53 protein-coding genes (2 of these 53 only partly in view) are annotated in these 56,119 nt (G+C 66.2%); 27 read left to right on the forward strand and 26 right to left on the reverse strand.

The window, feature by feature from the left end:
• Positions 1–517, reverse strand: partial view of an amidase gene (locus WMC41_RS12275; protein WP_432343496.1) — the beginning only. The gene continues 902 nt to the left of window position 1, outside the view; the window shows 517 of its 1,419 coding nt (coding positions 1–517); its start codon is at positions 515–517; its stop codon lies off the left edge, out of view.
• A gap of 64 nt (positions 518–581) precedes the next feature.
• Entirely contained in the window at positions 582–1,073 is a 492-nt protein-coding gene (locus tag WMC41_RS12280) for a DUF1772 domain-containing protein (protein ID WP_272807480.1), read from the reverse strand.
• Between the two features lie 181 nt (positions 1,074–1,254).
• Here WMC41_RS12280 and WMC41_RS12285 point away from each other — a divergent pair, with 181 nt between their 5' ends.
• The gene (locus WMC41_RS12285; protein ID WP_432343499.1) at positions 1,255–1,863 is read left to right on the forward strand and encodes a TetR family transcriptional regulator; all 609 of its coding nucleotides are present in this window, start codon (positions 1,255–1,257) and stop codon (positions 1,861–1,863) included.
• Position 1,864: 1 nt separating this feature from the next.
• On the opposite strand, the gene WMC41_RS12290 is transcribed toward WMC41_RS12285, so the two are convergent.
• Entirely contained in the window at positions 1,865–2,980 is a 1,116-nt protein-coding gene (locus WMC41_RS12290; RefSeq protein WP_432343501.1) for a hypothetical protein, read from the reverse strand.
• A 157-nt stretch (positions 2,981–3,137) separates the two neighbouring features.
• Between WMC41_RS12290 and WMC41_RS12295 the strand changes: the two genes are divergently transcribed.
• The 3 genes from WMC41_RS12295 to WMC41_RS12305 all read left to right on the forward strand — a co-directional run bounded on the left by WMC41_RS12295 (position 3,138) and on the right by WMC41_RS12305 (position 5,616).
• Positions 3,138–3,926, forward strand: a complete 789-nt coding sequence (locus WMC41_RS12295; RefSeq protein ID WP_432343504.1) for a DUF1194 domain-containing protein — start codon at positions 3,138–3,140, stop codon at positions 3,924–3,926.
• A gap of 98 nt (positions 3,927–4,024) precedes the next feature.
• Positions 4,025–4,255: a hypothetical protein gene (locus tag WMC41_RS12300; RefSeq protein WP_432343506.1), complete on the forward strand. Its 231-nt coding sequence runs from the start codon at positions 4,025–4,027 to the stop codon at positions 4,253–4,255.
• Between the two features lie 164 nt (positions 4,256–4,419).
• Positions 4,420–5,616, forward strand: a complete 1,197-nt coding sequence (locus WMC41_RS12305; protein ID WP_432343508.1) for an aromatic ring-hydroxylating oxygenase subunit alpha — start codon at positions 4,420–4,422, stop codon at positions 5,614–5,616.
• 203 nt (positions 5,617–5,819) lie between these two features.
• Here the strand turns inward: WMC41_RS12305 and WMC41_RS12310 are convergent, their stop codons facing one another.
• Positions 5,820–7,244 (reverse strand): aminotransferase, encoded by a 1,425-nt coding sequence (locus tag WMC41_RS12310; RefSeq protein WP_432343511.1) that lies wholly within the window; start codon positions 7,242–7,244, stop codon positions 5,820–5,822.
• Positions 7,245–7,505: 261 nt separating this feature from the next.
• Here WMC41_RS12310 and WMC41_RS12315 point away from each other — a divergent pair, with 261 nt between their 5' ends.
• Genes WMC41_RS12315 through WMC41_RS12325 form a run of 3 tightly spaced genes read left to right on the forward strand, consistent with a single transcriptional unit; the run spans position 7,506 to position 10,369 of the window.
• Entirely contained in the window at positions 7,506–8,423 is a 918-nt protein-coding gene (locus WMC41_RS12315; RefSeq protein WP_432343514.1) for an ABC transporter permease, read from the forward strand.
• Positions 8,420–9,244 (forward strand): ABC transporter permease, encoded by an 825-nt coding sequence (locus WMC41_RS12320; RefSeq protein ID WP_432343517.1) that lies wholly within the window; start codon positions 8,420–8,422, stop codon positions 9,242–9,244. Before WMC41_RS12315 ends, WMC41_RS12320 begins: the two co-directional genes overlap by 4 nt.
• A gap of 30 nt (positions 9,245–9,274) precedes the next feature.
• Positions 9,275–10,369: an ABC transporter ATP-binding protein gene (locus tag WMC41_RS12325; RefSeq protein WP_432348328.1), complete on the forward strand. Its 1,095-nt coding sequence runs from the start codon at positions 9,275–9,277 to the stop codon at positions 10,367–10,369.
• A gap of 164 nt (positions 10,370–10,533) precedes the next feature.
• Here WMC41_RS12325 and WMC41_RS12330 read toward each other — a convergent pair whose 3' ends face one another.
• Genes WMC41_RS12330 through WMC41_RS12340 form a run of 3 tightly spaced genes read right to left on the reverse strand, consistent with a single transcriptional unit; the run spans position 10,534 to position 13,170 of the window.
• Complete coding sequence (locus tag WMC41_RS12330; protein ID WP_432343519.1) at positions 10,534–11,616, reverse strand: extracellular solute-binding protein; 1,083 nt, start codon at positions 11,614–11,616, stop codon at positions 10,534–10,536.
• Between the two features lie 28 nt (positions 11,617–11,644).
• A complete protein-coding gene (locus WMC41_RS12335; protein ID WP_432348329.1) occupies positions 11,645–12,310 on the reverse strand; it encodes a TetR family transcriptional regulator C-terminal domain-containing protein in 666 nt (221 codons plus the stop codon).
• A 41-nt stretch (positions 12,311–12,351) separates the two neighbouring features.
• On the reverse strand, positions 12,352–13,170 hold the full coding sequence (locus tag WMC41_RS12340) for a methyltransferase domain-containing protein (protein ID WP_432343522.1): 819 nt from the start codon (positions 13,168–13,170) through the stop codon (positions 12,352–12,354).
• 163 nt (positions 13,171–13,333) lie between these two features.
• Here WMC41_RS12340 and WMC41_RS12345 point away from each other — a divergent pair, with 163 nt between their 5' ends.
• Genes WMC41_RS12345 through WMC41_RS12360 form a run of 4 tightly spaced genes read left to right on the forward strand, consistent with a single transcriptional unit; the run spans position 13,334 to position 17,984 of the window.
• Positions 13,334–14,953 (forward strand): phytoene desaturase family protein, encoded by a 1,620-nt coding sequence (locus tag WMC41_RS12345; RefSeq protein WP_432343525.1) that lies wholly within the window; start codon positions 13,334–13,336, stop codon positions 14,951–14,953.
• Positions 14,940–16,496: a phytoene desaturase family protein gene (locus WMC41_RS12350; RefSeq protein WP_432343527.1), complete on the forward strand. Its 1,557-nt coding sequence runs from the start codon at positions 14,940–14,942 to the stop codon at positions 16,494–16,496. Before WMC41_RS12345 ends, WMC41_RS12350 begins: the two co-directional genes overlap by 14 nt.
• 5 nt (positions 16,497–16,501) lie before the next feature.
• Complete coding sequence (locus tag WMC41_RS12355; protein WP_432348330.1) at positions 16,502–17,725, forward strand: aminomethyltransferase family protein; 1,224 nt, start codon at positions 16,502–16,504, stop codon at positions 17,723–17,725.
• A gap of 1 nt (position 17,726) precedes the next feature.
• Positions 17,727–17,984, forward strand: a complete 258-nt coding sequence (locus WMC41_RS12360) for an aminopeptidase (RefSeq protein WP_244766745.1) — start codon at positions 17,727–17,729, stop codon at positions 17,982–17,984.
• Here WMC41_RS12360 and WMC41_RS12365 read toward each other — a convergent pair.
• From WMC41_RS12365 to WMC41_RS12405, 9 genes are all read right to left on the reverse strand, one after another.
• Positions 17,954–18,580: a TetR family transcriptional regulator gene (locus tag WMC41_RS12365; RefSeq protein WP_244766746.1), complete on the reverse strand. Its 627-nt coding sequence runs from the start codon at positions 18,578–18,580 to the stop codon at positions 17,954–17,956. The two genes, WMC41_RS12360 and WMC41_RS12365, sit on opposite strands and share 31 nt — an antisense overlap.
• A gap of 6 nt (positions 18,581–18,586) precedes the next feature.
• Complete coding sequence (locus tag WMC41_RS12370) at positions 18,587–21,724, reverse strand: efflux RND transporter permease subunit (RefSeq protein ID WP_244766747.1); 3,138 nt, start codon at positions 21,722–21,724, stop codon at positions 18,587–18,589.
• An 11-nt stretch (positions 21,725–21,735) separates the two neighbouring features.
• Positions 21,736–23,019 (reverse strand): efflux RND transporter periplasmic adaptor subunit, encoded by a 1,284-nt coding sequence (locus WMC41_RS12375; RefSeq protein WP_398431832.1) that lies wholly within the window; start codon positions 23,017–23,019, stop codon positions 21,736–21,738.
• 169 nt (positions 23,020–23,188) lie between these two features.
• Positions 23,189–24,190, reverse strand: a complete 1,002-nt coding sequence (locus WMC41_RS12380; RefSeq protein ID WP_432343533.1) for an ABC transporter ATP-binding protein — start codon at positions 24,188–24,190, stop codon at positions 23,189–23,191.
• Between the two features lie 10 nt (positions 24,191–24,200).
• Complete coding sequence (locus tag WMC41_RS12385) at positions 24,201–25,214, reverse strand: Gfo/Idh/MocA family protein (RefSeq protein WP_432348331.1); 1,014 nt, start codon at positions 25,212–25,214, stop codon at positions 24,201–24,203.
• A gap of 47 nt (positions 25,215–25,261) precedes the next feature.
• The gene (locus tag WMC41_RS12390; RefSeq protein WP_064330485.1) at positions 25,262–26,101 is read right to left on the reverse strand and encodes a carbohydrate ABC transporter permease; all 840 of its coding nucleotides are present in this window, start codon (positions 26,099–26,101) and stop codon (positions 25,262–25,264) included.
• Between the two features lie 15 nt (positions 26,102–26,116).
• Positions 26,117–27,067 (reverse strand): carbohydrate ABC transporter permease, encoded by a 951-nt coding sequence (locus WMC41_RS12395; RefSeq protein WP_432343537.1) that lies wholly within the window; start codon positions 27,065–27,067, stop codon positions 26,117–26,119.
• Positions 27,068–27,389: 322 nt separating this feature from the next.
• Complete coding sequence (locus WMC41_RS12400) at positions 27,390–28,649, reverse strand: ABC transporter substrate-binding protein (RefSeq protein WP_432343540.1); 1,260 nt, start codon at positions 28,647–28,649, stop codon at positions 27,390–27,392.
• Between the two features lie 44 nt (positions 28,650–28,693).
• Positions 28,694–29,587 (reverse strand): N-acetylmuramic acid 6-phosphate etherase, encoded by an 894-nt coding sequence (locus WMC41_RS12405; protein WP_288078003.1) that lies wholly within the window; start codon positions 29,585–29,587, stop codon positions 28,694–28,696.
• Positions 29,588–29,784: 197 nt separating this feature from the next.
• Between WMC41_RS12405 and WMC41_RS12410 the strand changes: the two genes are divergently transcribed.
• The 7 genes from WMC41_RS12410 (at position 29,785) to WMC41_RS12440 (ending at position 36,141) form a co-directional block, all read left to right on the forward strand.
• Positions 29,785–30,672: a BadF/BadG/BcrA/BcrD ATPase family protein gene (locus tag WMC41_RS12410; protein WP_432343543.1), complete on the forward strand. Its 888-nt coding sequence runs from the start codon at positions 29,785–29,787 to the stop codon at positions 30,670–30,672.
• Positions 30,669–31,433: a GntR family transcriptional regulator gene (locus WMC41_RS12415; RefSeq protein ID WP_133032888.1), complete on the forward strand. Its 765-nt coding sequence runs from the start codon at positions 30,669–30,671 to the stop codon at positions 31,431–31,433. Before WMC41_RS12410 ends, WMC41_RS12415 begins: the two co-directional genes overlap by 4 nt.
• A gap of 20 nt (positions 31,434–31,453) precedes the next feature.
• Positions 31,454–32,476 carry an SIS domain-containing protein gene (locus WMC41_RS12420; protein WP_432343547.1) on the forward strand — a complete coding sequence of 341 codons (1,023 nt, stop codon included), beginning with the start codon at positions 31,454–31,456 and terminating at the stop codon, positions 32,474–32,476.
• The gene (gene nagA / locus WMC41_RS12425; RefSeq protein WP_432343550.1) at positions 32,473–33,633 is read left to right on the forward strand and encodes an N-acetylglucosamine-6-phosphate deacetylase; all 1,161 of its coding nucleotides are present in this window, start codon (positions 32,473–32,475) and stop codon (positions 33,631–33,633) included. Before WMC41_RS12420 ends, nagA begins: the two co-directional genes overlap by 4 nt.
• Before the next feature lie 84 nt (positions 33,634–33,717).
• The gene (locus tag WMC41_RS12430; protein ID WP_432343553.1) at positions 33,718–34,773 is read left to right on the forward strand and encodes a dipeptidase; all 1,056 of its coding nucleotides are present in this window, start codon (positions 33,718–33,720) and stop codon (positions 34,771–34,773) included.
• A 22-nt stretch (positions 34,774–34,795) separates the two neighbouring features.
• Positions 34,796–35,542: a copper homeostasis protein CutC gene (locus WMC41_RS12435; protein ID WP_432343556.1), complete on the forward strand. Its 747-nt coding sequence runs from the start codon at positions 34,796–34,798 to the stop codon at positions 35,540–35,542.
• A 92-nt stretch (positions 35,543–35,634) separates the two neighbouring features.
• A complete protein-coding gene (locus WMC41_RS12440; RefSeq protein ID WP_432343559.1) occupies positions 35,635–36,141 on the forward strand; it encodes a CreA family protein in 507 nt (168 codons plus the stop codon).
• 56 nt (positions 36,142–36,197) lie between these two features.
• On the opposite strand, the gene WMC41_RS12445 is transcribed toward WMC41_RS12440, so the two are convergent.
• Both WMC41_RS12445 and WMC41_RS12450 read right to left on the reverse strand, forming a co-directional pair.
• Positions 36,198–36,560: a hypothetical protein gene (locus WMC41_RS12445; protein ID WP_244766759.1), complete on the reverse strand. Its 363-nt coding sequence runs from the start codon at positions 36,558–36,560 to the stop codon at positions 36,198–36,200.
• Between the two features lie 199 nt (positions 36,561–36,759).
• Positions 36,760–37,224, reverse strand: coding sequence for a chemotaxis protein CheW (locus WMC41_RS12450; protein WP_023514279.1), 465 nt, complete (start codon positions 37,222–37,224; stop codon positions 36,760–36,762).
• Between the two features lie 266 nt (positions 37,225–37,490).
• Here WMC41_RS12450 and WMC41_RS12455 point away from each other — a divergent pair, with 266 nt between their 5' ends.
• From WMC41_RS12455 to WMC41_RS12475, 5 genes are all read left to right on the forward strand, one after another.
• Positions 37,491–37,649 (forward strand): hypothetical protein, encoded by a 159-nt coding sequence (locus WMC41_RS12455; protein WP_272805836.1) that lies wholly within the window; start codon positions 37,491–37,493, stop codon positions 37,647–37,649.
• Positions 37,650–37,768: 119 nt separating this feature from the next.
• Positions 37,769–38,368, forward strand: a complete 600-nt coding sequence (locus tag WMC41_RS12460) for an SCO family protein (RefSeq protein WP_244766761.1) — start codon at positions 37,769–37,771, stop codon at positions 38,366–38,368.
• A gap of 79 nt (positions 38,369–38,447) precedes the next feature.
• Entirely contained in the window at positions 38,448–39,329 is an 882-nt protein-coding gene (locus WMC41_RS12465; protein WP_432343563.1) for a 50S ribosomal protein L11 methyltransferase, read from the forward strand.
• 428 nt (positions 39,330–39,757) lie between these two features.
• Positions 39,758–40,282, forward strand: a complete 525-nt coding sequence (locus WMC41_RS12470) for a hypothetical protein (protein ID WP_432343565.1) — start codon at positions 39,758–39,760, stop codon at positions 40,280–40,282.
• A 163-nt stretch (positions 40,283–40,445) separates the two neighbouring features.
• Positions 40,446–42,281, forward strand: coding sequence for an aminopeptidase P family protein (locus tag WMC41_RS12475; protein ID WP_244766764.1), 1,836 nt, complete (start codon positions 40,446–40,448; stop codon positions 42,279–42,281).
• On the opposite strand, the gene WMC41_RS12480 is transcribed toward WMC41_RS12475, so the two are convergent.
• The 4 genes from WMC41_RS12480 to panC all read right to left on the reverse strand — a co-directional run bounded on the left by WMC41_RS12480 (position 42,271) and on the right by panC (position 45,311).
• Positions 42,271–42,582, reverse strand: coding sequence for an AzlD family protein (locus WMC41_RS12480; protein WP_432343567.1), 312 nt, complete (start codon positions 42,580–42,582; stop codon positions 42,271–42,273). The two genes, WMC41_RS12475 and WMC41_RS12480, sit on opposite strands and share 11 nt — an antisense overlap.
• A 2-nt stretch (positions 42,583–42,584) precedes the next feature.
• Entirely contained in the window at positions 42,585–43,313 is a 729-nt protein-coding gene (locus WMC41_RS12485; RefSeq protein ID WP_244766766.1) for an AzlC family ABC transporter permease, read from the reverse strand.
• 302 nt (positions 43,314–43,615) lie between these two features.
• A complete protein-coding gene (panB, locus tag WMC41_RS12490; RefSeq protein ID WP_064330502.1) occupies positions 43,616–44,440 on the reverse strand; it encodes a 3-methyl-2-oxobutanoate hydroxymethyltransferase in 825 nt (274 codons plus the stop codon).
• 1 nt (position 44,441) lies between these two features.
• Positions 44,442–45,311 (reverse strand): pantoate--beta-alanine ligase, encoded by an 870-nt coding sequence (gene panC / locus WMC41_RS12495; RefSeq protein ID WP_432343572.1) that lies wholly within the window; start codon positions 45,309–45,311, stop codon positions 44,442–44,444.
• Between the two features lie 279 nt (positions 45,312–45,590).
• Here panC and WMC41_RS12500 point away from each other — a divergent pair, with 279 nt between their 5' ends.
• The 4 genes from WMC41_RS12500 (at position 45,591) to WMC41_RS12515 (ending at position 50,047) form a co-directional block, all read left to right on the forward strand.
• Positions 45,591–47,534 (forward strand): DEAD/DEAH box helicase, encoded by a 1,944-nt coding sequence (locus WMC41_RS12500; RefSeq protein WP_432343575.1) that lies wholly within the window; start codon positions 45,591–45,593, stop codon positions 47,532–47,534.
• A gap of 237 nt (positions 47,535–47,771) precedes the next feature.
• Positions 47,772–48,602, forward strand: a complete 831-nt coding sequence (locus WMC41_RS12505) for a TIGR02587 family membrane protein (protein ID WP_432343577.1) — start codon at positions 47,772–47,774, stop codon at positions 48,600–48,602.
• Between the two features lie 7 nt (positions 48,603–48,609).
• Positions 48,610–49,020, forward strand: a complete 411-nt coding sequence (locus WMC41_RS12510; protein ID WP_432343580.1) for a TIGR02588 family protein — start codon at positions 48,610–48,612, stop codon at positions 49,018–49,020.
• 85 nt (positions 49,021–49,105) lie between these two features.
• The gene (locus tag WMC41_RS12515; RefSeq protein ID WP_288079942.1) at positions 49,106–50,047 is read left to right on the forward strand and encodes a M23 family metallopeptidase; all 942 of its coding nucleotides are present in this window, start codon (positions 49,106–49,108) and stop codon (positions 50,045–50,047) included.
• Here WMC41_RS12515 and ligA read toward each other — a convergent pair.
• The 4 genes from ligA to lpxC all read right to left on the reverse strand — a co-directional run.
• A complete protein-coding gene (gene ligA, locus WMC41_RS12520; protein ID WP_432343584.1) occupies positions 50,034–52,193 on the reverse strand; it encodes an NAD-dependent DNA ligase LigA in 2,160 nt (719 codons plus the stop codon). The two genes, WMC41_RS12515 and ligA, sit on opposite strands and share 14 nt — an antisense overlap.
• A 286-nt stretch (positions 52,194–52,479) precedes the next feature.
• Entirely contained in the window at positions 52,480–54,150 is a 1,671-nt protein-coding gene (recN, locus tag WMC41_RS12525; protein WP_432343587.1) for a DNA repair protein RecN, read from the reverse strand.
• 18 nt (positions 54,151–54,168) lie between these two features.
• Positions 54,169–55,035 (reverse strand): outer membrane protein assembly factor BamD, encoded by an 867-nt coding sequence (locus WMC41_RS12530; protein WP_244766774.1) that lies wholly within the window; start codon positions 55,033–55,035, stop codon positions 54,169–54,171.
• Positions 55,036–55,175: 140 nt separating this feature from the next.
• Positions 55,176–56,119, reverse strand: the 3' portion of a protein-coding gene (gene lpxC / locus WMC41_RS12535) for a UDP-3-O-acyl-N-acetylglucosamine deacetylase (RefSeq protein WP_288079939.1). 13 nt of this gene lie beyond the right edge of the window; only the last 944 of its 957 coding nucleotides appear in the window; its start codon lies beyond the right edge, outside the window; its stop codon occupies positions 55,176–55,178.

A 56,119-nucleotide genomic window follows, 5' to 3' on the forward strand; every position in this document is an offset into this window, starting at 1 on the left:
CGGCGACCGGCAGCAGCCGGGCCGCCAGCCCCGCCGCCGCGCCGCCCGAGGAGCCGCCGGCACTCCTGCCGGTATCGTAGGGATTGCGCGTGACGCCGAAGACCGGATTGTAGGTGTGCGAGCCGAGGCCCATTTCCGGCGCATTGGTCTTGCCGATGACGATGGCGCCGGCCGCCCGGATGCGCTCGACATGGATGTCGTCGTAGTCGGGCACGAAATCCGCATAGTTGGCCGAACCGAAGGAGCAGAGGATGCCCTTCGCCTCGGAAAGGTCCTTCACCGCGAAAGGCATGCCGTGCAGCCAGCCGTGACGGTCCCCCGCCGCGAGCGCCCGGTCCGCCGCCTCGGCCTCGGCCAGCAGCACATCGGCCGGGCGCAGGCTGATAAGGGCGTTGAGGCGCGGGTTGATCGCCTCGATGCGGGAAAGATAGGCCGCCATGACGCTGCGGCAGTCGAGCTGGCGCTCGGCGATGGCGACGGAAAGGGCAAGGGCGGAAAGGTCGGTGATGTCCTGCAAGGTCGGCTCCGGCATTCGTCTGGAACAGAGCTAGCAGGCGGAAGGAAGGAGCGCCAGCCCGGTCCTAGCCGGGCGGGACGCCCTGACGGAAGGCGAGCGCGAAGAAACCGACGGCGGCGAGCGAGCCGACCGTGCGCACGTGGTTCCACATCGTCCAGACGCCGAGATAGCGCTGCCAGAGGGCCGCCTGTTCAGGGCTGCCGGCGGGTGCGGCGGCGAGCGCCTCGTTGAGCGGCACGTTGAAGACGATCGTCACGCCGATGACGGCGAGGAGGAAGACGACGCCACCCGCCGCAGCCAGCAGGCCGCCGGCTCCGCCCTGCAGGAAGCCGAGGACCGCCAGCACCAGCGACAGCAACGCCCCGCCGAAGAAGGCCGAGAAGAACCAGGGGTTCTGGATGACGGCATTGATGGCGTTCATCGCCGCTGCCCCTTCGGCCGGCGAAAGGCGGGCGAAGGCCGCCATGATGCAGACCGAGAAGATGAAGAACAGCCCGGCATTCAGCGCCGCGGCGAGAATGGAAAGGAAGGTCAGGATGGGAAAGGCGCTTGCCATGGTCGGGTCCTCCAGAAGCCGTTTCGTCCGCATCACGGGCGCGCTCGAAAAAATCGCGTGGCGATCGGCCGGGCCTGCGCACGGCATCGTCATCCGAAAATATGAGTAATCCTCATATTTGCAAAATGTGAGGAATCCTCGTATTTGTCAAGGCCAGTCGAACCTCCTCTCGGAAAGACCGATGGCCGAACCGCAGACGCGCCGTGCACCGACCCAGAAACGCAGCCGCGAACGGGTGGACGCCATCCTCGCCAATGCGACGGACATGATCGCGCAGGCGGGCAGCGACGCCCTGCGCATGAGCGAGCTCGCCCAGCGCACGGGCATCTCAATCGGCTCGCTCTACCAGTATTTTCCCGACAAGAGCGCGGTGGTGCGCGCGCTTGCCGAACGCTGCAACGCGGAAAGCCGCGCCTGCATCGCAGACGGCGTTGCCGCCGTCGGCAGCATGGAGGCGCTTGCCAACGCCTTCGGCAGCCTGATCGACACCTATTACGCGATCTTCCTCGCCGAGCCGGTCATCCGCGACATCTGGTCCGCCGTGCAGGCGGACGGGGCGCTGCGGGCCATGGAGGTGGAGGAGAGCCGCCGCAACGGTGCCCTGCTCGCCGCCCGGCTGCGGATGCTGCGCCCCAAGGCCGATGCCGCCCGGATCGAGGCGACCGCCCTCCTCGTCATGCATCTCGGCGAGGCGACGATGCGCCTTGCCGTCTCGGTCGACCGGGCGGAAGGCGACAGGCTGGTCGAGGCCTACAAGCGCATGGCGATCCGGGAGCTGACGGCGCTGTAGCCTATCGGGCGCGCCGCGCCTCCAGCACCTCGGCCGCCTCCAGCAGCGTGGCGAAGAGATAGGCGATCTTGTCGCTGCGCGTATCGCCGTACCAGATCTGCGGCACCATCACGCGGAAGCGGGTTTGGAGCAGATCGGCCAGCGCCTCGGTGTCGCCCATCCATTCCAGCATGTCGGCATAGAGGTTCATCACGCTCGGCGCGGGAAAGCGCGACAGGAGGTCCTCGAAGCCCTGTTTCGCCATGTCAGGATCGCAGAGCGTATCGGCAAGCGCGTGGTCGCCGACATCGGTGTTGGCCTGCTGGATCAGCGCGTAGAAGCCGAGGCCGAAACGATCCTGCGTCAGCGCCGCCGCCCGGCGGGCAAAATCCTCGAGGTCCTGCGCATCGCGCCCCAGCCAGCGCGGCATGATCATGCGGGCATGCGATCGACAGAGATCGATATTGTAGCGATCGAGCTGCCAAGCCTGTTCGAAGCGCACCGTGAATGTCTCGAAATCGCCGTCATTGGCCGAGCGGCGGTAGTCGCTCATCCGCCAGCTGAAATTGTCCGGGTCGGCCTGGCTATCGAGCACGGCGTCCGCTGTCTCCAGCAGCGCCTCGCAGCTCTGCCGCTGCTCCGCCTGGACGAGGTGCCCATAGGCGGTGCCGCGCTGCACGAAGGCCGCCACGCGCAGCGCATCGGCATAGGTCGCGGCGGAAAAGGCCGACGGGCTGCGTTGGAAGAAGGCCCGGAAAGGCTCCAGCATGGCGACATGCGCCGGCGCCTCGTCGTCCGGCAGCTCCAGGAACGGTTCGACGAACCATTCCTTGACCAGCGAATAGAGCGGCCGGCCGCTTTCCGTGATGACACCGCTCGCCCGCGCCGCCTCGAAGGCCCGCTGGTAGGCCTCGAAATCGCCGTTGCGCCAGGCGGCGCGCATGGCGTCGCGCTGCGGCACGAAGGCCGGTATCTCGTCGTGGAGATCGACGAGATAGAGGTCGTAGTCGCGCACCAGCCGCTCTTCCGGGGACAGCAGTTCCTGCGGCGCGGCGCTCGCCCGACCGAGCATCCTGGTGCGCAGAGCGGCAAGAATATCCTTGAAAACCATGTCGATCCGCTTTCTCAGCCCCGGCATGCCTGCATTCCGCCCGCATGCGGCGGGAACCAGCGGAAGACGGTTGCAGCCCGGCGGCTATTCGTTTGTCATCACCGATTTTTGAAGAGCGCATGCCCTTTCCCTCCGCCGGTCGTGATACATTTCCAAACCCCGGATGCACGGATAGGTGACGGCCATGCTGACAACGCTTGCCTTGCTGATGAGCCTGATGCCCGGCGCGGAACTCGCCGCCGCGGACCAGGAGGTGGATGTGGAGTTGGTGCTGGCGGTCGACGTCTCCGGCTCCATGGACCTCGAGGAGGCGCAGGTGCAGCGCGCCGGCTACGTCGATGCCCTGCGCCACCCCGACTTCATCAATGCCGTGCGCGACGGGCTGACCGGCCGCATCGCCATCAGCTATTTCGAATGGGCCGGCACGATCCGCGACAATTCCCTGGTGCCCTGGCAGATCATCTCCGGCCCGGAGGACGCCGACGCCTTCGCCGCCCAGCTCGAAGCCCGCCCGATCGCCACGCGCCGCGGCACGTCGATCTCCGGCGCCATCGCCTATGGCGCGCAACTCTTCGATGCCAACGGCTATACCGGCCTGCGCCGCGTCATCGATGTTTCCGGCGACGGCCCGAACAATTTCGGACCGCCGGTGACGCCGGCGCGCGACGCGGCGACCGCGCTCGGCATCATCATCAACGGTCTTGCCATCATGATCCGCCCCTCCGCCGCCTACGGCTCGCTCGACAACTACTATGCCAACTGCGTCATCGGCGGCCCCGGCGCCTTCGTGCTGCCGGTGCAGGAGCCGGAGGATTTCGCCATCGCCATCCGCCGCAAGCTGATCCTCGAAGTCAGCGGCGTCGAGCCGCCCGCCCGCATCATTCCGGCTGCCGGAGAACCGGCAGATTGCCTGATCGGCGAAAAGCTGAGGCCCAGCTACATGGAGCGCTTCTACCCGGAACTCGACCGCTGAGCCCTGTTCCACCCGAAACAGCGCCGCCCGGTCCCCCATGCGACAGTCACCCTACTGGATGAATGGTTCGTCCATTGACTGGTAGAGAGGAGACTGAAATGCGCAAGTTCATCATGTCCGCCGTTGTTGCGACCGTCGCAGCGGTGTCCTTCGCCGCCCCCTCGCAGGCCGGCGGCTTCTACATCGGCTTCGGCCATGGCTGGGGCGGCCATCACCACGGCTATGTCAGCCACTACCATGGCCATCACCGCCATTGCTTCTGGAAGAAGGTCAAGCGCTACAACAAGTGGGGACACGTCGTCTACAAGCGCGTGAAGGTCTGCCGTTAAACACCGGCACCGGCGCGGTTTTCCGCGCAGAATCCGCCCTGCCCCGGCCGCCTCGCGGCCGGGATTTTGCCGTTACGAAAACACACAGCGTTCGCAACCTATTCCTTTTGAACGGAAATCGTGCTTATATTGAATGAACGTTCAGCAAAATACAGGGGAGCGACATGAACGAGATGATCCGCGATATCAGCGTTCCGAACGACTGGGACAGGAGCGGACTTCCCGGCTGGTGTTATCACAGCCCCGCCCTCCTCGAACTGGAGAAGCAGCATGTCTTCCGCGAGCACTGGCAGATCGCCTGCCACGTCTCCGACATTCCCGAACCCGGCAACTACCTCGCCATGGACGTCGTCGGCGAGCGCGCGCTGATCCTGCGCGGGCAGGACGGCGCGGTGCGCGCCTTCCACAACATCTGCCGCCATCGCGGCTCGCGCCTCGTCGCCGACGAGAAGGGCAGCTGCCGCAACGCGCTGGTCTGTCCCTTCCACGGCTGGGTCTACAATCTCGACGGCACGCTGCGCGGCGCCGCGCGCCCCCGCAGCTTCCCGCCGCTCGACAAGAACGAATTCGCGCTGAAGGGGCTGGAATGCGAGGTCTGGCAGGGCTTCGTCTTCATTCGCTTCGCGCCCGGCCCGCAGCCTTCCGTCGCCGAGCTGATGAAGCCCTTCGAGGCGGAGCTGGCGCACTACCGCACCGAGGAGATGATCCCGGCGGGCGACATCTGGACCCAGGAGACGCCCGTCAACTGGAAGTCCGTGCGCGACGTCGACAACGAGGGCTACCACGTCGCCATGGCCCATCCCGCCCTGCAGGACCTCTACGGCTCGACCTACTACGACGAGCCCTTCGTCGACGGCCTCTGCCGCTCCTTCGCCACCTACAACCCGCACGCCGGCCGGCGCTGGAGCGTGCGCAACTATGTGAAGATCTCGCCGGAGAACCGGGCGCTGCCCGAGCGGCTGCGCAAGGCCTGGATCTATTTCGGCCTCTTCCCCAATGCCGTCATCGCCGTCACACCGGAGACCGTGCAGTTCTACCAGGAATTCCCGCTCGGCGTCGGCCGGACGCTGCTGCGCGGCGGCATCTACCGTTACCGAGAGGAGGAGCGCGCCCATCGCCTCGCCCGTTACCTCGCCTTGCGCATCGACCGCGACACCCAGGCCGAGGACGTGCAGCTCACCGTCTGGTCGAACGAGGCGATGACCTCCAACGCCTTCGCCGGCTTCTACCTCTCCGACCTCGAATACGGCGTGCGCACCCATCACGACCATCTGCGCAAGGTGCTGCCGGTGGTGACGCTGAAGGAGGCGCCGGAGGAGAAGGCGATGGCGGAGGCCAATGCCGGGCTACGGCAAGGCTAGGCTAGGCTTCTCCGATAGGCCGTGGGTGCCGCGTGGGTCCTCGGGTCAAGCCCGAGGATGACGATAGGAGAGAAGCACGGCGGGCAAGAGCGACATGGCCGCATGCCGCACCGCTTGACAGGTGGGAGCCTCCTCCTCCCCACCGTCATCCTCGGGCTTGACCCGAGGATCCACATCACACCGCAGGCCCAACGCGAAGAGCCTCAGCCCTTCCAGAGCCCTTCGCGCGCCAGGTCGTCCATCGTCAGTTCGATCCCCTTGCGCAGGATCGCCGCCATGTCGTCGATCTGGGCGGAAGTGATGGTGAGCGGCGGCGACATCACGCACATGTTGATGAGCGGACGCACCAGGAGGCCCAGTTCCTGGCAATGCCGGTCGATGCGCTTGCCGACCTCCAGGTCGAGCGTCAGCGGGTTCTTGCTGACCCGGTCGGCGACGCATTCCACGCAGGCCATCAGCCCGAGGCCGCGCACCTCGCCGACCAGCGGCAGGTCCTCCAGCGCCTTCAGGCTCGCCTGGAAATGATCGGTAACGGCGCGCGCATGGTCGAGCAGGCCGTCCTCCAGGATGTCGAGGTTCTTCAGCGCCACCGCGCAGCCGACCGGATGGCTGGAATAGGTCAGCCCATGCGCGAACATCGCCTCCGAATGGTTCGAGCGGCGCAGTTCCTCGAAGAGGCGCCCGGCGATCATCACCCCGCCGAGCGGGAAATAGCCCGACGTCACGCCCTTGGCGAAGGTGATCATGTCGGGGTCGATGCCGAAGACGTCCTGCGAGGCGAAGACATGGCCGAGACGGCCGAAGGCGGTCACCACCTCGTCGGCGATGAAGAGGATGTCGTTGGCGCGGCAGAGCGCGTGCATGCGCTTCAGGTAACCGGCGGGCGGCACGATGACACCGCCGGAGGCCATGACCGGCTCGGCGATGAAGGCGCCGATATGTTCCGCCCCCCTCTCCTCGATCACCGCGCGGAACTCCTCGACGAGGAAATCGCAGAAGGCCTCGACGCTCATGCCCTCCGGCCGGCGGAACGGATCGGGGCAGGAGAGCTTGACGACGAGATCGCCGGCGCTGTCCATCCAGTCATGGTCGCGCGGCCGGCCGTTGAGCGAGGCGGAGAGGTACGTCGAGCCGTGATAGCCGCCCTGGCGCGAGACGATCAGCTTCTTCTCCGGCCGGCCCTTCACATTGTTGGCGAACTGCATGAAGCGCAGCGCCGTCTCGACCGCCGACGAGCCGCCGGTCGTGTAGAAGACATGGTCGATCCCGTCGGGCGCATGGCCGGCAAGGCGGGCGGAGAGCACGGCGGACGGCGCGTTGGTCGTGTACCAGGGCGAATTGTAGGAGAGCTCCATCGCCTGCGCGGCCATGACGTCGGCCAGTTGCTTGTTGCGATGGCCGGCATTGACGCACCACATGCCGGCAGGCCCGTCGATCAGGCGCCGGCCGGCGGCATCGGTCACATAGATGCCCTCGCCCGCCTCGATGCGCCCGCGCGCCTCCGCGCCGATGGAGCCGGAAACCGGCCAGGGCTGCACCAGATGGCGCTCGGCCAGCCGGGTGAGTTCGTCGCCGGCCGCCTCGTCGGCACGCCGGTCCTCGTTCGCCGTCTTCGGAATTGCCGCCATGTCCCTCTCCATCGATTATTTGCCAGAAAGAATCTCGGAACAACGATATGAAAGATTTTGGTTTTCCCAATCATATTGAATGTTCGTTCAATCAATATTGCAGAAACAGGGCTTGATTTCAACGGGGATTTCGGCGCATGCTGTCCACCAGGGAACAGCAGCGTGCCCGAGAAGGAGCACGCAGAGGCCGAAAAGGCGCAGGCGCATGGGAACAGGAAATCTCACGCTCTACGAGAGTTGTCGCGGCGGGAGTTGCGGCCGATGACGGCGGCGGCGTTCGGCGCGCTTGCCGATACGCCCTCCTCCGGGAGGCGCAAGGCCTGGATGCGCAGCGAGGAGGCCCGCGGCCTCGCCCTGATCTCGCCGACCTTCCTCTATGCACTGGCGCTGCTCTTCCTCCCGGTCCTCATCGTCGTCGCCTACAGCTTCTGGACCCAAAACTATCTCGACATCGACCGCACCTTCACGCTGGAGAACTACCGGCAGGCCCTCACCGAGCCGATCTACCGCGACCTCTTCGTCCGCTCATTGTGGATCTCGCTGACGGTCAGCATCGTCACCGTCGTCTTCTCCTATCCGGTCGCCTGGTTCATCTCCTTCCACGGCGGGGTGCACAAGAACCTCTGGCTCTTCCTCGTCACCGTGCCCTGCTGGACGAGCTACCTCCTGCGCGTCATGTCGTGGAAGGTCATCCTCGGCTATGGCGGCGTCATGAACACCGGCCTCATCTCGATGGGCCTCATCGACAAGCCGATGACCTCGCTGCTCTACAATTCCAACGCCGTCGTCATCACGCTGGTGCACAGCTGGGCGGCCTTCGCCATCCTGCCGATCTACGTCTCGCTGCAGAAGATCGACCGCACGCTGATCGAGGCGGCGCGCGATCTCGGCGACAGCCGCCTGAAGGCCTTCCTGCGCATCACCCTGCCGCTCTCGCTGCCCGGCATCATCTCCGCCTTCCTGATCGTGATGATCCCGACCGTCGGCGACTATGTCACGCCGCGCCTCGTCGGCGGCAAGGACGGCGTGATGATCGCGACCGCCATCCAGGCGCAGTTCGGCAAGGCCGCCAACTGGCCGCTCGGCGCCGCGCTCTCCGTCACGACCATGGTGCTCGTTTCGCTGACGGCGGCGGCCGTCGTGCTGGCACTGAAGTTCACCGTCAGGAGGATCAGATGAGCCTCCTCACGCAGCGCCTGCGCGTCCTTCCGTTCCTGCCGGCCTATGTCGCGCTCTATTTCCTCTTCCTCTACCTGCCGATCCTGCTTCTGCCGGTCTTCTCCTTCAACGATGCGGCGACGACCACCTTCCCCCTCGCCGGCTTCACCACCAAGTGGTACGCCTCGCTCGCCGGCAATTCGGTCATGCTGCAAGCGGCCTGGAACAGCCTCGTCGTCGGCGTCGCCGTCTCGCTGCTCTCCACCGTGCTCGGCATCTGCGCCGCCCGCGCCATCACGCGCTACCGCTTCCGCGGCCAGAGGGCGGCGGCCGGCCTCATCATGGCGCCGCTCTTCCTGCCGGAGATCATCGTCGCCGTGTCGCTCTTGATGATCGTGCTCGCGATGGGCGTCGAACTGTCGCTGATCACGGTCATCCTCGGCCAGACGGTGTTCTGCGTGCCCTATGCCATGTCGGTGCTGGTTTCCGGCTTCGAGGGCTTCGACCGCAGCCTGGAGGAAGCCTCCTACGATCTCGGCGAGACAGCGGTCGGCACGTTCCGGCGCGTCACGCTGCCGGTCGTCGCGCCGGCCATCGTCTCCAGCCTGCTCGTCACCTTCACCATCTCACTCGACGAGTTCATCCTCGCCTTCTTCCTTTCCGGCACCGAGCCGACGCTGCCGGTCTATATCTGGGGGCAGTTGCGATTCGCGGCGAAGCTGCCGGGCGTGCTGGCGCTCGGCACCGTCATGCTCGTCGCCTCCATCCTCATGCTCACCCTTGCCGAGATCCTGCGCCGCCGGGCCGAGCGCCGCACGCAGATGGCATTCACGCTGCCTTAGAAACAGGAGCCGGACATGGCCAACCGCCCGATGATCGAGATCGCCAACGTGTCGAAGTTCTACGGCATCTACAAGGCGCTCGACGATGTCTCGCTCACCATCGGCGAAGGCGAGTTCTTCTCGCTGCTCGGCCCGTCCGGCTGCGGCAAGACCACGCTCTTGCGCTCCATCGCCGGCTTCGAGACGCCGACGGCGGGCGAGATCTTCATCGACGGCGTGCCCTCCCTCGCGCTGCCGCCGAACCGGCGCCCGACCAACATGGTCTTCCAGAACTACGCCATATTCCCCCATCTCGACGTCGCCGAAAACGTCGCCTACGGCCTGAAACGGCTGAGGCTTTCCGCGCAGGACGAGAGGAAGCGGGTGGGCGACGCGCTCGACCAGGTGCGCCTTTCGGGCCTCGGCCAGCGCAAGGCGCACGAGCTCTCCGGCGGCCAGCGCCAGCGCGTGGCGCTCGCCCGCGCCCTCGTCATGCGGCCGAAGGTGCTGCTGCTCGACGAACCGCTCTCCGCCCTCGACAAGAAGCTGCGCGAGGAGATGCAGGTGGAGTTGCGCACGCTGCAGAAGGCCGTCGGCATCACCTTCATCCTCGTCACGCACGACCAGTACGAGGCGCTCGCGCTCTCCGACCGCATCGCCGTGATGTTCGGCGGCCGCATCGCGCAGATCGCCAGCCCGAAGGAAATCTACCAGCGCCCGCGCACCCGCAAGGTCGCCGATTTCCTCGGCGGCATGAATTTCCTGAAGGCGAAGGTGCTGGGAGAACAGGGCAACGCCGTCTCCGTCGACGCCGCGCGCTTCGGCGCGGTCAACCTCGACAAGCCGCAGGGCTTTGCCGCCACAAACGGCCACGTCACCGTCGGCATCCGCCCGGAACGGCTGCGGCTCCTGTGGGACGACGACCGCGCCCCGCACGAGCTTGCCGGCCGCATCGAGAACCGCGCCTATTTCGGCGAGGTCACGCATCTGACGGTCGGCGTCGACGGTCTGGAACAGCCGCTCTCGCTGGTCGAGACGAACAATTTCGGCGCGGACGACCTGCCGGTCGGCGCGGAGATCCGGCTGGCCTATGATCCGGAGGCGTTCGTGCTCTTGGCGGAAGACCCGCCGGTTACGCGCGTGTGAGTGGCCCCTCATCCCGCTGCCGCGACCTTCTCCCCGCAAGCGGGGAGAAGGAAGCTGGTGGTGACGCTTTTGCAATGATCGAAGGAAAACCCTGCGGCAATGTCCCTTCTCCCCGCTTGCGGGGAGAAGGTGGCCGGCAGGCCGGATGAGGGGCCGCCCCCCTCTCAATACCCCGATTTGATCTTCTCGAACTCCGCGATCATCTTCTGCCGCAGCTCCGTCGGGATCGGCGCCTGGAACAGCGTGTTGGCGACGAAGGCGTCGACGTCCGCATAGCCCTTGTCGGCGAGGATCTTCGGATCGACGGCGGCCATGCCCTTGGCGTTGGAATGGCCGTAGCCCCAGCTCTCGACCATGTAGGCCGCAATGCCCGGATCGGTGACGGCGTTGAGGTAGTCATAGGCAAGGTCTGGGCTGCCTTCGCCGCCCTTCAGCCGCGAATAGCCGCAGACCCAGGTGGACAGCCCCTCCTTGGTGTCCTTCTTGATGGCGACCGGCTGGCTTTCGGCCTGCAGCGTCGTCGCCGTCTCGTTCCAGGCCCAGGCGAGATCGACCTCGCCGCTCGCCAGCGCCTGGCTGAGGTCGGTATTGTCCGTCCAGTAGAGCCGCACGTTCTTGTGCACCTCGCGCAGGAAGGCGGAAGCCTCCTCGAACTGCGCGTCCGTCAGGCTCGCCCAGTCCTTGACGCCGATGGCAAGGCTCGCCAGCGCATAGGCATCGTCCACATTGTCGCCGATCGAGACACGATCCTTGAACTTCGGATCGGCGAAGGCCCTGAGCGAGGCGATCTCCTCCGGCTTCACCGTGTCGGTACGGTAGGTCAGCACCGTGTTGCCCCATTCGAACGGCAGGAACCAGGCCGTGCCGTCGTCCGAGGTCATCAGGTTCTTCATGCCCTTGAAGGCCGGCAGGATATCGTTCCACGCGGCCAGCCTGGACGTGTCGAGCGGCTCGAGCAGCCCGGCCTCGCGCCATTTCACGATGCTCTGCGCGCAGGGATGCGCAAGATCGGCCTTGAAGCCGGAGCGCAGTTTCTGGAAGGCCTCCTCCTCGTCGCCGAAGAACGAGAAATCCGGCGAGCCGCCGTGCTTTTCCGTGTAGGCGGGGTGGAAGGCGGGGTCCTCGTAGCCGGACCAGTCGAAGACGGTGAGCGTATCGGCGGCAAGGGCTGGAAGGGCGGTTCCGAGGGCGAGGAAGGCGGCCAATGCCGCTATCGTGGTGCGTTTGGCCTTGTCTTTGGTCTTCATGCCGTACTCCTTCCCCGTTTCGGGTTCCCTATTGTGATTGTGGTCCTTGCAAGGTGAGATGCTTCGGGAAGATCGCGACGACGAAGGCGATCGCCGCCTCCAGCGCCTTTTCCCGCGTGGTGCCGTCGCCCATCATCAGGCGCAGCCACAGGCCCTCCAGCATGGCGCAGAGCGAGAGCGCCATCGGCTCCGGCTCGTAGGCGTAATCGCCCTCCGCCTTCAGCGCGGCGCAGAGCGAGATCACGGTCTCCTGGTATTTCACGTCGCGCGCGCCGCACAGCGCCTGGTAGGTCGGCCGGGACTTGGCCTCGCCCCAGAAGGCGCACCAGGCGGCAAGCTTGCGCTTGGTGCAGATCTTGCGGTCGAAATCCGCATGAACCAGTGCCCAGACGCGGCTCGCCGCATTCGGGCCGGCCTTTTCCAGCGCCGCGTTCCAGTGGTCCGCATATTCCTCGGACATGAACTGCAGCGTGGCGATGAGCAGGTTTTCCTTGCTCTCGAAATGGAAGTTGACGATGCCGCGCGAAAGGCCGGCACCGTCCGCGACATCCGCGAGCGTCGTATCGGAATAGCCGCGCCTGGCGAGCGAATCGATCGTCGCCTCGACGAGCTGCTGCCGCCGCGTCTCCTTGGAGGCCTTGCGCCCCCGCTTCTCGCCGTCGCCCGAGCCCTGTTCAGCCCCGCTTGCCCGCATCTTCACCGCCACCTTGCCTTTGGGATTGCGCATCGTCACGGTCACGGGCGAACTCCCGCGGCCGGCTTGATGCCGCGCAGATGAGCCGGACAATGCTCCCCGCTGTCAAGAACCTTCTGCATGGCCGTCCAGGTGCGGATGTTCTTGGCGACATAGGCCTCGCCGACCGCCGCCACCGCCTCCGCATGGAGCGGCCCCTTGAGCCGCGCCAGCTCGCCGCGCGCCACCTCGCGATACCAGGCATTGCGGCTCTCCACCCTGCCATCGGCAAAGCCCGCCGCCGCCATGGCCTCAAGATAGCAGCGCGGCGAGGCCATGCCGAAGCTCAGCCCTTCGGCGGCGATGTAGTCCTGCATGTCCGGGCTCGGCGCGCCGTCATGGCCGATCAGCCAGTCGGATGCGGCCAGAACGCCGCCCGGCTTCAGCACGCGGAAAAGCTCGGTAAACAGCGCCTCCTTGTCCGGCACATGGATCATCGCATCCTTGGAGAAGACGACGTCGAATTCATTATCGTCGAACGGCAGGCGGCCCGGCGGGCTGGAGACGAAGCGCGCGACCGCGCAAAGCCCGGCACTTGCCGCCGCCGCCCGCGCCCGGTCGATGACCGGCTGCTCCACGTCATAGCCGACGATCTCGGCCGGGCCATGGGTCCTTGCAATATGCAGCGTGATGCCGCCGGCCCCGCAGCCGAAATCGAGGACGCGCCTGCCCTTCAAGTCGACGCCCGCAAGGACGCAATCGACCTCCGCCGGTCCGCCCGGCGAAAGATAGCCCTCGCCCCACAGGACCGCGAGGAAGCGGATCGCAGCCTCGTCATATTCCGGCTCCGCCGCCACACCGTCCCTGCCCGTTGCCGTCATGGCCTCCGTCACCCTTCGGCCGCATGGCCGGCGCGCTTTTTCCCTGGCCGAAATTCTAGCGCATAATCAGGCGATTGCAAGATACTTGCTGAATGATCATTCAGAATATCTGGACAACATTTTGCTTTTGATGCAGCTTTTAGAAACAAGGGAGACATCAAAAATGCAAAAGTACGATGCCCTGATCGTCGGCGGCGGCCATAACGGGCTCGTCACCGCCTGTTATCTCCAGCGCTCCGGCCTGAACGTCGCGGTGCTCGAAAAGAACGGCTGGGTCGGCGGGGCGGCGACGAGCCGGGAGCTGACCCCGGGCTTCCTCTACTCCAACTGTTCCTATGTCTGCTCCCTCTTCCGGCCGGAGATCATGCGCGACCTGGAACTGCCGAAACACGGCCTCCAGGTCATCGCCTACGAGGGCGGCGCGGTCTTCACCCGCGACGGCGACTACCTCGCCTCCTACCGCGACCACGACAGCCACCGCCGCGAATTCGCGCGCTATTCGAAACGCGACGCCGAGGCCTACGAGCGCTATGCCCGCGACGTGACGCGCCAGTGCCGCTTCATCCAGCCGCTCCTGATGCGCACCGCCCCCGATCCCTTCGGTTTTCGCCCGCGCGACCTCTCCGAATTCCTCTATCTCGCCAAGAAATTCGGCGAGTTCAGCCCGCAGGAAATGGCAGAGACGCTGCGCTTCTGGACCATGTCGATCTCCGATTTCCTCGACGAATATTTCGAGACCGACGTCATCAAGGCCTATCTCGCGCTCTCGGGCATCATCGGCACTGCGCTCGGCCCCATGTCGCCCGGCACCGCCTATGTGCTGCTGCACCACTATATGGGCGAGGTGGACGGCTCCGTCGGCGCCTGGGGCTATGCGCGCGGCGGCATGGGCGCGGTGACGCAGGCCCTCGCCCGCTCCTTCGAGGCTTCCGGCGGCACCATCCGCACCGATGCCGAGGTCTCGAAAATCCTCACCCGCGGCGGCCGCACCACCGGCGTCGTGCTCGCCAATGGCGACGAAGTCAGCGCCCGCCTCGTCGTCTCGAATGCCGACGTGAAGCGCACCTTCCTCAAGCTCGTCGACGAGGACACGCTGCCCGGCGACTTCGTCCACCGGGTCAGGCATTTCAAGATGCGCGGCTCCTCCGGCAAGGTGAACATCGCGCTCGACAGCCTGCCGGCGTTTCCGGCCCTGCCGGAAGGCTCCTCCTGCATACGCGGCGACATGCATTTCACCGATTCGATCGAACGCATGGAGCGGGCCTATGACGACTGGAAGGCCGGGCGCTGGTCGGCCGATCCCTTCCTCGACATGGTGATCCCGACGACGCTCGACCCGACCATGGCCTCGCCGGGCAAACACTTCATGAGCTGCTTCGTGCAGTACTGCCCGCCGAAGCTCCGGGGCCGCGACTGGACGGATGCCGACCGCGACGCCTTCGCCGAGACGGTGATCGGCCAGATCGCCGACTATTCACCGGGCTTCCGCGAGCGCATCGTGCATATGGAGGTGCGCACGCCGCGCGAGATCGAGAACGAGGTGGGCCTGACGGAGGGCAACATCTTCCAGGGCGAGCTCACCTTCGACCAGTTGCTCTTCAACCGGCCGGTGCCCGGCTATGCCCAGTACCGCAGCCCGATATCCGGCCTCTACATGTGCGGCTCCTCCACCCATCCGGGCGGCGGGGTGATGGGCGCGCCCGGCCGCAACGCCGCCGCCGAAATCCTGCGCGACCTGAAGCGTTCCCCCGAACAGATGAGCAAAGCCCATGACGTCATTTGATGCCATCGTGATCGGCGCCGGCCACAACGGCCTTGCCGCCGCCACACGCCTCGCCAAGGGCGGACGCAGGGTCCTGGTGCTGGAAGCGGCGAACGAACCGGGCGGGGCGACGCGCGGCCGGGAATTTGCACCTGGCTTCCGCTCCGCCGGCCTTGCCCATCTCGTCAACCGGCTGGATGCGGACATGGCGCGCGACATCGGCCTCGACCTTGCCGGCACGGACACTTTGCTGCCGACCGCGGTTCTCGACGGCTCGGGAAAGGCCGCCGTGCTGCACGGCGCCTATGGCGAGCGCATCGACGGCGTCTCGCCCGGGGAAGCGGACGCCTTCGCGGCCCTGCGCAGGAAACTGGTCTTCCAGGCGGGCATCCTGAAGCGGTTCCTCCGCCGCCCGCCGCCGCAGATCGGCGCGCTCTCGCTCGGCGACCTCTCCACCTTCGCTTCCGCCGGCTTCGGCCTCATCCGCAAGGGGCGCGGCGAGGGTCGCGATTTCCTGCGCATGCTGCTGATGAACGTCGCCGACGTCGCCGACGAATATCTTTCGGACGACCGGCTGAAGGGCCTCCTCGCCTTCGATGCGACGCTCGGCATCCATCTCGGCCCCCGCTCGCCGACCTCCCTGCTCGGCCTCTACTATCGCCTGACCGGCGAGGTCGCGGGCAAGGCCGGCGGCCAGTTCGTGCCGGCAGGCGGCATGGCGCGCGTCGCGCCCGCCTTCCTGCGCGCCGCCGAAAAGGCCGGCGTCACCCTGCGCTGCGGCACGCCCGTCGGCCGCATCCTCGCCGATCGCGGCCGGGCGAGCGGCGTCGTCCTCGGCGACGGCACGGAGATCGTCGCCCCCATCGTCGTCTCGGCGATCCACCCGCAGACGACCTTCCTCCATCTCGTCGATCCCGCCGAAAGCGGCACCGGCTTCGTGCGCTCGGTGAAGAACGTGCGCAGCCACGGCAATGTCGCCAAGCTCGACCTCGCGCTCGACCGCATCCCGAACTTCACCGGCCTGCCGGCGGAAGCCCGCGGCGGGCGCATCGTGCTCGTGCGCTCGATGGAGCAGGTCGAGGAGGCCTTCAACCCGGCGAAATACGGCGAATTCTCCAGCGACCCCGTCATGGAGGTGATGCTACCGAGCCTTGCCGACCCGTCACTGGCGCCCAGCGGCGGCTGCACAGTGTCGGCACTCGTGCAATATGCGCCCTACCGCCTCAAGGCGGGCTGGGCGAGCGGCAAGCCGGCCTTCCTCAGGATCGTGCTCGACACGCTGGAACGCCATGCGCCCGGCCTCGGAAAGTCCGTGGTCGCGGCCAGCCTGATGACGCCGGTCGATATCGAGGCGGAATACAACCTGCCCGGCGGCCATTGGCATCACGGCGAGCTGCAGGCCGACCAGCTGCTCGTCAACCGGCCGACCGGCGCCGCATCCGGTTACCGCACGCCAATCGAAGGCCTTTATCTCGCGAGCGCCGGCGCGCATCCGGGCGGCGGCATATCCGGCCTGCCGGGCTGGAACGCAGCCCGCCACATCCTTTCGGGAGCGAGCGCATGAACGCCATGACGAAATCCGCCGCGGAGCTGCGCCGCGCCGCCCGCAACCATATCCTCGCGCCGCGGCTCGAAAGCCCGTTCCATGATCGTCTGATGGCGCTGAGCGAGGTCAACGACTGGTACAGCTGGGCGGGCTACAAGGCGCCGCATGCGCTCTTTGACGGCGAGCTCGAATATTTCGCCATCCGCTCCACCGCCGCCCTCTTCGACATCTCGCCGATGGTGAAGTACCGCATCGCCGGCCCGGATGCCGAGCGCTACCTCAACCGGCTGACCCTGCGCGACGTGCGCAAGCTCGGCGTGAACCGCGTGCACTACACCGCCTGGTGCGACGACCACGGCCATGTGCTGGACGACGGCACGCTCTTCCGCCTCGGCGAGAGCGAATTCCGCCTCTGCTGCCAGGAACGCCACCTGCCCTGGCTCCTCGACAGCGCCTTCGGCTTTGCGGTCGACATCCACGAGGAGACGGAGGAGGTCGCCGGCCTCGCCCTGCAGGGGCCGACGAGCTACGCGGTGCTGCGTGACGCGGGCTTTGCCGGCGTGGAGGCGTTGAAACCTTTCCACATCGGCATCTTCCCGCATGAGGACGGCGACGTGACCATCTCGCGCACCGGCTTCACCGGCGATCTCGGCTACGAACTCTTCGTGCCCCGCGCCAGGGCGCTCTCGCTGTGGGACCGGCTGTGGCGCGCCGGCGCGCCGCACACGATCCGCGCCATCGGCTACGGCGCGCTCAACCAGGCGCGCATCGAGGCCGGCTTCATCGTCGCCAACACGGATTTCGTCACCGCCGAGGGGGCGCTGCGCGCCGACCGGGTGCGCATGCCGGACGAGATCGGCCTCGACTGGCTGGTCGATCCGGACAAGCCGAATTTCAACGGGCGCCGGGCGATCCTCGACGCGCGGCGGAATCAATCTCTCAAGCACATCCTCGTCGGCCTTGAAATCGAAGGGAATATTCCCGCCGAGCATGCCATCGTCTATCATCGGCAAAAGCACGAGGCGGGCCTCGTCACCGCCGCGATCTGGTCGCCGACGGCCAAGCGCAACATCGCCATCGCCAGCCTCGAAAGGCCCTACGGATCGAAGCTCACGGAGGACCTCTGGGTGGAGATCTATGCGATGCGGGAGCTGAAATACCAGAAGCTGATGAAACGGGCGAAGATCGTGCCGCGCCCCTTCGTCAGGCTCGCCCGACGCACAGCGAGCCCGCCGGGCCTCACCTGACATGGACGAGGAGACCCGCCGCAACTGGGAGATCATCGCCATGCCGCCCGGCGCCGAATGGTCCGGGCGCGCGCGCTATGCGGCGGCCATGTATTTCTGCCAGCGCGGCGAGATGGCGCCGGAGGTGCTGGAGGTCTATCGCATCTGTTCGCGGCTCGATGCAGAGGACCCGGTTTCCGTGCTGCGGCGCTGGAAGATCGGCGGCGAGTGGATCGAACGGCTCGAGGCCTATCGCGCCGAGGGGGCGTGCGAGGAATAGGTCGCGAACAGGCGGCGGAGGGCATCCCTGCCTTCGCTGGCAATGTCGAACCTGCGGCCGAACAGCAGCCATTCCGAGCACAGGCCCTTGATGACCCAGCGCAGCATGGAGGCCGCCGAGCGCGGCGTCCAGCAGGCGCAGAGTTTGCCCTGTTTCTCTGCCTTGGCGAAGGCGGCTTCCAGCGCCTGCATGTGCTCGTCGTCGAGATCGTTCTGCCGCTCGGAGATCGCGGAAAATTCGCCGGACGTATCGCAGCGCAGGAGGATCGACAGGATGCGCTGGCGGTGCTCGTCGGTGGCAAGCAGTTCGAGCCATTCGCGGCCGACCCGTTCGAGCACCGCGAAGACATCGGCGTTTTCGGCTTCCAGCTCGCGGGCGATCAGGTCCTCCTGCGGCATGGGCAGCGAATTGTAGAGCTCCAGCACGAGATCCGCCCGGTTGGCGAAGTGCCAGTAGATGGCGCCGCGGGTGACCCCCGCGGCACGCGCCACATCCTCCATGGAGGCATGGGCGACACCTTTTTCGTAGAAGACCTTTTCTGCCGCCAGCAGGATCTGCTGGCGGGTTTCCTTGGCCTCTGCCTTGGTCCGGCGCATGGCGGCTTACTCCGCCGGGCTTGCCGCCGGTGCCGGCTCCTCCTTTTTCTTCCTGCCGTAACCGAACAGCTTCATCACGAAGACGAAGAAGACCGGCACGAAGAAGATGGCGAGCACGGTGGCGGTGATCATGCCGCCCATCACGCCCGTGCCGATGGCGCGCTGGCTGCCCGAGCTTGCGCCCGTCGCGATCGCCAGCGGCAGGACGCCGAGCGTGAAGGCCAGCGAGGTCATCAGGATCGGCCGGAAGCGCAGGTGGCAGGCCTCGATCGTCGCGTCGATCAGCGACCTGCCCTCCGCCATCAAGTCCTTGGCGAACTCGATGATCAGGATGGCGTTCTTCGCCGAAAGGCCGATGATCGCGATCAGGCCGACCTTGAAGTACACGTCGTTCGACATGTCGCGCAGCGTGACCGCGATGACCGCGCCGATGACGCCGAGCGGCACGACGAGGATGACCGCGAACGGGATCGACCAGCTTTCATAGAGCGCCGCAAGGCACAGGAACACCAGGAGGATCGAAAGGCCGACGAGGATCGGCGCCTGCGAACCGGACTGGATTTCCTGCAGGGACTGGCCCGTCCACTCATAGCCGAAGCCCGGCGGAAGCTGGGCGGCAAGCCGCTCCATCTCGGCGATGGCATCGCCCGAGGAGAAGCCCGGCTTGGTGTCGCCGCTGAAGCGGACGGACGGATAGCCGTTGTAGCCGACCGTCTGCGTCGGCGCCTTCACCCATTCCACGCTCGCAAAGGCCGAGATCGGCACCATGCCGCCGTTCGAATTGCGCACGTTGAGGTTCAGGAGGTCGGCCACCTGCATGCGCTCGCCCTGGTCCGCCTGCACCGTTACGCGCTGCATGCGCCCGGCATTCGGGAAGTCGTTGACATAGGTCGAGCCGAGATTCGTCGAGATCGTCGAGTTGATGTCGGCGAAGGTCACACCGAAGGTGTTGGCCTTCTCGCGATCGATCATGACGTTGACCTGCGCGGCATCCGGCATGCCTTCGACGCGCACGCCCGCCACGACATTGCTCTGCGCGGCAAGGCCGAGAAGCTGGTCGCGGGCCGCCGAGAGCGCTTCCTGGCCGAGGCCGCCGCGGTCCTGCAGGCGGAAGGAGAAGCCGCCCGTCGTGCCGAGACCCTGGATCGGCGGCGGCGACAGCGCGAAGCTGATCGCGTCCTTGATCTGGCTCATCGCGACGGTCGCCCGGCCGGCGATCGCCTGCGCGGCGTTTTCCGGTCCGCGCTCGCTCCAGTCCTTCAGCGTCACGAAGGCTAGGCCGGCATTCTGGCCCGCACCGAAGAAGGAGAAGCCGTTGATGCCGACGATGGTGTCGACCGCCGTTTCCTGGCCGAAGATCTTTTCGGTCTGGGACAGCACCTCGTCCGTGCGGTGGCCGGTCGCTTCCGAGGGCAGCTGCATCATGACGATGACGAAGCCCTGGTCCTCATCCGGCAGGAACGAGGACGGCAGCTTCATGAACATGTAGCCGAGGCCCGCGAGGATGGCGAGGTAGATCACCATGAACCGGCCGGCACGGCGGATCAGCCAGCCGACGCTGCCGCTATAGCTCCTCGACGTCCTGTCGAAGCTGCGGTTGAACCAGCCGAAGAAGCCGCGCTTGGCATGGTGATGCCCCTTCGGCACCTGCTTGAGGAAGCTGCCGGCCAGCGCCGGCGTCAGCGAGAGCGCCAGGAAGGCCGAGAACAGGATCGAGACGACCATCGTCAGCGAGAACTGCTGGTAGATGACGCCGACCGCGCCCGGGAAGAAGCCCATCGGGATGAACACCGAGGCGAGCACCAGGGTGATGCCGATGACGGCGCCGGTGATCTGCTTCATCGCCTTGCGGGTCGCCTCCTTCGGCGGCAGGCCCTCTTCCGACATGATGCGCTCGACGTTCTCCACGACGATGATCGCATCGTCGACGAGGATGCCGATGGCGAGCACCATGGCGAACATGGTCAGAACGTTGATCGAGAAGCCCATGGCGAGCATGACGGCGCAGGTGCCGAGCAGCGCCACCGGAACGACGAGCGTCGGGATGATCGTGTAGCGGATGTTCTGCAGGAACAGGAACATCACGAGGAACACCAGGCCGACGGCCTCGAGCAGCGTGTGCAGCACCTTCTCGATCGAGACCTTCACGAAGGGCGAGGTATCGTAGGGGATCGAATATTCGAGGCCCGGCGGGAAGAACTGCGCCAGTTCGTCCATGCGCGCCTTGATCGCCTCCGACGTCTGCATGGCATTGCCGGTCGGCGAGAGCTGCACGCCGATCGCCGCCGAAGGCTGGCCGTTGAGACGGGTCGAGAAGGAATAAGTTTCGCCGCCCACCTCGACGCGGGCAACGTCACGCAAGCGCACGGCCGAACCGTCCGCATTGGCGCGCAGCACGATGGAGCCGAATTCTTCCGGCGTCGTCAGCTGCCCCTTGATGTTGACGGGCGCTGCGATCTGCTGGGTGATCGGGTTCGGCTGGGCGCCGATGGAACCGGCGGCGATCTGCGCGTTCTGCGCCTGCACGGCGGCGGTGATGTCGGCCGCCGTCAGGTTGAGCCCGAGCATCTTGTCGGGGTCCAGCCAGATGCGCATGGAGCGCTGCGTGGCGAAGAGCTGCGCACGGCCGACGCCCGGCACGCGCTGGATTTCGGAAAGGATGTTGCGGTTGAGATAGTCGCCGAGGCTGATGGCGTCCATCGAGCCGTCGGTGGAGGTCAACGAGACGATCAGGAGGAAGCCGGAGCCCGCCTCCTCCACCTGCACGCCCTGGCGGCGCACGGAATCGGGAAGGCGCGGCTCGACGCGGCTGATGCGGTTCTGCACGTCGACCGAAGCCTGGCTCGGATCGGTGCCGGGCGCGAAGGTGATGTTGATCTCGGCCGAGCCCGCGGCGCTCGAGGTCGATTCGAAATAGAGCATGCCCTCGACGCCGTTCAGCTCATCCTCGATGAGCTTGGTGACGCTCTGGTAGGTGTCCTGTGAGGAGGCGCCGGAATAGGTGGTCGAGACCGAGATCTGCGGCGGCGCCACGTCCGGATATTGCGCGATCGGCAGAAGCGGGATGGAGATGGCGCCGGCGATCATGATGAAGATCGCCACGACCCAGGCGAAAATCGGCCTGTCGATGAAAAAGCTGGGCATCGTCCGGATCCTTACTTTGCCTGCTCGGCCTTGGCGGCGTCGTCGCCGCCTTCGGCCTTGCCGGTCTCGCCGGTCTGGGCAGCGCCCTCCGTGGTGGCGGCGTCGCCCGCCTGGGCCGCGCCGCCTTCGGCAGCCGGCTGCTGGGCGCCGGCGACCGCGCCCGGGTTCCATTCCGCCGGAACGACTTCACCGCCCGGCTGAACCTTCTGGAAGCCTTCGACGATGATCTTCTCGCCATCCTTCAGGCCATCGGTGATGACCCAGCGCGTGCCGGCCGCGCGGCCGACGCGGACGCTGCGGGTGCCGGCCTTGTTGTCGGCGGAGACGACATAGACGAGCGCGCTGCCCGACGAGTCGCGCTGGACGGCCTGCTGCGGCACGAGCACGGCATTCTTCTCGATGCCCTGCTCGATCTGCACGCGCACATACATGCCCGGCAGCAGGTCGCCGTCCGGGTTCGGGAATTCGCCGCGCAGCGTCACCTGGCCGGTCGTCTCGTCGACGGCGGCCTCGGAGAACAAGAGCTTGCCCGGATGCGGATAGGCCGAGCCGTCGTCCAGCACCAGCTTGACGTCGGCGGAATTGTTGTCGGCCATCAGGTCGCCGTCCTCCAGCGCCTTGCGCAGGCGCATGAGATCGGTCGCCGACTGGGTGAAGTCGGCATAGACCGGATCGAGCTGCTGGATCGTCGCGAGGTTCTCCGTGCCGTTGGCCGACACCAGAGCGCCCTCGGTGATGAGCGCGCGGCCGATGCGGCCGCTGATCGGCGCCTTGACCTCGGTATATTCGAGATTGAGCTTCGCGGTCGCAAGGCTCGCCTCGGCGATCGCGACATCGGCATCCGCCTGCGCCAGCTGGGCCACAGCGTCGTCATAGGTCTGCGCGGAGGCGACGTTCGACTTGCGCAGCTGCTCCTGACGCTCGGCCGTGTTCCGCGCCTGGGCCTGGACGGCCTTGGCACGGCGCAGCGTCGCCTCGGCGCTGTCGACCTGCACCTGGAACGGCGCGGGGTCGATGCGGTAGAGCACGTCGCCTTCCTTGACCTGCGAGCCCTGCTCGAAGATGCGCTCGATGACGATGCCGGTCGCCCGCGGGCGGACCTCGGCCGTGCGCGTTGCCGCGATACGGCCGGGAAGGTCGTTGGTGATCGGCACGTCTTCCGTCTTCACGGCGACGACGGCCACCTGCGGCGGCGGAAACGCAAAGCCGCCCTGCGGCGCCTGCTCGTCCTGACAGCCGGCGAGAATCAGAAGGGCGCCGAAGGTCGCAATCGAAATCGGTCTCGTGAAACGCATGGGTTCTTCCATAAGCGGTGCCGCCCGAAGCGCGGCAGGGTCCTGAAAACGTGAAGATGCGGTGATCGCAGGACCACCGCATCGCAACATACAAACAACGCTGTATGTTAGTTTCTGACGTTTGACAATCGCTGCCGCGGCGCCAATCACGGACTTGTGATGAGGGTCCTCATCGTATGGCACGACCATTTGCATCGAAGCGATGCATCTGGTTTTCCGCCGGCGTGGCGAAGACCACATCGTCCGGTTGATAGTGGTGCTCCCCGAACAGGCGGACGGTGAAGGCCCCGACCTTCTCCGATTCCAGATAGACGATGGTGTCGGCGCCGAGATGCTCGACATGCACGGCCTTCGCCTGCCAGTCGCCGCTCTCGCGCGACAGCGTGATGTGCTCCGGGCGCACGCCGATGGTCTTGGCGTCGGAGGCGCCGAGGCGCCCCGCATCGATGAAGTTCATGCCCGGGGAGCCGATGAAGCCGGCGACGAAGAGGTTGGCCGGCCGGTTGTAGAGCTCCATCGGCGAGCCGACCTGCTGGATGACGCCCGCATCCAGCACCACGATCTTGTCCGCCAGCGTCATCGCCTCGACCTGGTCGTGCGTGACGTAGATCATGGTGGCCTTCAGCTCGCGGTGCAGCCGGGCGATCTCGAGGCGGGTGTTGACGCGCAGCGCCGCATCGAGGTTGGAAAGCGGCTCGTCGAACAGGAACAGCTTCGGCTCGCGCACGATGGCGCGGCCGATGGCGACGCGCTGGCGCTGGCCCCCGGACAGTTCCGCCGGGCGGCGGGCGAGGTACTTTTCCAGCGACAGCATGCCCGAGGCCTTGGCGACGCGCTTTTCGATTTCGTCCTTCGGGGCGCCCGCCTGCTTGAGGCCGAGGCCCATATTGTCCTTGACCGTCAGGTGCGGATAGAGCGCGTAGGACTGGAACACCATGGCGATGCCGCGCTTTGCCGGCGGCACGGTCACGACTTCCGCGCCGTCGATGGTGATCGAGCCGGAGGTCGCATCCTCGAGGCCGGCGATGATGCGCAGCAGCGTGGACTTGCCGCAGCCCGAGGGCCCGACGAAGATGACGAACTCGCCGTCCTTCACGTCGAGGTCGATGCCCTTGATCACGTCGACAGTGCCGAAGGACTTGCGTACGGATTTGAGTTGAAGAGAGCCCACTGATATCCCCTTAAAGCTTGACCGTTTGACCGGTTCTGACACTTTCATCGGCCGCCAGGCAGATCCGCAGCGACTGCACCGCATCGTCCATGTGCCGCGTGAGGTCGATGTCCTCGCGGATCGCCTTCAGCACATAGGCCTGTTCGCGGTCGCACAGTTCCTGGTGACCGGGCTCGCCGGCCATCTTCAGGTCCTCGTCCGGCGACAGGAACCTGCCGTCCGGGCCGGTGGCCGCGTTGTGCAGGCGGATGACCGCCGTCTTGGTGTGGGTGTCGATGTCGTCCGACTTGGCGTTCGGGTCCATGACGATCGAGACGGAGCCGTTCGGCGACATGACGTCCTTCACGAAGAAGGCCGTTTCCGAGATCATCGGCCCCCAGCCCGCCTCGTACCAGCCGAGCGAACCGTCGTCGAAAAGCACCTGGAGATGGCCGTAATTGTACATGTCCGGCGCAATCTCGTCGGAGAGGCGCAGGCCCATGCCGCGCACCTCGACCGGTTTGGCGTCGGTGATCTGGCACATCACGTCGACATAGTGCACGCCGCAGTCGACGATCGGCGGCGTCGTCTGCATCAGCGCCTTGTGGGTCGCCCAGGTCGGCCCGCTCGACTGCTGGTTCAGGTTCATGCGGAAGACGTAGGGCCCGCCGAGCTTGCGCGCTTCCTCGATGAGCCGCATCCAGGAAGGATGGTGGCGCAGGATGTAGCCGACGACGAGCTTGCGGCCGTTCGCCTTCGCGCAGGCCACCACCCGCTCGGCATCCGCCACGGTCGTCGCCAGCGGCTTTTCGAGGAAGACATGGGCGCCCGCTTCCATCGCGGCGATCGCATATTCGGCATGGCTGTCCGAATAGGTGTTGATCGAGCAGAGCTCCGGCTTCAGATCGCGCAGCGCGTCGGGGAAGGACGGATGGATCTCGTAGCCTTCCAGCCCCGCGGGGACGGGAACCTTCGAGCGGTTGACGAGGCCGACGATCTCAAAGCCCGGATTCTCATGATAGGCGAGCGCATGGCTGCGGCCCATATTGCCGAGGCCGGCGGACAGGACGCGGATGGGGGACGTGGCAGAACTCACTTGACTGCTCCCGAAGTGATGCCGCGGATCAGCTGCCGCGAGAAGATGAAGTAGAGGATGAGAACGGGCAGGATCGCGAGCGAGAGCGCGGCGAGCACTGCATTCCAGTTGGTGACGAACTGGCCGATGAAGATCTGCGAGCCCAGCGTCACCGTCTTGGTCGCCTCGCTCGGCGCCAGGATCAGCGGAAACCACAGGTCGTTCCAGATCGGGATCATGGTGAAGACCGCGACCGTTGCCATGGCCGGCCTGACGAGCGGCAGGACGAGGCGGAAGAAGATCGCATATTCCGAAAGGCCGTCGATGCGCCCGGCATTCTTGAGGTCGTCGGAGACGGTCCGCATGAACTCGGAGAGGATGAAGACGGCGAGCGGGATGCCCTGCGCGGTATAGACGAGGACCAGCGCCGTCAGCGTGTTGACGAGCCCCGTCGCGACCATGCCCTGCAGGATCGCCACCGTGCCGAGACGGATCGGGATCATGATGCCGATGGCAAGGTAGAGGCCCATCAGCGTGTTGCCGCGGAAGCGGTATTCCGAGAGCGCGAAGGCGGCCATGGCGCCGAACAGCAGCACCAGCGCGATGGAGGCCACCGTGACGATGAAGCTGTTCTGGAAGTAGGTCGCGAAATCCCCCTGCCCCAGCACCGTCGTATAGCCGACGAGGTCGAAGGTCTCCGGCGTCGGAAGCTGCATCGGGTTGCGGAAGATGGCGTTGCGGTCCTTCATCGAGTTGATGAGCGTCAGGAACACCGGGAAGACCGAGATGATCGCATAGCCGATCAGCGCCAGGTGGACGAGCGACGTGCGGGTCAGCGAAGTGCGTGCTTTGGACATGTCCGGCCCTCCCGATCAGAACTGGTAGCGACGCATGCGCCGCTGGATGGCGAAGAGATAGAGCGATACGCCGGCGAGGATGATGAGGAACATGACCGTCGCGATCGTCGCGCCCATCGAGCGGTCACCGAGCTGGAGCTGGAAGCCGAAGAAGGTGCGATAGAGCAGCGTGCCGAGGATGTCGGTGGACTTGTCAGGCCCGGCAAGCGCACCCTGCACGGTGTAGATGAGGTCGAAGGCGTTGAAGTTGCCGACGAAGGTGAGGATCGAGATGATGCCGATGGCGGGCAGGATTAGCGGCAGCTTGATCTTCCAGAACTGGCTCCAGCCGGTGACGCCGTCGCATTCGGCCGCCTCGATCACCTCTTCCGGGATGTTGAGCAGCGCCGCATAGATCAGCATCATCGGAATGCCGACATATTGCCAGACCGAGATCAGCGACACCGCGATCAGCGCCGAGTTCGGCTTGCCGAGCCAGGGCGAGAAGAAGGACTTCAGGCCGACCAGATCCATCAGGTAGGGCGAGACGCCCCAGATCGGCGAGAGGATCAGCTTCCAGATGAAGCCGACGATCACGAAGGACAGCAGCGTCGGCAGGAAGATCGCCGTGCGGTAGAAGGCGGCAAAGCGCAGCTTCGGAATCGACAGCATGGCCGCGAGCGCCACCCCGATCGGGTTCTGCACCAGCATGTGGATGATGAAGAAGATGACGTTGTTCTTCAGCGCGTTCCAGAAATCGGCCGCCCAGCGCTCGTCGCCGAACAGCACCTTGAAGTTGCCGAGGCCGACGAAGGCCGGCTGGCCGTCCACCGTGTTGAACAGCGACAGGCGCAGCGTCTCGATGAGCGGCAGGATCATGACCGCCGAATAAACGATGAAGGCCGGCAGCAGGAAAACGCCGATATGCCAGCGCCTTGGCCGCCTGATCGGCCCCGTTGCCTCATGGGAAGAAGGTATGTCGCTCATGGCCCAGCGTGCCCCGTCCGGTTGTTGTTGGTTAGGTCCGCATGCACGGACGCGTTGCGCGGCCGGTTGTGCCGCACATGACAAATTCAGCATACACGATAGTGCCGGGGTCGCTCCCCGATTTTGCCTTGCGGCATCCTGACCTCTCCATCTTCGGAAAGATCGGGGGCACCCAGCCCCTCATCCGGCCTGCCGGCCGCCTTCTCCCCGCAAGCGGGGAGAAGGAGACTTGCCGCAACGTCTCGGTCCCCTCTCCCCGCTTGCGGGGAGAGGGCTCGGGTGAGGGGCATCCCCCTCCCCGCACATCTATTTTGTCCCGGTCTTAGTTGGCCGGCTTGTACCAGCTGTCGAGGCCCTTCTGGAGCTTCTCGCCGGCCACCTCAGGCGTGTCCGTGCCGTTGATGACGTTGGCCGATTCGGTCCAGGTCTCGTTTTCGAGGTTCGGCGTGCCGCGCGACAGGATCTGGTAGGTCGAGCGGATCGTCGGCTGGCACTTCTCACGCCAGGAGACGAATTCCTGCGCCAGCGGGTCGTTCATCTTCACGGCCGTCGAGTTCAGGCTGAAGAAGCCCGGCAACGAGTTGGCGTAGATGTCGGCGAATTCCGGCGAGGCGACGAAGCTCAGGAACGTCTTGGCGGCCTCCGCATTGCCGCTCTTGGCGTTGAGGCCGATGCCGATGTCGTTGTGGTCCGAGATGTAGCAGGTGTCGCCGGCATTCTTCACCGGCGGCGGGAACGCGCCCATCTTGAACTGCGCCTGCGTGTTGAACAGGCCGATTTCCCACGAGCCGGCCGGGTAGATGGCAGCGCGGCCGAGCGTGAAGAGGTTCTGGCTGTCCGGATAGGTCTGGGCTTCGAAACCGTCGCCGAGATAGTCCTTCCACTTGGCGAGAACGCGGTAGGGCTCGACCCAGGCGTCGTCGGTCAGCTTCTGCGTGCCGGCGATCAGCGCCTTGCGGCCTTCCTCGCCCTTCCAGTAGGTCGGGCCGATGTTCTGGTAGCCCATGGTCGCGGCCTCCCAGAGGTCCTTCGTGCCCATGGCCATCGGGATGTAGCTGCCCTCTTCCTTGATCTTGTCGAGCGCGGCGAAGAATTCGGCTTCCGTTGCCGGAACGGTGATGCCGAGCTGGTCGAAGGCGTCCTTGTTGTAGATGAAGCCGTGGATGACCGAGGCCATCGGCACGCAGAAGGTCGTCGCGCCGTCGTCCGTCGTCCAGGCGGACTTGGCGACGTCGGAGAAGTTCTCCATGCCCGGCAGGTCGTTCAGGCCGGCAAGGTGCCCCTTGTTGAAGAGTTCGAGCGAGGCGTCGAACGGACGGCAGGTGATGAGGTCGCCGGCCGAGCCGGCGTCGAGCTTGGCGTTCAGCGCGGCGTTGTATTCGGTCGGCGCGGTCGGCGAGAAGACGACCTTGATGCCGGGATTCTTGGCTTCGAAGGCCGGGATGATCTTTTCCTGCCAGATGGACAGGTCGTCGTTGCGCCAGCTTTCGACCGTCAGCGTGACGTCCTGCGCCTGGGCAAGCCCGGCCGTGCCGAGGATGCTCGTGGCGAGCAACAGGCCTTTGATTGCGGTGCGTGTCATTTCATTCTCCCCTTTTATGCGCCGCGGCGCGTTTTGAGACCAGTTTATCCAAGGGTTTTCAGGGCGCGCCGGAGGCTCTGCCCCGCGCGGTCCAGCGCCGCCTCGGCAGCGCCGGCATCCCGCGCCCCCGCAGCGAGCAGCACGGCCGTCTTGACCGAGCCTTCGGAGCGCTGAAGGAGGCGTTCCGCCTCGTCGAGCCCGACACCGGAAATGTCGGAGACGATGCGGCAGGCACGTCCTCTCAGTTTGATGTTGTCGGCCTTGAGATTGACCATGTGGCCATCGTGCACATGGCCAAGATGCACGCCGACGAGCGTGGAAAACATGTTGAAGGCGATCTTCTGCGCCGTGCCGGCACCCATGCGCGTCGAACCGGAAATGACCTCCGGCGGCGTTTCGAGCAGGATCGCCACATCGGCCCCCTCGAACAACGCGGCGCCGGGATTGTTGGCGAGCGCCACGACCCGGGCGCCCTTCTCCTTCGCATGGGATGCGATCGCCAGCGCATAGGGCGTGCTGCCGCTCGCCGAAACGGCGACCACGCAGTCGCGCGCGCCGATGCCTGCCGCCGCGGCGTCGCCGACGGCGAGCGCGCGGTCGTCTTCGTAGCCGCCCGCCAGGTCTTCGAGGCTCGCAGCCCCGCCGGCGAGCAGGATGACGATACGATCGCGGGAAATGCCGTAGGTGCCGGGAAGTTCGAGCGCGTCGGCCATGGCCATCAGGCCGGAGCTGCCGGCGCCCACATAGACGAGGCGTCCGCCGGACAGAAGCGCATCGGCCGCAAGACGGGCGGCAGTGGCGATATCGGCAAGCGCCGCATCGACGGCGCCGGCCGCGACCTTCTGGGCATCTGCAAGCACTTTCAGCACATCCACGGGCTGACGCTCGTCCAGCCCGCTTGCCTGATCGTGTCTGCCTTCTGTCCTGCCTGCAGCCATCGCCGTGTCTCCTCTGGCCGGAATTAATGCCAAAAAAATACCAATTGTCCATAGGAAATTAATTTTTGAGACCACTTTTTTGATCTCAAATATTTTTATCATTTAAAAACAGTAGTTTGAACGAAAGCTTATTTTCGACATCACCATACCCCTTGGTTAATGGTATTTTTTTGGTATTGTTGTGCTCGGAGGTGCCCATGACAGATCTTATTCTCGGTATCGACGGCGGGGGGACGAGTTGCCGCGCGGCGGTCGCACGCCCGGACGGCACCATCCTGGGGCGCGGCAAGAGCGGCGCGGCCAATATCCTGACCGATCCCAACAATGCGATCATCTCCATCACGGAAGCGGCCAGGGCCGCCTATCGCGACGCCGGGCTCGACGAGGCCGGCGTCGACGGCGCCTCCGCCTTCCTCGGCCTTGCCGGCACCAATGTCGGCGATCTCACCCGCTACGTGCACGACCGCCTGCCCTTCCGCCATACGGACATCGATTCCGACGGCCTGATCGCCCTGCAGGGCGCGATCGGCGATACGGACGGGGCCGTCGCGATCCTCGGCACCGGCTCCATCTATATGGGGCGCAAGAACAATGTGGTCCGCTATGTCGGCGGCTGGGGCTTTACCGTCGGCGATCTCGGCGGCGGCGCGCGCATCGGCCACGCGGCGCTCCAGGAAGCGCTGCTCGCCCATGACGGCGTGCATCCGCGCTCGGGCCTCACGGATACCATTCTCGACGAGTTCAAGCACGATCCGCGCGGCATCGTCGAATTTGCCCGCCTCTCCAAGCCCGGCGATTTCGGCCGCTATGCCCCCCTCGTCTTCACCCGCGCGAAGGAGGGCGACCCGCAGGCGATCGCCATCGTCACGGCGGGGGCGGCAAGCGTCGACGAATCCCTCGACGCCATCATGGCGCTGGCCGGCGCGCCGCGCCTCTGCCTGCTCGGCGGCCTTGCCCCGCTCTATCCGCAATGGCTCTCCGAACATCACCGCGCGATCCTGGTGGAGGCCGAGGCGGACGCCCTGACCGGCGCCGTGGCGCTTGCCGCGAAGGGTTACAGAGAGCGAACGGGAGCTGCTGCATGACCACGCCCCTTGCCGCGATCCTCACGCCGGAAAGCCTGCAGTCGGGCGTGCCCGGCCCGCTCTATGTCAAGCTGCGCCAGATGCTGGAGGAGGCGATCACCTCGGGCAAGCTGAACTACGGCGACGCCCTGCCCGCCGAGCGCGACCTTGCCGATCACGCCAATGTCAGCCGCGTCACCGTGCGCAAGGCCGTCGACGACCTCGTCAAGGACGGCCTGCTGGTACGCCGCCACGGCTCCGGCACCTTCGTCGCCAAGCCCGTCGCCAAGGTGCAGCAGTCGCTCTCCCGCCTCACCTCCTTTACCGAGGACATGGCCCGGCGCGGCCTCGTCACCCGCGCCGAATGGCTGGACCGCGGCCTGTTCCACCCCTCGCCGGACGAGATGATGATGCTCGGCCTTCCTGCCGACGCCCTCGTTGCGCGGCTCGGGCGCCTGCGCGTCGCCGACGACATGCCGCTCGCCATCGAGCGCGCCTGCATCTCGGCGGAATTCCTGCCGGATCCGATGCAGGTCACGACCTCGCTCTATGCCGCGCTGGAAAAACGCGGCTGCCGGCCGGTGCGCGCCGTGCAGCGCATCTCCGCCTACAACATGAAGGATCCGGACGCGGCCATGCTTGGCGTGCCCGCCGGCTCCGCCGGGCTTTCCATCGAGCGGGTGTCCTATCTGCGCTCCGGCCGGGTGGTCGAGTTCACCCGCTCCATCTATCGCGGCGATGCCTACGATTTCGTCGCCGAACTGACGCTTTCCGAGACGTGACCAACCGCAAAGGCAATTCCATGCAGACCAACATGCGCAAAGAGATCAACGAAATCCCGGAAGCGGCGGCGCGGCTGCTCGAAAATTCCGCCAGCGCCGTCACGGCGGCCGGCAAGGCGCTCCGGGAGCGTGATCCGCAGTTCTTCGTCACCGTCGCCCGCGGCTCCTCCGATCATGCCGCGCTCTTCCTGAAATATGCGATCGAGCTCACCGCCGGCCGGCCCGTCGCCTCGCTCGGCCCGTCGCTCGCCTCCATCTACGGCGCGAAGCTGAAGCTCGGCGGCGCGGCCGCCATCGCCATCTCCCAGTCCGGCAAGAGCCCCGACATCGTCGCCATGGCCGAGGGCGCGACCAAGGGCGGCGCGATCTCCATCGCGCTCACCAACACCCTGCCCTCGCCGCTGGCGGATGCCTGCTCGCACTCGCTCGATCTTTCCGCCGGCCCGGAACTTTCCGTCGCCGCGACGAAATCCTACGTCAACTCCATCGTCGCCGGCCTTGCCGTGCTTGCCGAATGGACGGGCGATTCCGACCTCGAACGCGCCGTGAAGACCCTGCCGGAACAGTTCGCGAAGGCCGTCGCGCTCGACTGGTCCGACCTTGCCGGCGACCTCAAGGACGCCCAGTCGCTCTACGTGCTCGGCCGCGGCCCGGGCCTTGCGATCGCCAGCGAGGCGGCGCTGAAGTTCAAGGAAACCTCCGGCATGCATGCCGAGGCCTATTCCTCCGCCGAAGTGCTGCACGGCCCGGTCGCCCTCGTCGGCCCGTCCTTCCCGGTCATCGCGCTTGCCGCACGCGATGCGGCGGAAGCCTCGGTCACCGGCATGGCCGACAGCCTTGCCGACCGCGGCGCCTATGCCTGCGTCACCGCCGCCGGCGCAAAAAGCGCGCGAAAGCTCCCCTTCGTCGCCACCGGCCATCCGATCACCGATGCGCTCGCCCTCATCGTGCCGTTCTACGGCTTCGTCGAGGCCTGGTCGCGCGGCAAGGGCCTCGATCCCGACAAGCCGGTCAACCTGAAGAAAGTGACGGAAACCCGATGACAGCGCTCACCGCCCTTACCGGCGCCCGCATTTTCGACGGCGATTTGTGGCACGAGGACAGCGCGCTGCTGATCGCGGACGGCAAGGTCGCGGCCATCGCGCCCCTTCGCGATGTGCCGGCCGACGCCCGCGCCGTGCCGATGGACGGGCTGTCGCTCGTCCCCGGCTTCATCGACCTGCAGGTCAATGGCGGCGGCGGCGTTCTGCTCAACGAGCGGCCGGACCTCGAAGGCATCCGCACGATCTGCGCCGCCCATGCCCGCTTCGGCACGACGGCCCTCCTGCCGACGCTGATCACCGACAATGTTCAGGTGACGACGGAAACCATCGCCGCCGGCCTTGCGGCGCAGCAGGCGAAGGTGCCGGGCTTCCTCGGCCTCCATCTCGAAGGCCCGCATCTTTCGGTCGCCCGCAAGGGCGCGCACGACCCGAACCTCATCCGCCCGATGGAAGACGACGACCTCGCCCGCACCGTCGCGGCGCGAAAGGGCCTCGATGCCCTCCTGATGACGCTGGCACCGGAAAACGCCACCAACGACCAGATCGCCGCGCTCCATGCGGCGGGCGTCACCGTCAGCCTCGGCCATTCGGATTGCAGCTACAGGACCGCCGCCGCCGCCGTCGAGGCCGGCGCCGGCATGATGACCCATCTCTTCAATGCCATGAGCCCGCTCGGCCACCGCGAGCCCGGCATGGTGGGCGCGGCGCTCGATCTCGGCCATCTCAATGCCGGCCTGATCGCCGACGGCTTCCATGTCGATCCGGCCTCCATCGGCGTGGCGCTGAGGGCCAAGCACGGCCCCGGCCGGATCTTCCTCGTCACCGACGCGATGTCGACCATCGGCACCGACATGACGAGCTTCTTCCTCAACGGCCGCGAGATTTTTCGTGAAGGCGGGCGCCTGACGCTGGCCGACGGCACGCTCGCCGGCGCCGATATCGACATGGCCTCCTGCATCCGCTTCATGCGCGACCATGTCGGCCTCGACCTGGAGGAGGCGCTGCGCATGGCCTCGCTCTACCCGGCCGAGGCGATCGGCATGACCGGCCGCAAGGGCCGTCTCACCCACGGCCACGACGCCGACATCGCCGTCATCGACGGCAATATCGACGTCCTCTCCACCTGGATCGCCGGCACGCCGGTCTTCGCCGCCTGATGCCTCCGCTGCGGTTCTTGCGAGCCGCGGCGGAATCGGCTCTACCCCGTCGGATGATCTGACGTATCGATCCGGGAGCGCCCCATGCAATTGATCTTCGACGGCCACAACGACGTCCTGCTTCGCATGTGGGAGAATGCCCGCAAGGGCGCCGACCCGATCGCCGAATTCATCGACGGAACGGACCAGGGCCATATCGACGCGCCGCGCGCGAAGAAGGGCGGCCTTGCCGGCGGCTTCTGCGCCATGTTCATCCCGCCGGTGGAGGACTATCCGCCGCGCGAGGTCGACGAGAACGGCCACTACAACATCCCGATGGTCGGGCCGCGCGAGCATGCCGACGCACTGAAGATCGCGCTCGACATGGCCGATATCGCCGCCCGGCTGGAACAGGCCGGCGGCCTTTCGATCTGCCGCTCCACGGCGGCGATCCGCGCGGCCATGGATGCCGGCCGCTTTGCAGCCGTGCTCCATATCGAGGGCTGCGAGCCGATCGCCGAGGACCTGTCGAACCTCGAAAGCTTCCATGACAAAGGCCTGCGCTCGCTCGGCCCCGTCTGGAGCCGCCACAACCTGTTCGGCCATGGCGTGCCCTTCGCCTATCCCTCCTCGCCCGATACCGGGCCGGGCCTGACGGCGGCCGGCGTCGAACTGGTGAAGGCCTGCGACCGGCTCGGCATCATGATCGACCTCGCCCACATCACCGAACAGGGTTTCTGGGACGTGGCCCGCGAAAGCAGCCAGCCGCTCGTCGCCACCCATTCCAATGCCCACGCCCTGACGCCGATCTCGCGCAACCTCACCGACCGCCAGCTCGACGCGATCCGCGAGCGCAAGGGCATTGCCGGCCTCAACTACGCCACGACCATGCTGAGGGCCGACGGCCTCGAAAACCCCGAAACGCCGCTTTCCGACATGGTGCGCCACATCGACCACATGGTGGAGCGCATGGGCATCGACTGCGTGGCGCTCGGCTCGGATTTCGACGGCGCGACCATTCCCGGCGCGATCCACGACGCCGCCGGCAGCCAGGCGCTCGTCGAGGCGCTGCGCCAGGCCGGCTACGGCGAGGACGACCTCGCAAAGCTCTGCCGGGAAAACTGGCTGCGGCTCCTCAAGACCGTCTGGCGCGAAGCCTGACCAGAACAACCGGAAGGACATCATGGCCAAGCCCCTCATCGAACTCTGCGTCGAAGGCATCGACGGTTTCATCGCCGCCCAGGACGCCGGCGCCGACCGCGTGGAACTCTGCGCCAGCCTGGTGGAGGGCGGCCTGACGCCGAGCCTTGCGACGATCCGCGCCGCGGTGAAGGCGGCCAGGATCCCCGTCCATGTCATCATCCGCCCGCGCGGCGGCGACTTCCTCTATTCGCAGACGGAATTCGAGACGATGGCGGAGGACGTCATCGCCCTTAGGGACGAAGGCGTTTCCGGCGTCGTCATCGGCTGCCTGACGCCGGATGGCAGGATCGACGAGGCGCGCACGAAGCGGCTGGTCGAGGCCGCCCGGCCGATGTCCGTCACCTGCCACCGCGCCTTCGACATGACGGCCGATGCCGGCGAGGCGCTGGAGGCGCTCATCCGCTGCGGCGTCGACCGCGTGCTGACCTCCGGCCAGCGCGACACCGCGCTGGAGGGTCTCGCCATCCTCAAGGCCGCCAACGAACAGGCCGCCGGCCGCATCGTCATCATGGGCTGCGGCGCGCTCGATGCGGACAACATCCGAAAGGTCCGCGACGGCGCCAATCTCACCGAGCTGCACTTCGCCGCGCTGAAGACCGTGCCAAGCGGCATGGCCTTCCGCAACCCGCATGTCGGCATGGGCGGCACCGAGAAGGACCGGGAATACGAGGTGACGCTGACCGACGGGGACGCGGTGCGCGCCGCCATCGCCGCGGCGAAATCGTAAGAGCAAGTGCGGCAAAAGCGAAAATGCTTCAAGCGCCGGCTTGCAAGCGGGCCGCGCCTCCTTACGTTGAAGACGGAACAAGGAGACCTGCCATGCCGCTGACGATTTCTGCCGCCCCCCGCCTCCGCACGGCCATCGCCGCCGGCCTGATGGCGCTTGCCGCCCTGCCCGCCGCCGCCGAGACGGTCGGCAAGGTCGGCGTCGACTGGATCGGCAACGACATCTACATCGACGCGGTGACCGATCCGGAGGTGTCCGGCGTCACCTGCCACGTCACCTATTTCGACCGCAGCGTCATCGACCGGCTGAAGAAGGGCAACTGGTTCGAGGACCCTTCGAACAACGCCATCTCCTGCCAGCAGACCGGCCCGATCACCATCGGCGACATCAACCTCGACCGCGGCGGCGAGGAGGTCTTCAAGTCCGGCCTGTCGCTGATCTGGAAGTCGCTGATCGTCACGCGCATCTACGACAGGAAGAACGACACGCTGATCTATCTCGCCCATTCGCGCGAACTGACGGAAGGATCGGCGAAGATGTCGATCTCCACCGTGCCGCTCTATGGCGAGACGGTCACCTGGACCAACGGCAAACCCTGAAAAAACGCCCCGGCACCTGAAGAGGTCCGGGGCATTTCCATTGATGGGGCAGCGGTTTACTTGACGTAGACAACCTTGCCACCATCACCCGATGTCTGGATTTCGATGACGTTCTGCAGCTGGACGTTCTTGGACGCCAGTGCTTCGGCAAGGCCCGGCTCGCCCTGCAGCTCGGCCTGGACCTTTTCCATCGTGATCGGGTCGTTGGCCTTGAGGCTCAGGCGCTCGGCTTCGCCGCGCTTGCTGTCGTCAGCCTCCAGCGAGGACAGCGTGACAACATTCACATTGTCCGCGCTGATCGAGCCCGTGGACATGCTGTCCGAGGTCATGGGCACCGTGGCATCCTGGGCATAGGCAATGCCCGCCGCCGGCGCGGCGACAAGAAGCGAAGCAAGGGCAATGGTAACGGTCTTCTTCATAAGAATTCTCCATGTTTTCTCTATGGGAAGCATGGAGGAAACGATGCGGGCTTCGCATGGTTCCTGATAAATCGCCGCGAAACCGCGCATTATTAAATGTTAATTTAGGATACTATACTGCAGATGACGTCAAACGGCAGAAGGCACCCCGCCGCAAACCGGCCAGGTGCCTGAAATCCGAAGGTTCCCGCCGCCGCGATCAGGCGGCCTGGGCGAGCTCGTCGGCGATGACGGTGTCGAGGTTGAGGAAGCAGACCATCGACTTCTCCAGCGCGACGATGCCGCGGCAGAAGGCGCGTTGGGCTTCCGGGATGATTTCCGGCGCCGGCTGGAGGGCTTCGCTCTTGATGGTCATCATGTCGGAGACCTGCTCGACGAGCAGGCCGACGAGCTTGCCGGCAATGTCCGTGACGATGATCGCCGAGCGCTCGGACGGCTCCGTCATCTTCATGCCGAGGCGGCAGGCCATGTCGATGACTGGGATTACCGCGCCGCGCAGGTTGATGAGCCCAAGCACATAGGGCGGCGTGTGCGGCATCGGCGTCACCGGCGCCCAGCCGCGGATTTCGCGGATGGCCATGATGTCGATGCAGAATTCCTGCTCCCCGAGATGGAAGGAGACGATTTCGAGATAGGCGCCGGACTGCTTCAGGGCGTTGGACATGGTGAGGCTCTTTCCAATCGACGATGGACTTGTTGGAATGCGCTGCACGCCGTCTCCGGCGCACGGCGGACATCATGTCCAGCGGGTCTGACCGGCCCTTTGCGCGTTGTCCGAAAGTGGCAAAGAGAGATTAAACAATGGCTAAGGAACGGCACCGGAAACTGGTATTTCAGCAACTTTGATGAAATACCGGGCACCGGAACACCTTCCGTTACGGCAGTCCGGCCCGGTTTGAAATCCCGCCATTCCGGTCTATACTTGCCCCCATGGACAAGACCGCCCGCCGATACACCGCCCTGCCCGCCGCGCTCATCGTGCTCGGCCTCGGCGTGATGGCCGCCACCGCCGCCTTTGCCGGCTGGGTGGAGCATGGCACGGCGATCTTCCTCAGCCTTGCCGAATCCGGCATGGCGTGGTGCTTCTGATCACAATTCCGCGAGACGCCGATCCCGCTTCGCATTGCGGCAATTGGCCCGTTTGCGCGCGTCCGGCCGAAGGACTATGACACCGGCAGACCTCGGACCTTGCTTATCGAAGGACTGCCATGAAGACCCTGCGCCTCGTACTGTGGATCGCCGTCGCGCTCGTCGCGGCCCTGCTCGGCTGGCTGACGCTGGAAATGACCAAGACGAAGGAAGAGGTCGCGGGCGGCCCGTTCGGCGTGCCCTTCGAACTCGTCGCGCAGGATGGCAAGCCGATCACCGAAAAGGCCTTCACCGGCAAGCCCACCGCCCTCTTCTTCGGCTTCACCCATTGCCCGGAAGTCTGCCCGACGACGCTGTTCGAGATGAACGGCTGGCTCACCAAGGTCGATCCCGACGGCTCGAAGCTGCAGGCCTATTTCGTCACCGTCGATCCCGAGCGCGACACGCCGGAGCTGATCGGCCAGTATGTCGGCAACGTCTCCAAGCGCATCACCGGCATTTCCGGCCCGGTGGACAAGGTGCTGGACATGGTCAAGGGCTACCGCGTCTACTATCGCAAGGTGCCGCTCGACGAAGAGAAGCCCGACGGGGACTACACGATGGACCACACGGCCTCCGTCTTCCTGCTCGACGCGACCGGACGCTTCGTCGGCACCATCGCCTACGGCGAGAACCCCGAGGTCGCCGAGCAGAAGCTCGCCAACCTGATCAAGGGATAAGGCTGCCGGCGGGCGATCCGCCTTTGCCCTCGGCTTTCGGACATGCTAGGCGGGCCCGAAACAACAGGGACCCCGAGCCGTGAGCGAAATCCGCCTCTACATCACCACGACCGAGAAGCGGGCCGAGATCGCCCTCTCGCTGATGACCGACGTCTTCGAGGACGAAGGCTATGCCATCGCGACGATGGAGATCGACGAGAAGAAAGACATCTGGGAAGCCTCCGTCTACATGTTCCGTAGGGACGAGGCGGAAATCCACGCGCGTTTCGCCGCGCTGCTTGCCGGCGAATTTCCCGATGCGACGATCGAACGCGAGGAGCTTCCCGACATCGACTGGATCGCCAAGTCGCTGGAGGGCCTGAAGCCCGTGCGCGCCGCCCGTTTCGTCGTTCATGGCTCGCATGATCGCGGCAAGGTGCGGGCCGGCGAGATCGCCATCGAGATCGACGCGGGCCAGGCCTTCGGCACCGGCCATCACGGCACGACGGCGGGCTGCCTGGAGGTGATCTCCGACGTGATGCGCGCGCGCAAGGTCAGGCGCGTGCTCGACCTTGGCACCGGCAGCGGCGTGCTGGCGATCGCCGCGCGCAAGCTTGCCCCGGTCACGGTGCTGGCGACGGATATCGACCCGGTCGCCACCCGCGTCGCGCGGGAAAACGTCCGCCTCAACGGCATCGCCTCCGGCATCACGCTGGAGACGGCGCCGGGCTTCCACTCCACCGCCTTCGGCCGCCACGGCCCCTTCGACCTCATCATCGCCAACATCCTCGCCCGGCCGCTGATGCGCATGGCGCCGCAGCTCGCCGCCCAGTTGGCGCCGCAGGGCGACGTCATCCTGTCCGGCATCCTCGCCTCGCAGCGCTGGAAGGTGCTTGCCGCCTATAACGGCGCGGGCCTGCGCCATGTGCGCACGATCTGGCGCGAAGGCTGGGTGACGATCCATCTCGACAATCGCCGGTAACGCACCGGCTTAAAGCGGGGTGGCAACACCCCGCTTCAACATCAGGGGATTGCAGGCAAAAGAAAAGGCGGTGCCAGAGGCACCGCCTATGGGCCGGCGAACCGACCTGCCCGCGAGCTTGAGGAGGAGGAGTGCTCAAGCGGGCCTATGTGTTCCGAGCGCCTTCCCGGAGGAGGGAGGAGGAGTGACCGGCAAGACGCCTGATCGGAACACCTAGTCTTTTGCCTTTCGGCAGTTCATTTTGCGATCCGAAGGACTGGAGGAGCTTTCACTTCGTTTCGCTTGAAGCGCGTTTTGTTTCGCTTCGTTGGCGCCGCTTATACTGGATTCGAAAATTTGCGACAGGGCCTTTGGAACATGGGTGCCATGCACGGAATGCATAAGTCCAATTGCAGACCTCTTCCCGATGCCGCAGGGTTTTCCTGAGCATGGCCGCCACCGTCATCCCGCTCATCGCGCTTGCGGTCATCGTCTTCGTGCTGTGGATCGCGATCCGCGCCAATATCGAGGCGCGCAAGAACCCCTACCGGGTCGAAAGCACCACCCGCACCGCGGCGGAGCGCCGCCGCATCGCCGAATCCCTGCGCGATGCCCTCAGCCGCAAGCCGCTCGGCGCGGCACTGGCCGAACGGCTCTGGCGCAAGCTGACGAACGAGATGCCCGGCAACGGCGTGATCTACGACCATCACCGGGATTTCTGCGGCCACGGCCTCATCCGCACCGAAGACGGCGTCATGCTGGCCGACGTGCAGGACGGCGGGATCTATTTCGGCCCGCCCATCGCGGAGTGGAAGACCGAGGAGGACTTCGTCGCCTTCCTCGCCCGCCAGTCGGATTTCTCGATGAGCGGCTGGGATGCCGGCGAACCCGCCTTCTTCACCGAGGACGACTGGTATCGCAACAACCAGCGCCTGACCCGCGCGGTGCTGGAGCGCTATCTCGCCCGCCTTTGACGCGGCCCGCCGATGGGCTAAAGCGCATCGCGATCTTCCATATTCGCTCCTTGCGCCTTAGCTCTCTGGTTTTTCGCATGTCGTTGGCGCAAAACCGCTGCACACTTTTGCACGACATGCTTTAGATTGCCGGCACGATTCATCGCCATACCGGAAGTCTTCCATGTTCCAGAGTTTCGACGTCACCTCCACGCCCCAGTTCGGCCGCGAACGCGCCGAGGCGCTGCGCGCCACCTTCGATGCGCTCGGCATCGACGGCTTCCTCGTGCCGCGCGCCGACGAATACCAGGGCGAATACGTGCCGGCCTCGGCCGAGCGCCTCTCCTGGCTGACGGGCTTCACCGGCTCGGCCGGCGTGGCGCTCGTCATGCGTGGTGCGGCCGTGGTCTTCGTCGACGGCCGCTATGTCACGCAGCTCGCCGAGCAGGTGGACGGCAGCGTCTTCACCGGCGGCGACCTCGTCGGCGAACCGCCGCATCTCTGGCTGCAGAACCATGCCCCGAAGGGCTTCCGCCTCGGCATCGACCCGTGGCTGCACACCGGCGCGGAGGTGCGCCGGCTGGAAAAGGCGCTTGCCGGCCTTGGCGGCGCCCTCGTCTTCCTGCCCCACAACCCGCTCGACAAGGCCTGGACCGACCGTCCGGGCGAACCGCTCGGCCGCGTGACGATTCAGGCGATCGACCAGGCCGGGGAACTGGCCAGGGACAAGCTCGCCAAGATGGCGGAGGCGACCGCCGGGGCCGGCGCCGATGCCCTCGCCGTCACCGATCCCTCCTCCATCGCCTGGATCTTCAACATCCGCGGCAGCGACGTGCCGCACACGCCGCATCCGCTGGCCCGCGCCATCATTCCGGCAGAGGGTCGCCCGCAGCTCTTCCTCGACAAGCGCAAGACCGGCATCGAGCCCGAGGCCTACCTCACCCAGCTTGCCGACCTCGTGCCGCCCTCGCAGTTCGACGAGCGCATCGCGGCGCTCGCCGCCGAGGGCAAGCGCATCCTGATCGATCCCGACCAGGCCCCCTTCGCGCTTGCCGAGATCGTGCGCCGCAAGGGCGGCACGCTGGTCGAGGCCGCCGACCCGGCCCGCCTGCCCCGCGCCTGCAAGAACGCCGTCGAGCTGCAGGGCTCCGCACGCGCCCACCTTCAGGACGGCGCGGCCATGGTGGAATTCCTCGCCTGGCTCGACGGGACGACGCCCGGCACGCAGACCGAGATGGCCGTCACGAAGAAGCTGGAGGCCGTGCGCGCCAGCGTCGGCGAGCGCCACCAGAACCCGCTGAAGGACGTGTCCTTCGACACGATTGCCGGCGCCGGCGCCCATGCCGCCATCATGCACTATCGCGTCACCACCGCGTCGGACACCGTCATCGAGCCCGGCACGCTCTTCCTCATCGATTCCGGCGCGCAATACATCAACGGCACGACGGACATCACCCGCACGGTGGCGATCGGCGCGGTGCCGGACGAGCAGAAGCGCTTCTTCACCCTGGTGCTGAAGGGCATGATCGCGATCAGCACCGCGCGCTTCCCGAAGGGCACGCGCGGCTGCGACCTTGATCCGCTCGCCCGCATCGCGCTGTGGAAGGCCGGCGCCGACTTCGCCCATGGCACCGGTCACGGCGTCGGCTCCTATCTTTCGGTGCACGAGGGCCCGCAGCGCATCTCGCGGCTTTCCACGCAGGAGCTGCTTGCCGGCATGATCCTGTCCAACGAGCCCGGCTACTACCGCCCCGGCGCCTTCGGCATCCGCATCGAGAACCTGATCCACGTCCTGCCGGCAGCCCCGGTCGAGGGCGGCGACATGGACATGCTCGGCTTCGAGACGCTGACCTTCTGCCCGATCGACCGCCGGCTCGTCGTGCCGGCGCTGATGACGGACGAGGAGCTCGCCTGGCTCAACGCCTACCACGCGGATGTGCGCGAGAAGATCACGCCGCTGCTGGCGGACGACGCGACGAAGCGCTGGCTGGAAAAGGCGACGGCGCCGGTCAGCCGATGACCTGACGCAGGACCATCACGACGACCCAGCCGATGGCCAGCACCGGCAGCAGCGAAAGACGCAGGCCAATGAGGAGGGCGACCGCCATCGTCAGGCTGACATCCAGCCCGCCCGTCACGGCTGCCGGCGCCACCAGCGTGGTGAGCACGGCGGCCGGAACGGCGTTCAGCGCCGCTTCGGCGCGCGGCGGGATGCGCTTCATGCGCGTGATGAAGACGTAGCCGCCGACACGCGTGAGATAGGTCGCGATCGCGCCGGCGGCGATGATCAGCAGCGTCTGCATATGGAACAGCGTATCCATGCTCACGCCTCCCCTTCCACGACATCGCCAACCGCGGCCTCGTCGCCGTCGAGCGGCATGAGCGCGGCAACGAGGATGCCGGCCAGCGCACCCAGGCTGACATGCCAGGGCGAACCGACGAAATGCAGCGCCAGGATCGAGCCCGCCGAGGAGGCCAGCACCACCGGCAGCCAGTTCGCCCGGCTGCGGAAGCCGAGCACGAGGCCCATGAAGTAGATCGGCAGCAGCACGTCGATGCCGATCGCCTTGGGATCGCTGATCAGGTTGCCGAGCAGGCCCCCGACGACCGTCAGGCAGAGCCAGGGCACATAGACGCTGAGGCCGAGCACCAGGGACCAGATATAGCTGACGCGGATGCCCGCATCGGCGCGGCGTTCGGTTTCGGCGAACTGCGGATCGGTGAGGAAGAACAGCGACGTCGCCTTCTGCCAGAAGGTGAGATGCCGGATATGGGCGGCGATCGCCGCCGAATAGAGCACATGCCGGAAATTCACGGCGAAGATCGACAGCACCACCAGCCAGGGCGCGACATTGTGATCGAAGAGCTCGACGCCGACGAGCTGGCTGGCGCCGGCATAGAGCGTCGCGCTCATCAGCGCCGCCTCCGCGATCGTCAGGCCGTTGTCGATGGCGACGGCGCCGAACAGGACGGCAAACGGCGCCGCGGCGATCGCCACGGCGCTGCCACGCCGGAAGGCATCGCGGATTTCATCTTTCGTGGCGGGGGTCATGGGTCTGCTCTATCTCGGGATCGTACAGCCATAGAGCAGCAGGGGTCCACCTGCAAACCAATATGGCTGATGGATCGTTCAGCGCCATTGATCGATCAGCGTCGAATTTCGCCTGATACTGATGGATGTCGCCCCCTCTCCTCCGTCATGGTCGGGTCAAGCCCGACCATGACGAAAGAGAGGTAGAGCCAAGCGAAAGAGAGATGGCGCCGGGCGGAAGAGAGGTGGAGCCATGGATATGGCGCCAGACGAATAGAGAGGTGGCGCCCAGACGGAAGAGTGGCGCCCGGCGGTGCCGAAAATCACCCCTTCTTGAGCTGGAACGTGTGCTCCGGCCCCGGGAAGCTGCGCGCCTTCACCTCTTCGGCATAGGTCGCGAAGGCCTCGCTCATGACGGGCGCGAGATTGGCGAAATGCTTGACGAAGCGCGGCTTGAAGTCCGTGAAGATGCCGAGCACGTCGTCGACGACCAGCACCTGCCCGTCGCAGGCGGGCGACGCGCCGATGCCGATGGTCGGCACCTTGACCTTGCCGGTGATCTCGCGCGCCAGCGGCTCGACCGTGCCCTCGATGACGATGGCGAAGGCGCCGGCTTCGTCGATGGCCGCAGCGTCCCGGCGGATCTTCTCGACTTCCTTGTCGTTGCGGCCGAGCGAGCGGTAGCCGCCTGTCGTGTTGATGAGCTGCGGCATCAGGCCGACATGGCCGAGCACCGGGATGCCGCGCTGGGTGAGGAAATGCACCGTCTCGGCCATTTCCGCCCCGCCCTCCAGCTTGATCGCCGAACAGCCGGTTTCCTTGAGCACCCGGGCGGCCGTCGCAAAGGCCTGTTCCTTCGACTGCTGGTAGGAGCCGAAGGGCAGGTCGACGACGACGCAGGCATTGGACGAGCCGCGCATGACGGCCTGGCCATGGGCGATCATCATCTCGATCGTCACGCCGACGGTGGAATCGAGGCCATAGAGCACCATGCCGAGGCTGTCGCCGACCAGCATGAAATCGACATGCGGATCCATGAGCTTGGCGACCGGGGTCGTGTAGGCGGTGAGGCTGACGATCGGGCGCTCGCCCTTGAGGGCCCTGATATCGGCGGGCGCCAGACGGCGCTTGGCGGTGTGTACGCTCATGTCACGCTACCTTTTTCGCGTTTTTCGGGCCAAGAACCCGGTTATCGAGGAGTTTCGTGCTCCCAAAGCGCACGAAAAGCAACAAAAGAACCGGCCTGTCGCCGAGGGTGTCGATCTTGGCGAGCGTCTGCGGATCGCGGATCGCGACCACTTCGGGCCTTGCCAGCGGCTCGCTGGCGAGGAAGGCGGCAACATCCGCCTCCACCCGTTTCGCATCGGTCTCGCCGGACATGATCAGCCGCTCGGCCTCCTCCAGCGCGCGCGGCACGATGACGGCAGCGGCGCGCTCCTCGGCCGAAAGGTAGACATTGCGGGAGGAACAGGCGAGCCCGTCCGCCTCGCGCACCGTCGGCACGCCGATCACCTCGACCGGCTGCGCCAGGTCCTCGGCCATGCGGCGGATGATGGCGAGCTGCTGGAAATCCTTCTCGCCGAAATAGGCGCGGTCCGGCTGGGCGATGTTGAAGAGTTTCGTCACCACCGTCGCGACGCCCGCGAAATGACCCGGACGCACCGAGCCTTCCAGCTCGCTGCCGAGCGTCGGCACGTCGACGACGGTCTCCATCGGCCGCGGATACATGTCCGCAACGCCGGGCGCGAAGAGATAGTGCACGCCTTCCGCCTCCAGCATCGCCTGGTCGCGGGCAAGATCGCGCGGATAGCGCGCCAGGTCCTCGTTGGCGCCGAACTGCAGGGGATTGACGAAAATGGTGGCGACGACGATGTCGTTGCCGGCACGGGCGCGGCGGGCAAGCTCCATATGGCCGACATGCAGGTAGCCCATGGTGGGCACGAGGCCGATCGTGCGGCCGTCCAGCCGGTGCGGGGCCAGCGCCGCGCGCAGGTCCGCGATGGTGGTGAAGGTCTGCATCGGCGGTTCCTCCTTGCTCTCGCCCTCTCCCGCGGGCGATGCCCCCGCTCGATCTCTGCGGATCGTTTGAGGAGGCGCCGTTTTCTATCTTGTGCAGCGCAAAAAGACAATCGGCAAACACCTTTGGCGGCGATAGGGCTCGCCGCTGGGCAGGGTTGCGTTTTGCGCACTGTACTTTTCGTGCAAGGGCCAGTAGAGAGCGCACCAGCAAGCTCGTCGCGGACGGGCTGAGAGCGCGACGCATGATCGTTGCGGAACCCGAATTCCGAAAGACCCTCGATGACAAGTTTTGAAGGCCTCGCTCCGGCGATGGCAAAGGCGTTGGAAAAACGCGGCTATACCACTTTGACGCCGGTGCAGGTCGCCGTCTCCGACCCGAAGATCGGCGATGCCGATGCGCTGGTCTCCGCCCAGACCGGCTCCGGCAAGACCGTCGCCTTCGGCCTCGCGCTCGCTCCGACGCTGCTTCAGGGCGAAGAGCGTTTTGCCCGCGCCGGGAACCCGCTTGCCCTCGTCATCGCCCCGACCCGCGAACTCGCCATGCAGGTCAAGCGCGAGCTGGAATGGCTCTACGAGATGACCGGCGCCGTCATCGCCTCCTGCGTCGGCGGCATGGACGTGCGCAACGAACGGCGCGCGCTGGAGCGCGGCGCCCATATCATCGTCGGCACGCCGGGCCGCCTGCGCGACCACATCACCCGCGGCAATCTCGACCTGTCCGCTATCCGCGCCGTCGTACTCGACGAGGCCGACGAGATGCTCGACCTCGGCTTCCGCGAAGACCTCGAATTCATCCTGGAAGCGGCGCCGGAAGACCGCCGCACGCTGATGTTCTCGGCCACCGTGCCGAAGGAGATCGCCGCGCTCGCCAAGAACTACCAGCGCGAGGCGCTGCGCATCTCGACCGCCGCCGAGCGCGAACAGCATGTCGACATCGACTATCGCGCCCTGCTGGTCGTGCCGGCCGACCGCGAGAACGCCATCATCAACGTTCTGCGCTACTACGATGCACAGAACGCCATCGTCTTCTGTTCGACGCGCGCGGCGGTGAACCACCTGACCGCCCGCTTCAACAACCGCGGCTTCTCGGTCGTCGCCCTCTCCGGCGAACTCAGCCAGAACGAACGGACCCACGCGCTGCAGGCCATGCGCGACGGCCGTGCCCGCGTCTGCATCGCCACCGACGTCGCCGCGCGCGGCATCGACCTGCCGAACCTCGAGCTCGTCGTGCATGCCGACCTGCCGACCAATCCGGAAACCCTGCTGCACCGCTCGGGCCGCACCGGCCGTGCCGGCCGCAAGGGCGTCAGCGCGCTCATCGTGCCGCTCAGCGCCCGCCGCAAGGCCGAGCGCCTGCTGCAGGCGGCGAACCTCAAGGCCAACTGGGCGACCCCGCCGTCCGCCGAGGACATCCTGCGCCGCGACGACGAGCGCCTGCTCGCCGACCCGATGCTGACCGACGCGATCGGCGAAGACGAGGTCGAGACGATCGACGCCCTGGCCGCACGCTTCGATGCCCGCCAGCTTGCCGCCGCCGTCGCCCGCTTCTTCAAGGCCGGCCACTCGGCGCCGGAAGACCTGGTCGAGGTGTCGCTCGAACAGCGCAAGCCGCGCGAACGCGGCAACGACTTCATCCCGGCCGAAACCAAGCGCCCGCGCGAGGGTTTCGGATCGAGCGTGTGGATCTCCGTCTCGGTCGGCCGCAAGCAGCGCGCCGAGCCGCGCTGGCTGATCCCCATGCTCTGCCGCAACGGCAGCATCACCAAGAACGAGATCGGCGCGATCAAGATGCAGCCGGAGGAGACCTATATCGAGCTCTCCGCCGATGCCGCCGACGGCTTCCTCGGCCATCTCGGCCCGAACAGCATGCTGGAGCGCGGCATCCGCGTCACCGTGCTGGAAGGCCAGCCCGACCTGACGCCGCAGCCCTATACGCGCACGCCCGGCGAGAAGACGCAGCGCTACGACCGGCCGGAACGCCGCGCCGACTGGAAGCCGAAGGGTGACTTCGACAAGAAGCCGCGTTTCGAGAAGAAGCGCGATTTCGACAAGCCGGAAGGCGCTGCCGCCAAGCCGCACTGGAAGGACCGCGAGGACGGCGGCAAGAAGCCGGCAAAGCCGTTTGCCGGCACAAAACCCTTCAAGGGCAAGCGCGATGAAAAATTCGCCAGGCCCGAAGGTGCCGCGCGCAAGCCGAAGGGCAAGAAGCCGGACCGCTTCTGACGCGGCCGGCGCGTTTGGCCGTGGTTTGGCGACACACCGCGCGCCATTCCCAACGTCATCCTCGGGCTTGACCCGAGGATCCAAATCCACGGCGTGCCGGTGGAATGGATGCTCGGGTCAAGCCCGACCATGACGGAGGAGAGCGTGGCAGGAGCCAAGGCCAACAGGCCTGTCGATCCAGCGCGGAACTTTCATCACCGCGCCGCATTACCCTCGCGCTTTTGCGAGGGGATATTCATGACACGCGCCGAGGGCGATAAGGACGAATTCAGCCGCTTCGTGACCGGGCTCGGCCGGGGCGTCGCCGGCGCCCTCCTCCTGGCGCTGCCCATGCTGATGACCATGGAAATGTGGTATCTCGGCTTCTACATGGCGCGCGAGCGCCTGTTCCTGCTGCTGCTGCTCAACATCCCCCTGCTGATCCTGCTCGCCCACCGCATCGGCTTCGAGAAGACCTTCAGCTGGCGCGAGGCGACACGCGACGCGGCGATCGCCTATGGTATCGGCATTGTGACCAGCCTGGTGGTGCTGACCGCGCTCGGCCTCCTGCGCGGCGGCATGCCGGCGAGCGAGCTTGTCGGCAAGGTCGCCCTGCAATCGGTCCCCGCCAGCATCGGCGCCATGCTCGGCCGCAGCCAGCTCGGCCATGACGAAGGCGACGCCGATACGAAGGAGACGAGCTATCCCGGCGAACTGCTGCTGATGGCGGCCGGCGCGCTGTTCCTCTCGCTCAACATTGCGCCGACCGACGAGATGATGGTGCTCGCCTACAAGATGACGACCTGGCACGCCCTCGTCGTCGCGCTCCTCTCCATCGCCCTCATGCACGGCTTCGTCTATGCGGTGTCCTTCACCGGCGGCCACGAGCTTTCGCCGCAAACGCCCTGGTGGCACGCCTTCGTGCGCTTCACCCTGCCCGGCTATGTCATCGCGCTGGCGATCAGCATCTTCGCGCTGTGGATCTTCGAACGCCTCGGCGACAGTTCGCCGGTCGAGATCATGCTGTCCGTCATCGTGCTCGGCTTTCCCGCCGCGCTCGGCGCCGCCGCCGCGCGGCTGATCCTGTGAGGCCGGCATGACCCGTTCCGAACAGGGCCGCCACAGGGAACGCCACGATCCGCACTGGATCGAGTGGCTGACAGGCCTCGTTTCCGCCCTGCTGATCGCCGGCATGCTCGGCTGGGTCGGCTGGGAAGCCTTCACGCGGGAAGCGATGTCGCCGGACCTCTCCGTCACCGTTCTCGCCACGCAGAAGGCGAAGGCCGGATACCGCATCACCTTCGACATCGCCAATTCCGCGACCACGACCGCCGCCGCGGTCACCGTCATCGGCCGGCTGATGGACGGCGACAAGATCATCGAGGAGAACCATGTGATCTTCGACTATGTCGCCGCGGAATCGAAATCGACCGGCGCCCTCCTGTTCGAAACCGATCCGGCCGGGCGGCAGGTGGATATCCGCGCCGCCGGCTACACCGATCCCTGACCGCCGGCGGCCTTGAAACCGGGAACCAATTTCATCGCCGGGGATTGAACAGAGCACAAGTATCCGTGTCCGCAGATGAAAGGACATGGCCGATCCCACAAGGTTCTTCCCCATGGAATGGCCCATTCTCATTCTGCTGATCACCCAGATCCTTCTTCCAGCCTTCTTTCTGCTCTGGCTCTGGCTGCCGAGCCCGGCCGACCGGCTCGGCTGGCTCACGCGCGTGGTCTACGGCGCGGCCTATTTCGCCTTCGTCACCGTCATCGGGCGCTGGGATTTCCTGGGCACGGCGCTGACCCTCCTGCTGCCGGCCGCCTTCGTCGCGGCGACCGGCCTTTCCTATCTGCGCGTGCGTCGCCGCCGCTGGAACGCTTCATCCTCGGTGCTGCGCACGCATGGTTTCACCGCGGCCATGGCCGTGTTCTTCCTTGCGCTGACGGCGCGGGCGCTCTCCGGCTACGGCTATCAGGACACGGCGGTCGATCTCGCCTTTCCCTTTGGCGCCGGCACCTACTATGTCGGCCAGGGCGGCGGCACGGCGTCGATCAACCACCACCACGGCAGCCAGAGCCAGCGCTTCGCCCTCGACATCGTCGCACTTAACGGCTTCGGCATGCGCGCGGCAGGGCTGATGCCGGAGAACCTTTCGGACTACGCGATCTACGACCGCGAGGTGAAGAGCCCCTGCAACGGCATTGCCATATCCACCCATGACGGGATCGACGACAACCGCATTTCCGAGACGAACACCGAGGCGCCGGCGGGCAACCACGTCATCCTCGCCTGCGGCACGGCGCGCATCCTGCTCGCCCATTTCCGCAAGGGCTCCATCGTGGTCGCCGACGGCGCGATCGTCACGAAGGGCGAGACGCTCGGGCGCGTCGGCAATTCGGGCAATTCCTCCGAGCCGCACCTGCACATGCATGCCTATCTCGGCGGCACGCGCGACTACAACGAAGGCCAAGGCGTGCCGATGACCTTCGATGGCCGCTTCCTCGTGCGCGGCTCGACCGTCACGGTGCCTTGATCCGCTCGAACCAGCCGTCTTCGTCGATCACCTCGACGTTGAACTCCCGTGCCTTGTCGAGCTTGGAGCCGGCGCCCGGCCCCGCCACCACGAGATCCGTCTTCTTGGAGACCGAGCCCGCCACCTTGGCGCCCAGTCGCTCGGCCATGGCCTTCGCCTCGTCGCGCGTCATCTTTTCCAGCGAGCCGGTGAACACCACCGTTTTGCCGGCGACCGGGCTCGAGCTTGCCACGACCACCTCGGCCGCCTCCGGCGTCACCTCCTGCAACAGCCGGTCGATCACATCAAGGTTGCGCGGCTCCTTGTAGAACTCGACCATCGCCCGGGCGACGACCTCGCCGATGCCGTCGATGCTGTTGAGCTCGTTCCACGCCTCGCCGGAGAGCGAGACGGAGGCCTTCATGCCCTCCTCGAAAGCCGCATAGGTTCCGTAGGCACGCGCCAGGAGCTTGGCATTGGTCTCGCCGACATGGCGGATGCCGAGCGCATAGATGAAGCGGTTGAGCGCGATCGACCGGCGGGCATCGATGGCGTCATAGAGCTTGCGTACGCTGACCTTGCCGAAACCGTCGATGTTCTCCAGCTTGGTAAGCGAATCGGCCTGCCGCTTCTCCAGCGTGAAGATGTCCGGCGCGGTGCGGATCGTCAGCGACGGATCTTCCGCCGCGAAGAAGAAATCGATCTGCTTGGCGCCCAGCCCCTCGATGTCGAAGGCGTTGCGCGAGACGAAATGCTTCAGGTGCTCCACCGCCTGCGCGCGGCAGACGAAACCGCCCGTGCAGCGCGTGACGGAATCGAGCCGGCCCGTCTTCTCGTTGCGCTCGCGCACGGCATGGCTGCCGCAGACCGGGCAGGTCTTCGGGAATTCGTAGCGCTGCGCCTCCGCCGGCCGCTTTTCCATCACCACGTCCAGCACCTGCGGAATCACGTCGCCCGCGCGCTGCACGATGACCGTGTCGCCGATGCGGATGTCATGATCCTCCGCGCGGATGCGCTCGCCGCTGTTGCCGATGCCCTCGATATAGTCGGCATTGTGCAGCGTCGCATTGGTGACGACCACGCCGCCGACCGTGACGGGCGTCAGCCGCGCGACGGGCGTCAGCGCGCCGGTGCGGCCGACCTGGATGTCGATCTTCTCGACGGTGGTGAAGGCCTGCTCGGCCGGGAACTTGTGCGCCGTCGCCCAGCGCGGCGAGCGGGAGCGGAAACCGAGGCGCTCCTGCAGCGCGAGCTCGTCCACCTTGTAGACGACGCCGTCGATGTCGTAGTCGAGATCCGGGCGGGCAAGGCCGATCTCCCGGTAATGCGCGATGATGTCGTCGACGCGGGAAAGCCGCCTGGTCAGCGGGTTGACGGGGAAACCCCAGCTCTTCAGGGTCTCGATCATGCCGTATTGCGTATCCGCCGGCATCGCCGACATCTCGCCCCAAGCATAGGCGAAGAAACGCAGCTTGCGGCTCGCCGTGACGCTCGCGTCGAGCTGGCGCAGCGAACCCGCCGCCGTGTTGCGCGGGTTGACATAGGTCTGCTTGCCCTCCGCCGCCATCTTCTCGTTGAGCGCCAGGAAGTCGCTCTTGGCCATGTAGACCTCGCCGCGCACCTCCACGACATCCGGCGCGCCGGCCGGCAGGCGGTTCGGGATTTCTGCGATGGTGAGCACGTTGGCGGTGACGTTCTCGCCCGTCGTGCCGTCGCCGCGCGTCGCCGCCGTCGTGAGGCGCCCGTTCTCGTAGCGGATCGACATGGAAAGGCCGTCGATCTTCGGCTCGGCGGTAAAGGCGATCGAATCGTCCGGCAGGCGGCCGAGGAAGCGGTAGACGGAGGCGACGAAATCCCGGACGTCCTCGTCGGAGAACGTGTTGTCGAGCGAGAGCATCGGGCGCGAATGGGTGATCGGCGCGAAGGTCGGCAGCGGCGCGGAGCCCACCCGGCGCGACGGACTGTCGTCGCGGACGAGCGCCGGGAACCGCGCTTCGATCGCCTCGTTGCGCCGCTTCAGCGCGTCGTAGTCGGCGTCCGAGATCTCCGGCGCGTCCTGGCCGTGATAAAGTTCGTCATGGCGCGCGATTTCCGCCGCCAGATAGGCAAGCTCGGCTGCAGCCTCTTCTTCGGTGAGATGCTCGACGGGGGTTTTCACATTTGCCATGGCCTGCTCCGGATTACGCCACCGGTTTTAGAGAAAAGCTGACGAAAGGAAAGATGGCGTGGGCGACTGTTCAATCGAGCATCGCAGTGTTGGCCACCCCCCTCTGCCCTGCCGGGCATCTCCCCCACAAGGGGGAAGATTGGATGGAGCGACATTCTGCCCACCTTCAGCGACTCAATTTGAGCAAGGTTCCAGCCGCTTGCCGATCTCCCTCCTTGTGGGGGAGATGCCCGGCAGGGCAGAGGGGGTGGCCGCAGAAACGCTACGCTGGCAAAGCCCGCGCCGCCTACACCCCACCCGACAGCAGCCGCGCCGCGGCCGCCCTCGCCTCGTCCGTCACCGAGGCACCGGCCAGCATGCGGGCGATCTCCTCGGTGCGGGCGCCGTCATCCATCCGGGCGACGCGGGTGGCGACCGTCTCGCTGCCTTCGACAGGTCCCTTGGAGATGAGCAGATGCGTCGCCGCGCGGGCCGCGACCTGCGGGGCGTGGGTGACGGAGAGCACTTGCACGGTCGAAGAGAGCCGCTTCAGCCGCTGGCCGATGGCATCGGCCACCGCGCCGCCGACTCCGGCGTCGATTTCGTCGAAGACGAGGGTCGGCGCGGAGCCGCGATCGGCGAGCGCCACCTTCAGCGCCAGCAGGAAACGCGAGAGCTCGCCGCCGGAGGCGACCTTCATGATCGGGCCGGGGCGCGTGCCGGGATTGGTCTGGACGTGGAATTCGACCGTGTCGATCCCCTCCTCCGCGCCGCCTTCCGGGTCGGTGGTGATCTCGACGGTGAAGCGCGCACGCTCCAGCTTCAGCGCCGGCAGTTCCGCCATCACCGCGGCGGCGAGCGCCTCTGCCGCATGGTGGCGCTTGTCCGAAAGCGCGCGGGCGGCCTGGTCGAAGGCGGCACGCGTCTCGGCAAGACGGCCCTGAAGCCGCACCAGCTTCTCCTCGCCCGCATCGAGATCGGCAAGGTCGGCGATCATCTTGGCGGCGAGCGCCGGAAGGCCGGTGACGGGTACGGAATATTTGCGGGCGGCCGCGCGCAACGCGAAGAGGCGCTCTTCCGTGCGCTCCAGCTCCTTGGGGTCGTATTCGGTCTTGCGCAACGCCACCTCGACGGCCATCTGCGCGTCGGAAAGCTGGTTCAGCGCCTGGTCGAGCAGTTCGACCGTTTCCTCCAGCAGGCCCGGCGCCTCGTGGCTCTTGCGCTCCAGCCGGCGCACGAGCGCGGCGATGAGCGGCACGGGCGAGGCATTGCCGTTCAGGAACTCGCTCGCCTCGTTGATGTCGCCGGCAATGCGCTCGGCCTTCATCATCCGCGCGCGGGTTTCCGCCAGCACATCCTCCTCCCCGTCCTGCGGCGAGAGGATTTCAAGCTCCTCGACGGAGGAGCGCAGGTAATCGGCCTCGCGGGCCGCCGCCTCCACCTTCTCGCGGTGGCGGCGCAGCGTGCGCTCGGCTTCCTTCCACTGATGATAGAGCGTGCCGACATCAGCAGCCGCCTCGCCAAGGCCGCCGAAGGCATCGAGCAGCAGGCGGTGCGCATCGGTGTCGACGAGCGCGCGGTCGTCATGCTGGCCGTGGATCTCGACGAGACGCTGGCCGGCCTGGCGCATCAGCTGCACGGAGACCGGCTGGTCGTTGACGAAGGCCTTGGTGCGTCCGTCGGCGGATTGCTGGCGGCGGAAGATCAGGTCGCCGTCGTCATCGATGCCGTTGTCGCGCAGCAGCGCGCGGGCGGCATGGCCGTGCGGCACGTCGAAGACGGCCGTCACCTGGCCGCGCTCCAGGCCGTGACGCACCAGCGAGCCGTCGCCCCGCCCGCCGAGCGCCAGCGAAAGACTGTCGAGAAGAATGGACTTGCCGGCACCCGTCTCGCCCGTCAGCACGGAAAGGCCCGGCTCGAAAGCGAGGTCGAGCCGTTCGATCAGGACGATATCGCGGATCGAAAGCTGCGCCAGCATGCGGTGTTTGCTCTTCGGTCAGACGCCGAGCAGGTTCTTGCCGGCGCGGGAAATCCAGGATCCGGTATTTTCGCGCGGCTCCAGCCCCTTCGATTGAAGCAGCTTGTAGCTGTCGGCATACCACTGGCTGTCGGGATAGTTATGGCCGAGCACCGCCGCCGCCGTCTGCGCTTCCGTATCCACGCCCATGGCGTAATAGGTCTCGACGAGACGGGCGAGCGCTTCCTCGATCTGGTTGGTCATCGGATATTTCTCGACGACGACGCGGAAGCGGCTGGCGGCCGCGATATATTCCTTGCGCTCGAGATAGTAGCGGCCGACCTGCATTTCCTTGCCGGCGAGCTGGTCGCGGGCAAAGCGCATCTTGGTCTGCGCGTCCTCGACATATTCCGAATCGGGATAGTTCTCGACGACGGCCTGCATGGCTTCCAGCGTCTGCGCCGAGGCGCGCTGGTCCTGCGTCACGCTCGGGATCTGCTTCCAGTAGGCAAGGCCGACGATGTATTGCGCATAGGCCGCGTCTTCCGAACCCGGATAGAGGTTGAGATAGCGTTTGCCGGCGGCGATCGCCTCCTCGTTGCGGCCCTGACGGTAATTCGTGAAGGCCGACATGACGAGCGCCTTGCGCGCTTCCTCGGAGAACGGATGCTGGCGGTCGACGGCCTCGAACTTGCGGCTCGCCTCGCCCACCTTGCCGGCATTGAGGTTGGCAAGGCCCTGGTTGTAGAGCTTGTCGGCCGGTTCGGTCTCGCCGGTCAGCTTGGTGATGTCGATGTCCGGATCCGACTGGCACGCGGAAAGGACGACAGGCGAAGCCGCCGCAAAAAGCGTAAGATAGACAATGCGCGCCGTCTTCTTCACACCAACAGACCCTGCAACAACCATGTGACAATCCCAGTTCAACGGACGCGGTGCGGTAACCCGCCGCGCGCGCCCCGCGTTGTATCTCCAAATGCGTGAAGACCGCAACGCCATGCCGGCGCATTAACGCATTTTTATGGCAAGGCTGTCTGGAAGCGCACGCCTTACAGGGACCAGGGCGCAAACTCGGGGGCGTTGACGGCGATCAGCTCGCGCTGGCCGGCGCGCGAGCGCGGCGCGGAGGCTTCGACGACCTCGTAGGCCGTGCGGTCGCTGAGCAGCGCCTTCAGCGCATGGGCGTTCATCCTGTGGCCGCCGCGATAGGAGCGGTAGCAGCCGATGAACTGCGCGCCGGCAAGCGCAAGGTCGCCCACGGCATCGAGCGTCTTGTGACGCACGAACTCGTCCTTCGCGTAGCGCAGGCCCTCGACATTGATCACGGTGTTGTCGTCGGAGATGACGACGGAATTTTCCAGCGACGAGCCGAGCGCATGGCCGGAGGCCCAGAGCTTTTCCACATCGCGCATGAAACCGAAGGTGCGGGCGCGCGACAATTCGCTGCGGAAGGCCATCGGCGTCAGGTCGCCCTTCCAGGCCTGGCGGCCGATCAGCGGGCAATCGAAATCGATCTCGACCTCGAATCGCGTGCCGTCATAGGGCGAGAACTCGGCCCAGGAAGCGCCGGCCTCGACGCGCACCGGCTTGACGATGCGGATATAGCGGCGCTTGACGGCGAGCGGGATGAGGCCGACCTGGTCGATCGCATCGATGAAGGGGGCAGAGCTGCCGTCCATGATCGGCATTTCGGCGCCGTGGACCTCGATGAGGACATTATCGAGACCGAGCGCATAGAGCGCGGCCATGACGTGCTCGACAGTGGCGATCGACGTCGCGGGCGTGAAGCCGAGCACGGTGCACAGGTCCGTGTTGCCGACCTGCGCGGAGACCGCGCGGTACTCGCTGACGGTGCCGTCGTCGTGCAGGCGCTGGAACAGGATGCCGCTGTCGGCTTCGGCCGGGTTGAAGGTGATCGATACGGCCGCGCCGGAATGGACGCCCGTGCCGGCAATCGTCACCGGGCTCGCAATCGTCGTCTGGAAACCGAGCA

It is taken from the genome of Shinella yambaruensis, assembly GCF_050859155.1.
Lineage (GTDB): Bacteria > Pseudomonadota > Alphaproteobacteria > Rhizobiales > Rhizobiaceae > Shinella > Shinella yambaruensis.

Excerpts from the sequence above, each read along its gene's own strand:
- WMC41_RS12280 (WP_272807480.1), bottom strand. The coding sequence starts at position 1,073 with ATGGCAAGCGCCTTTCCCATCCTGACCTTCCTTTCCATTCTCGCCGCG.
- WMC41_RS12285 (WP_432343499.1), top strand. The coding sequence starts at position 1,255 with ATGGCCGAACCGCAGACGCGCCGTGCACCGACCCAGAAACGCAGCCGC.
- WMC41_RS12290 (WP_432343501.1), bottom strand. The coding sequence starts at position 2,980 with ATGCCGGGGCTGAGAAAGCGGATCGACATGGTTTTCAAGGATATTCTT.
- WMC41_RS12295 (WP_432343504.1), top strand. The coding sequence starts at position 3,138 with ATGCTGACAACGCTTGCCTTGCTGATGAGCCTGATGCCCGGCGCGGAA.
- WMC41_RS12300 (WP_432343506.1), top strand. The coding sequence starts at position 4,025 with ATGCGCAAGTTCATCATGTCCGCCGTTGTTGCGACCGTCGCAGCGGTG.
- WMC41_RS12305 (WP_432343508.1), top strand. The coding sequence starts at position 4,420 with ATGAACGAGATGATCCGCGATATCAGCGTTCCGAACGACTGGGACAGG.
- WMC41_RS12310 (WP_432343511.1), bottom strand. The coding sequence starts at position 7,244 with ATGGCGGCAATTCCGAAGACGGCGAACGAGGACCGGCGTGCCGACGAG.
- WMC41_RS12315 (WP_432343514.1), top strand. The coding sequence starts at position 7,506 with ATGACGGCGGCGGCGTTCGGCGCGCTTGCCGATACGCCCTCCTCCGGG.
- WMC41_RS12320 (WP_432343517.1), top strand. The coding sequence starts at position 8,420 with ATGAGCCTCCTCACGCAGCGCCTGCGCGTCCTTCCGTTCCTGCCGGCC.
- WMC41_RS12325 (WP_432348328.1), top strand. The coding sequence starts at position 9,275 with ATGATCGAGATCGCCAACGTGTCGAAGTTCTACGGCATCTACAAGGCG.
- WMC41_RS12330 (WP_432343519.1), bottom strand. The coding sequence starts at position 11,616 with ATGAAGACCAAAGACAAGGCCAAACGCACCACGATAGCGGCATTGGCC.
- WMC41_RS12335 (WP_432348329.1), bottom strand. The coding sequence starts at position 12,310 with ATGCGGGCAAGCGGGGCTGAACAGGGCTCGGGCGACGGCGAGAAGCGG.
- WMC41_RS12340 (WP_432343522.1), bottom strand. The coding sequence starts at position 13,170 with ATGACGGCAACGGGCAGGGACGGTGTGGCGGCGGAGCCGGAATATGAC.
- WMC41_RS12345 (WP_432343525.1), top strand. The coding sequence starts at position 13,334 with ATGCAAAAGTACGATGCCCTGATCGTCGGCGGCGGCCATAACGGGCTC.
- WMC41_RS12350 (WP_432343527.1), top strand. The coding sequence starts at position 14,940 with ATGACGTCATTTGATGCCATCGTGATCGGCGCCGGCCACAACGGCCTT.
- WMC41_RS12355 (WP_432348330.1), top strand. The coding sequence starts at position 16,502 with ATGACGAAATCCGCCGCGGAGCTGCGCCGCGCCGCCCGCAACCATATC.
- WMC41_RS12360 (WP_244766745.1), top strand. The coding sequence starts at position 17,727 with ATGGACGAGGAGACCCGCCGCAACTGGGAGATCATCGCCATGCCGCCC.
- WMC41_RS12365 (WP_244766746.1), bottom strand. The coding sequence starts at position 18,580 with ATGCGCCGGACCAAGGCAGAGGCCAAGGAAACCCGCCAGCAGATCCTG.
- WMC41_RS12370 (WP_244766747.1), bottom strand. The coding sequence starts at position 21,724 with ATGCCCAGCTTTTTCATCGACAGGCCGATTTTCGCCTGGGTCGTGGCG.
- WMC41_RS12375 (WP_398431832.1), bottom strand. The coding sequence starts at position 23,019 with ATGCGTTTCACGAGACCGATTTCGATTGCGACCTTCGGCGCCCTTCTG.
- WMC41_RS12385 (WP_432348331.1), bottom strand. The coding sequence starts at position 25,214 with ATGGGCCGCAGCCATGCGCTCGCCTATCATGAGAATCCGGGCTTTGAG.
- WMC41_RS12390 (WP_064330485.1), bottom strand. The coding sequence starts at position 26,101 with ATGTCCAAAGCACGCACTTCGCTGACCCGCACGTCGCTCGTCCACCTG.
- WMC41_RS12395 (WP_432343537.1), bottom strand. The coding sequence starts at position 27,067 with ATGAGCGACATACCTTCTTCCCATGAGGCAACGGGGCCGATCAGGCGG.
- WMC41_RS12400 (WP_432343540.1), bottom strand. The coding sequence starts at position 28,649 with ATGACACGCACCGCAATCAAAGGCCTGTTGCTCGCCACGAGCATCCTC.
- WMC41_RS12405 (WP_288078003.1), bottom strand. The coding sequence starts at position 29,587 with ATGGCTGCAGGCAGGACAGAAGGCAGACACGATCAGGCAAGCGGGCTG.
- WMC41_RS12410 (WP_432343543.1), top strand. The coding sequence starts at position 29,785 with ATGACAGATCTTATTCTCGGTATCGACGGCGGGGGGACGAGTTGCCGC.
- WMC41_RS12415 (WP_133032888.1), top strand. The coding sequence starts at position 30,669 with ATGACCACGCCCCTTGCCGCGATCCTCACGCCGGAAAGCCTGCAGTCG.
- WMC41_RS12420 (WP_432343547.1), top strand. The coding sequence starts at position 31,454 with ATGCAGACCAACATGCGCAAAGAGATCAACGAAATCCCGGAAGCGGCG.
- nagA (WP_432343550.1), top strand. The coding sequence starts at position 32,473 with ATGACAGCGCTCACCGCCCTTACCGGCGCCCGCATTTTCGACGGCGAT.
- WMC41_RS12430 (WP_432343553.1), top strand. The coding sequence starts at position 33,718 with ATGCAATTGATCTTCGACGGCCACAACGACGTCCTGCTTCGCATGTGG.
- WMC41_RS12435 (WP_432343556.1), top strand. The coding sequence starts at position 34,796 with ATGGCCAAGCCCCTCATCGAACTCTGCGTCGAAGGCATCGACGGTTTC.
- WMC41_RS12440 (WP_432343559.1), top strand. The coding sequence starts at position 35,635 with ATGCCGCTGACGATTTCTGCCGCCCCCCGCCTCCGCACGGCCATCGCC.
- WMC41_RS12445 (WP_244766759.1), bottom strand. The coding sequence starts at position 36,560 with ATGAAGAAGACCGTTACCATTGCCCTTGCTTCGCTTCTTGTCGCCGCG.
- WMC41_RS12450 (WP_023514279.1), bottom strand. The coding sequence starts at position 37,224 with ATGTCCAACGCCCTGAAGCAGTCCGGCGCCTATCTCGAAATCGTCTCC.
- WMC41_RS12455 (WP_272805836.1), top strand. The coding sequence starts at position 37,491 with ATGGACAAGACCGCCCGCCGATACACCGCCCTGCCCGCCGCGCTCATC.
- WMC41_RS12460 (WP_244766761.1), top strand. The coding sequence starts at position 37,769 with ATGAAGACCCTGCGCCTCGTACTGTGGATCGCCGTCGCGCTCGTCGCG.
- WMC41_RS12470 (WP_432343565.1), top strand. The coding sequence starts at position 39,758 with ATGGCCGCCACCGTCATCCCGCTCATCGCGCTTGCGGTCATCGTCTTC.
- WMC41_RS12475 (WP_244766764.1), top strand. The coding sequence starts at position 40,446 with ATGTTCCAGAGTTTCGACGTCACCTCCACGCCCCAGTTCGGCCGCGAA.
- WMC41_RS12480 (WP_432343567.1), bottom strand. The coding sequence starts at position 42,582 with ATGGATACGCTGTTCCATATGCAGACGCTGCTGATCATCGCCGCCGGC.
- WMC41_RS12485 (WP_244766766.1), bottom strand. The coding sequence starts at position 43,313 with ATGACCCCCGCCACGAAAGATGAAATCCGCGATGCCTTCCGGCGTGGC.
- panB (WP_064330502.1), bottom strand. The coding sequence starts at position 44,440 with ATGAGCGTACACACCGCCAAGCGCCGTCTGGCGCCCGCCGATATCAGG.
- panC (WP_432343572.1), bottom strand. The coding sequence starts at position 45,311 with ATGCAGACCTTCACCACCATCGCGGACCTGCGCGCGGCGCTGGCCCCG.
- WMC41_RS12500 (WP_432343575.1), top strand. The coding sequence starts at position 45,591 with ATGACAAGTTTTGAAGGCCTCGCTCCGGCGATGGCAAAGGCGTTGGAA.
- WMC41_RS12505 (WP_432343577.1), top strand. The coding sequence starts at position 47,772 with ATGACACGCGCCGAGGGCGATAAGGACGAATTCAGCCGCTTCGTGACC.
- WMC41_RS12510 (WP_432343580.1), top strand. The coding sequence starts at position 48,610 with ATGACCCGTTCCGAACAGGGCCGCCACAGGGAACGCCACGATCCGCAC.
- WMC41_RS12515 (WP_288079942.1), top strand. The coding sequence starts at position 49,106 with ATGGCCGATCCCACAAGGTTCTTCCCCATGGAATGGCCCATTCTCATT.
- ligA (WP_432343584.1), bottom strand. The coding sequence starts at position 52,193 with ATGGCAAATGTGAAAACCCCCGTCGAGCATCTCACCGAAGAAGAGGCT.
- recN (WP_432343587.1), bottom strand. The coding sequence starts at position 54,150 with ATGCTGGCGCAGCTTTCGATCCGCGATATCGTCCTGATCGAACGGCTC.
- WMC41_RS12530 (WP_244766774.1), bottom strand. The coding sequence starts at position 55,035 with ATGGTTGTTGCAGGGTCTGTTGGTGTGAAGAAGACGGCGCGCATTGTC.